Source organism: Emticicia sp. BO119 (assembly GCF_013912375.1).
Classification (GTDB): domain Bacteria; phylum Bacteroidota; class Bacteroidia; order Cytophagales; family Spirosomataceae; genus Emticicia.
The window spans coordinates 1-57,671 of sequence record NZ_JACETV010000012.1 but is presented as its reverse complement, the minus strand read 5'-3'; the positions used below and the strand labels follow the sequence as shown (position 1 = coordinate 57,671).

The window sequence follows — 57,671 nt, the reverse complement described above, 5'->3', positions numbered from 1 at the left end:
AACACTAACCGGACGAGAGATTTGACACCCACCCATGTAGACGTTGACCTACCCTATATGGATAGTACTTTCTCAAAGCCATCGGGCGGAGGGGAGAATTTCATGGCATTTATTGAAAAAGAGCTTATACCTCACATTGATTCCCTTTACCCTACACAGCCTTATAAAATGTTGATCGGACACTCGTTTGGTGGCTTAACTGTTATGAATGCCCTGATTAATCATACCAGCTTATTCAATGCCTACGTAGCCATAGACCCCAGTATGTGGTGGGATAAAATGAATTTTCTGAAAACGACTAAAAAGGCTTTAACCAATAAAAAATATGCCGGAGTCTATCTATATTTAGGGATAGCCAACACGATGTCAGATGGGATGACGGTTGCTCGGCTTCCTAAAGATAATAATCCTGATAATAACCATATCCGCTCAATTTTTGAATTAGATAATCACCTCAAAGCCAGTAAGCAGAATCAGTTAAAATACAAAAGCAAATATTACAACACTGACGACCACAGCTCAGTACCGCTTATCACAGAATATGATGCCCTTCATTTTATTTTCAGCTATTATCCAATAAAACTTACCTCCAAAGATTATAATGATAGCACCGCTGCTTCGGTAGATAAATACCAGAAACATTATGATCTGGTTTCTAAAGAATTTGGCTATACCATAAAGCCCAATGAAGATTTGATTAACGGCATGGGCTATAATGCGCTTGGACAAAAGCATTATCAGAAAGCGGAAAGGCTCTTCAAAATGAATATAGCTAATTATCCTGAAAGTTTCAATGTCTATGATTCTTATGGTGATTATTTTGTAGCGAAAAAAGACACTGCCCATGCTATCGAGCAATTTAAGAAAACCTTAGCCATTAAAGAAGTTGCTGAAACAAGGAAGAAACTGGAGGAGTTGACTAAAAAATGAATATTTCTAAGCATGTATCATAATTGATAGAGACATAACACTTCGCCGCGCAATGTATTATGTCTCTATCAAAAACAAAAACTGAATTTAAAATATTACTGACACTGACAATTAGTAGTTGGTGTACTCACAACGCCCATCAGACAAGGAGCACTACCAATATACCTGCCTGAGTGCCTACCTATGCTCTGGCAGTACTTCTGGCATTCAGTATCGCACGCTGAGCCACCAACAGTCGTATCTGTTACAGCAGCCCCTGGCGAACAGGTGCAACAGCAATCACTCAAAGCAATTGCCCAGAGTAATTGCGCTTCGATACCTGTAATCTGGGTATGGGCCAATATAGAATTCATACTTCCCAAAGTTACCATAGAAAATCCTCCGAAGTTGAACTGAGGGATACACCGGGCATAAGGTGCTAAAGCACTACTGGCTGTTGTTAAATGATTAGCAATAACTGACTGAATATTCGCAGGCATCGGTACTGCCCTACATTGCTGACTACTTGCCCACGCCTGTGCAGCACCTAAATGCACACCCCCAACATATAATGAAAGCATATTAACACCATTATCACAACTCAAACGCAGATTTTGCACAACTGTCTGTAAATCTCGTATAATACCTTCTGTTTGCTGAACAATTTGTTGGGATGAAGCCGAAGGCAACATACCTCTTAAAGTAGCAATACGGCTTCTGTCAAACACAATACAACCCATCATTTCTATGGTTGAGTTAAGCAACACAAGAGCGGCATCACAAGCAGCAATAGCTTCGGCCGACAACCTTCCCGGTTCGGTAGCTGCCCTGCCCCAGACAGTTCCTAACGACTGCGAAGCATAATAAAAAGTTGATAATTCGCCTCTGCAAAGTTTCTTGGTAGTACCGGTTACCACTGGCCCACTGGTCCCTGTCTTGGTCCATACCTGATTACTCCAGTTAAGCTGGCTTCCGTTTCCAGAAATATTGGCTGTAGCATTACTCCATTCAGGCACTAATACAGAGGCTGTTCCGGTAAAATATCCGGCAATCTTTTTGCCCTGATAATTAATAAAGAAAAAGATATTATCCTGCTCAATAGTATAAGCTCCCTGCCCATTGACTGACCAGCTCCCGCTAATATTTGGGAATCCAGAGAAAGGACTCCTCGTCCAGAGCTGGTTATTCCATAAGATTGCCTGCCCGTCAGTCGTGAGCACTGCTGCTGTATTCCACTCTTTGGCATAGATTGAATAATTATTAGTAAAATACCCGTTACTACTGGCTCCACTAATCGCAAATACTATATTATTGCCATTCTGTGAGATACTCGCCCGTTGGTCAGCCTTTCCATTAATATACCAGTTACCACTTAAAGAAGTTTGTGCCAGAGTCAACTGCGAAGAAATCAAACCTGCAACACATAAGAACCAACGGAAAGTTTTCATTGAATTAGTTTTGGAATAAAGAATGTAAAGGAAGAAGGGCTTCCTGATAGATTGCCTAAAAATAGCGTAACAATAGTAGTCATGGCAATCCCCTCAAGAGGGGATATTTTATTGAGCAGATACCATCAATAAAGATACATTTTAATAGATTCCATTAAGACATTTTGTTTTTTTCTCTTAAATTCCCAAAAAATTCAACTGCTCATGAAAAAACCTCTACTATTATTTATCTATTTGCTTATCATTAGCAAAGTTTATTCACAGGCCAATCAGTCTTTAGTCGTGGCTACTAATCAGTTTCTGAATACCCTCAATGCCGAAGAACTGAAAAAAACAACCTATGATTTTAAGGATACACTTCGTCACAAATGGACAAACCTACCGGTTGGTTTAGTACCCCGGCCGGGTATTCAGTATGGCTCCCTCTCAGATAATAGTCGGCTGGCATTTCATCGGGTACTTTCTGCGGCATTGAGTTCACAGGGTTATCTCAAAACCACAAGCATTATGGCCTTAGATGATATTCTGAACGCACTCTATCAGGAAAGTTTCGATAAAGGAAGAATCAATGGAGAGATGCTGAAAGAGATGCAGAATCTGAAATGGGGCCATGGCAATTATTATATTTCTGTCTGGGGTAAACCAGCGGCAAACAGCGTTTGGGGTCTTAATTTTGGCGGGCATCATATAGCACTCAATATCACTGCTGATGGCCCACATGTTTCTATGTCCCCTTATTTTATCGGTACCGACCCCGCAGAAGTAAAATTCGGCAAATATTCAGGCTTACGTGTATTAAGTAAAGAAGAAGATTTTGGATTTATGCTCATCAATTCTTTTTCTGAATTACAAAAATCGGTAGCTATACTCAAACAAAATGTTCCCGAAGATATTATTACCTCGCCACAGGGTAGCCAGCGCATTACCAACTATTATGGTATTGCTGCACAACAATTTGACGAAGCCCAGAAAACCATTCTTAAACTATTGATTCAGGAATATACCCACAATTTTGAGCATACTAAAGCCCACCAGCTTATTGAAAAAATCATGCATTCGGGCATCGAAAAAGTTTACTTTGCCTGGATAGGTAGTTTAGAAAATAACAAACCCCATTATTATATTATCAATGGCCCTGATTTTATGATTGAATATGACAATGCCGGTTTCGACAATGACGGCAATCATATCCATGCCATATTAAGAGAAAAAGGAAATGAATTCGGAGAAGATTTGCTGAAGCAACATTACCTGCAATCAAAACATTAAACAAATCAACGGCCTTCACAGTTTAAGCAATAGCATTGGTAAATAAGCCTTTTAGTGCCTCTGTTTTCAATAGCTAATATAGATAACCTGAACACCGTAAAAACCTTTATCATGCCATCGAAAAAAAGTCACTTTACGCTTTTAATGTGGGGTTTATTTATTTCTCAAACTGGTCTTGGGCAATTACTCCAACCCGGGTTCAACAAAGCAGAATACATCGAAACCCTCAAAATTAATCAGAAAGTACATATTGCACTTAGCAAATGGACTAATCCAAGTGATGTTCCAGACCCGCAAGACTACAATTTTCTATATCGCTCACCAGTCGTGGCTTTCGACAATATCTGGGACTTATGGGTTCATAAAACCAAACCATTGGCTGTTGTTTCAGTCCAGGGCAGTATCCAGACAGAGGCCAGTTTTTTAGCCAATCTTTATGCTGCCATGATTCCGGCCAAAGGAGAATTGCAGTTAGACAAAAATTTTAAATTTACCTATACACTTTCAAACAATCCGAATGCGGCAGTGCATGTAGGCTGGTTTGTAGCAATGGCCTATTTATCAAAAACCCTAAAACCCAAAATAGATTCATGCTATAAAGCAGGCATTAAAGACTTTATCCTGACGGGCCATAGCCAGGGAGGAGGCATTACGTTTCTGCTTAATGCTTATCTCGAAAACCTTAAAGCTGAGAAGAAACTCCCGCCAGACATCAGGTTCAAAACTTATTGTAGTGCAGGGCCAAAACCTGGCAATCTGTCTTTTGCCTATGATTATGAAAACATGACCCAGGGGGGTTGGGCTTATAATGTAGTAAATACAGCAGATTGGGTACCTGATGTACCTTTTACTGTGCAAACTGTTGACGATTTTACTGCCGTCAACCCTTTTCGTGGGGCAAAAGCCATAATAAAAAAACAGAAGTTTCCGAAAAATATAGCTTTAAAACATGTGTATAAGCAAATGAGTAAACCCAGCTTTAAGGCACAAAAAAACTACCAGAAATACCTGGGAAAAATGGTTTCGCTGGCCGTAAAAAAGCAGATTCCCGACTTCATTACACCACAGTATTACAACAGCAATTATTATGTAAGAACAGGAAATACTATTGTATTAATGCCTGATGAAGAATATTTTAAACTGTATAATAACAACCCTGACAACCCCAATATCTGGCAACATCATCTGCCAAAGCAATATTTGTATCTGATTGAGAAAATGAAGTAGCAGCCTGCCTAATATAAAAATATAAAGAAAATTTATAAATATTTTCTGAAAACTGAAATTTATGGTAAATTTTGAGTCTCAAAAGCATTACACCTCTTTTTTAAACCATAAACCCCTCAGAAAATGAACCTGATTATCACCATTATTGTAGGAGCCATTGCAGGCTGGCTGGCTGACCTCGCCTTTAAAAGTTTCAGTTTATCACTTTTCTATCAGATTCTCTTAGGTATAGCCGGAGCCCTCGTAGGCCATTGGCTATTAGATGGTGAGCTCCACACCATGTTAGGCTTGCCTGATATTTTAAGCCGTATTGCTGAGGCATTTGTAGGTTCAGCTGTTATTTTACTGGTAGTGATGCTATATAGACGATACAGCAAAAAAGCCTGATAGTGTTTCAATGAGATTAGCACTACTTAGTTGCTAATCTCATTTTATTCGTTACCCCGGCATCCTTCCCCTATACTTCTTTTGTTCTCCAATCTTCTTCTTTTATATATTTTAAATAGCATTCCATTTATTAACCTATGTTAATGCCATCTGCAAAAACCTTTCTCAAATTTGTAGCATTAACCATTCTTCAGAAATAACCATAATCTCTTGAATATGATGGAGCTAAAAAAATCATATACTATACTAATATTAATGAATGCTACTCCTCAGTGGTTATCTCTTACAAGAGATCAAAGAAGCCTGTTCTTCGAAACACAGCTGTTACCTGTTTTGCACAAAGTCGGGCCATCTCTTGAAGTAAGGTTTTTCGATAGTGAATACTTCCATGCCAGAATTTCAGACTTCCTCATCGTTACAACCCATAACCTCAATCAATATAAACTACTGATAGAAATGCTTCGCGACACTGAAATTTATGGCATACCCTATTTTCATATTGTTGATATAATCATTGGGCAGGAAAACCTTTTTGAAGATTTTAACAAGGAACTCAGGAAACAAAAAACTGATTAGTATTCTACAGAGGTTTTTAAGGCCGGGTTTATAATTTTGAATCCTGCCTTAACAATCCCTAACGCTATTACTCAACCTGAAATACCCTGTGTTTTTCTGTTTTCAGCATCTTATCTCGCAATTTCAGAAATGGTTTCTCAACCAATCTGTTCAACAGCCATGCGCCTGTTATAGATGTAAGCACACACAAGACAAACATCAATACACTCTCTTTAGGTATATCCAGTTTTGAAAGTTGCTCCTGTGAAACGTGCACAACTATCTTATGTATCAGGTAAACCGCATAAGATAATGTGGCAATACCAGACGTTATTTTTGATGGAAAACGATACAAAAATACCTTCGGGTTAATGGCTGCCATTACGACCAAACCATACCCCAGGCTAATAAGCGGAAACCCAAAAATCGATGCCCCGAACGAAGCCTGATTTTCGCAAATAAAATAAGCTCCGGTTAGCAAAGCAATCCCAGCCAGCAGTAAATAATTACCATAGTTCTGAATCTGTTGTTTTAATTGCGGCCTGAATTGAAAAAGCGCAGCAATCGAAACCCCAACCAGTAAGCCATCCAGACGGCTATAGGTAGGATAATAAATCCATTTATACCAGATTATCCAGAAACCATCGCTATTGATACCTGGCTCAACAAAATTATACCACATATATAGCCTTGCACAAAAGCCTGCTATAAAAAAGAATAACAGTAATTTGGCTCCCTGTTTCATAGCTTTCAGATAACCCAGCCCAATCAACAACAAGGGCAGAAATAAGTAAAACTGCTCCTCAATACAAAGCGACCACGCATGAGAGAATGTACCTTGCTTACTTACATCAAGCCCAAGATTTTGCGTAAATGTCAGGTATTTCCACAAAGGTGCAGGAGCTTCCCTCTCTCTGATTGATGGCCATAAAAAATACAAAGCAACAACTACCAGATATGCGGGAATAATTCTGAAAAAGCGTTTCAGAAAAAACACTTTGAATGAAATCTTCTCTTGCCTGTCAACTTTGGCAAAGAGTTGCGAAGAAATCAGATAGCCGCTCAGAACAAAGAAAAGATCAACACCCGTCCAGCCGAACTTCCCGATTGTATAAAGCCATTCAGGGCTTGGAAACAGGAGGCTGTAATGAAACAGGAAAACATAAAAAATAGCAAAAGCACGCAGATGGTCAAGCCCGAAGAGCCTGTAATTATGCGGGAGTTTTTCAACTCCGGGAGTAAGAGTCATACAATTTTAAGTGTTAATCAGGAAAGCTTGTTTTTTGCTACAATTTAGCCAAAAAAATAAATATAGATGAATATTCTCTGCTTTTTCCTCAGATTGTTTAATGTTATGACAAATAAATACCTTATTGTTAAAACAAATGGTATATTTGCTATCAAACAATTTCTATATGTCCACTGCTTCAATTTGTTTACTGATAGATGACGATCAGGATGATCAGGAAATCTTTACTTTGGCGTTAGAAGACTCCGGTCTTAATATGCAATGTGTCATTTGCCACAATGCCAGCGAAGCATTGCAGAGATTGATAGAAGATGACACTTTTTTACCCAATTATATTTTTCTCGACCTCAATATGCCACGTATTAATGGCGTCCAGTTATTAACCGAAATAAAGAAAATTTCTCGACTCAAACACATCCCCATCGTTATTTACTCTACCTCTTCGCACCCTAAAGACAAAGAAGCTACCCATAAACTTGGGGCAGCCGCTTTTATTACCAAGCCATCAGGCATCAAAGAACTTTCACAAATACTCAAAGATTTTTTTCAAACACATTTACAACCTGCTTATGAATAAGCAACAAAACGTCAACAGTTAAACTATGAAAAACGAAGCCGTAAAAATCATAAAGGCAAAGAAAAAATATATCCTTGAACAATGGTTTCAGAATCAGTTAGAAAATGATGGCTTGCGAGAAGATTTAATCACTAACGAAGACCAGCGTATTCAATCAGAAGAATTAATTAATTCATTTGCCGCAAGTATCTCCGATACCAATTTCGATAATTTTCAGTCGAGAGATTTCGAAAAAATAGAAGATATTTTATCAGGTGTTGCTATTTCAAGAGCCAAACGAGGCTTTACCCCTCGCGAGACCGGAGCTTATGTGTTGAGTCTGAAAATGGCTTTATTAAAAACATTATCAGAAGAAATTAAAGACCCTGTGGTGCTCTATACTGAGAGTATGCGCATCAATAGCCTGCTTGATAACTTCAGTATGATTACCTTTGAAACTTTCATTAAAGGCCGGGAAGACGTGATTCTCCGCCAGACTGACGAAATTACTGAAATCTCAACACCGGTTATTAAAGTATGGGATGGTATCCTCGCTTTGCCTATCATTGGCACATTAGACAGTTCCCGCACACAGATAGTAATGGAAAATCTTTTGCAAGAAATTGTCGAAACCGGCAGTTCTATCGCAATTCTTGATATCTCAGGTGTACCTGCAATAGACACCCTCGTAGCTCAACACCTGATCAAAACAGTAAGTGCAACCCGCCTGATGGGTGCCGAATGTATCATCAGTGGCATTCGCCCTGAAATTGCTCAGACTGTCGTACATTTAGGCATTGATTTATCAGATGTTATTACAAAAGCAACGTTGGCAAGTGCCTTAAAAACAGCCTTTGGAATGATTGAGTTAGAAGTTCGAAAAAAAGCTACATCTAAAGTTTTATAACAGACAATCAGAGTTTACGTATGGATAGAATACCTATTCTTAAGATGGGTGACTTTCTGTTAGTCACCATTCAAGTTGATTTATACGACCAGTTAGCCGAAACACTTGAATCAGACTTAGTACAGATGGTCAGAAAGTACAACTCAAAAGGTGTATTGATAGATATTTCGGCTGTTTCTATCATTGATTCATTTATGGGGCGTATTTTGGGCAATATCTCTACCATGTCGAAAATCATGGATGCCGAAACCGTGGTAGTAGGTATGCAACCTGCCGTTGCCATTACATTGGTTGAATTAGGTTTACCTCTGAAAGGTATCCATTGCGCTCTGAATGTTGAAAGAGGAATGGAATTATTACGTTCTAAAATTACTCTGGACATTCAAGACGACGACGACTACGATGATAGTGATACTGAATAAAGATGCGGTTAGCATAACCAGAGAACAGGATACCATTCTTCTGCGTAATCGGGTAAAAGAATGGGCCACCAAAATTGGCATGGGCTTAGTAAACCAGACAAAGCTCATTACTGCCGCCAGCGAACTGGTACGTAATATGCTGAAATACGCCCGGGGAGGCGTTGTTAATATTGAAATTGTAAGCAAAGGAAGAGAAAATGGCGTAAGACTGATTTTTATTGATAAAGGCCCGGGGATACACGATATTAATCTGGCTATGAGAGACGGCTATACCACAGGCAGAAGTCTGGGTTTAGGGTTACCCGGAGCTCGGAGATTAGTAAATGAGTTTGAAATTCAATCGGTGGTAAATGAAGGTACTACCATCAGTATAACTAAATGGAAGAATGGCTGATATTTTTTTTTCTTCTTACAAAGTTGAAGACCGGAGTTATGTTTCTTTTGTAAAAAGAGAAATTCACAATTTAATTGCTAAATCAGGTTTTTCATCAATGCGGGCAGGTGAACTGGATATAGTAGTGTCTGAACTATTGTCTAATGTAATTAAACATGCCGGAGGAGGCGAAGTATTTTACAGAATAAGCAACGAAGAAAACAATAATAAGGTTTTTGAGATTTATTGTATAGACAATGGCCCAGGCAATAATAATATTGCTAAAATGATGAAAGACGGTGAGTCTTCATCTAATACATTAGGGCATGGTTTAGGAGCTATTAATCGTCTGAGTGATTTTTTCCAGATTTATTCAACAACCCATTGGGGAACAGTCGCTTATGCAAAAATTTTCATGAATGAGCCTCCTAAAAAAACAATTGCTCCTAAAAATAGTATTCATATAGATGCCTTGCAGGTTTGTATGCCCGGCGAAGAAGTTTGTGGCGACGGATATTGTATAAAGAAAACCAACGATGAAACACAACTGTTTTTAGGCGATGGCCTTGGGCATGGGCCTAATGCCCATGAAGCCGTTAGTGCTGCCATTGATGCCTTTAAAGAATGTTCAGAAATCGAACCAGAAGACATTCTACGGTTTATTCATCAGAAAGTAAGAAAAACAAGGGGTTTGGTTGCAAATATTGCCAGCTATCATCATCAGAAAAAACAGTGGAAGACCTGTGGCGTAGGCAATATCAGTACACGCTTTTACGAAGGTTTATCTGTCAGAAAAGTACTATCTCATAATGGTATCATTGGCTTGAACATTCCCGCTTTTATGAATACCCAGATATTGGCTGATACTGATTACCAACACATCTTTATGTTTTCAGACGGTATCCGTGGGCATTGGGATTTACACCAGTTCCCTTCTATTCTGAAATATGCTTCTCCCATAATGGCCGGAGCAATTTTTAAAGACTATTCACGTGGTAATGATGATATGACGCTGTTAGTAGGAAAAGTAAATTAGGTGCTCATGGAAGAAATTATAAGAATAAATCTGGACAACGAAATGGATCTTATCATTGTTCATAAACGAACAATGAGATTGGTTGAATTATGTGGTCTTTCCATTGCTGCTCAAACTACTTTTGCCACGGCTGTTTCTGAAGTAGCCCGGATTGCCATCAGTTATGGCGATAAATCCTATATCTCTTTAAATATCAACGCACTCAGGCTCAATCAGAAAGAAATAGTGGCTGTTATCCACGACAAAGTTGACCTGAAGGCCATCAATCCCGAAGCCTTTTCTTATGCCCGCCGTCTTTTAGGCGATATTCAGACCGACTATAAAGATTATTTTCATACCACTACCCTTACATACAGGGTTCAGTATGGAGGAATCCTTTCAAAAGCAAAAATTGAATCTTTCAAAGAATATTTCAGAAACGAACCCTCTATTTCAGCGTATGACGAAATCCGAAAAAAGAATATCCAGTTATTGGAATTAATTGACAAATTAGGCGAAAGTGAAAATCGCTACCGGATGTTGAGCGATAACCTGCCGCTCATGATGTTTGTCATTAATAACGATGGAAAAATAAGCTATACCAATAAATGGCTCAAAGAATTTATCGAATCTCAGGGTTTAATTCCAACCAATATTTCCTGGTTCTCACTATTACATCAACCTGACTATAGAGGTTTTTATGCTGACTGGGAAAAAGCCATAATAAATAAAACAATTTTTAAGGCACAAGGCAGATTAAAACAAAAAGAAAATCTGATCTGGCATCTCATATCAATGATGCCTGTCAAAAATGACAATGATTTAGTCACTAACTGGATTGGCTTCTTTGTTGATATTCATGCCCAGAAAGTAGTTGAAGAAACTCTTCGTGACAACAAAGCCTTAAAGCTGGTTCAGCAGGAATTACTTGCTCATCAGAAAGAATTAGAAGTAAAAAACACAACCCTCTCAAGACAAAATGATTTTATAGAAACCGTACTCGACTCCTCCGTCGACTACATCATGGCCATCGATGCCGATTTAAGAATCATCACCTTTAACCATTCTTATGAGGTACTAAGTGGCAAAAAACGCGATGAAGTATTAGGTGAGAAAATAACAGACATTTTTCCGGTTATTAAGGAAAATGGTACCTATGAGGCAATCAAGGAAACCCTCAACGGAACCCCCGTCCATAAACCAGTGCACCAGTCACCCTTAACCCACCGCTTTTACGAAGTATTTTACATACCGCTTTCTGACGATACCGAAGAAACTTATGGGGCTGTAATTTTAGGAAGAGACATAACTGACCAGATGCAGCATGAGTTGAAACTCAAAACCATGAACGAAGAATTGCTGCTACGGAATAATGAACTCGAACAGTTTGCCTACATAGCCAGCCATGATTTACAGGAGCCTCTGCGTAAAATAAAAACTTTCTCTAAGCTACTCAACGAGTCTTTAGAGATGAACGATAAACAAAGAGATTATTTCAACAGAATCATCAATTCATCAACACGGATGTCGAACCTCATTAAAGATGTGTTGGATTACTCCCGGCTGTCAAGAACTGATGAGCAATTTGTTGCCGTTGATCTGAATGAGGTTTTAAATATAGTAAAAATAGATTTTGAGTTATTAATCGAAGAGAAAGGTGCAGTTATCAATAGTGATATATTACCAGTTGTACCTGGTATTCAATTACAACTCACACAGCTATTCTTCAATCTTTTAAGCAACGCTCTTAAATTCTCTATACAGCAGCCTGTTATTGATATTACCTGCCGGAAACTGACTTTCGACGAAGTAAATAGCATAATAGAACTCGATGCCAACAGAGGTTATTACCTGATCAATTTTCGGGATAACGGCATCGGCTTTGAACAACAATTTGCCCGACAGATTTTTACGATTTTCCAAAGGCTTAACGACAAACATTCTTATGCGGGTACAGGTATTGGTTTGGCTTTGTGCAAAAAAATTGTTGAAAACCACAACGGCCATATTTTTGCTACCAGCGAATTAGGCACAGGTGCGGTTTTTCATATATATTTACCTGCTTCTGTAGAATAAACATAGACTATCCATTAAACTATCCTCAGTTCTCTTGAAAAACAGGATTATTTTCTATCTGTCAAACGATGTCCATATTCTTGATTTGGCTGGCCCATTACAGGTCTTTTATGAATCAGGCGAATACGGTATTCCCTACGAAATCCTGTTTGTTTCAGACCAGACCCGCAAACAGTTTTCATCAGGGCTTTTTTCAGATAAACTTCTCCATTTTTCAGAAATCACCCCACAATCTGAAGATATTCTGATGATCCCGGGTTTTACTATTCAATCTAACCTGACAACCGACAAGTACTTTGATAATTGGCTGATAGAAGCCAATAAAAATAAGGCAGCTATCTGCTCGGTCTGCACAGGTGTTTTCGCTTTGGCAAAAGCAGGCATATTAAATGGGCTTGAATGTACCACCCATTGGAAATACCTCGAAACCCTGCAAAAGCAATTCCCCCACGTAAAAGTTTTGCGGAATAGATTATTCGCAAAAAACGATAATGTATATACGAGTGCCGGAATCACCACCGGTATCGACCTCGCATTGTTTCTGATAGAAGAAAGACACGGACCTAAATTTGCCTACCAGTTAGCCAAAGAATTAGTCATGTATTTACGTCGTGACAGTGCCGATATTCAGGAGAGTATATTTGTACAATATCGCCAGCATATCAATTACCAGATTCACGAAATTCAGGATTGGCTCATTCATCATTTTCACCAGAAAACGTCTATTGAAGCACTCGCTGAAAAAGTCAATATGAGCCCACGAAACCTGACCCGGTTATTTAAAGCTAAAACAGGTATTACCATAGGAGAATACATCGAAAAATTAAGGGTTGAAAAAGCCTTACAATTATTAAAACGTAACGAAAAAATGACCACAATATCACAGGAATGTGGTATCAATAACCCTCATCAATTAGCTACAATTCTCAAAAAGCATACAGGCTATATCCCGAAAGAACTCCGAAAATTGTCCTGATCCTGTGTGTGATTGTCCTTTCATCAGGTCTTGCAACGCTATACTTTTGTAAGAAAAAACAAACAATGAAAGCTATTATCACTTACAGTCTTCTTTTTGCATCAGTACTGAGTTTTGCACAGAAAGCAGAAGCCGACCCATTTGTTTGCCCACCCTGCAACAACAACTGCGATAACCTGACCTTCGATAAAGCAGGTAAGTGCCCGCATTGCGGCATGGAATTGATTCAGAAAAGTAAACTCCTTAAAAAAAAGATGACAATCTGTTTTTATTTGCAGGATGGTGTAGAGGTACTTGATTTTGCCGGGCCTATGGAAGTATTCTCTTATGCAGGAGCAAAAATCTTTACGGTTTCTAAGACCAAAAATCCTATTAAATCACAGGGTATCCTGAAAGTAACACCAGATTATGATATTATTGATGCCCCACCATTTGACATATTAGCCGTGTTTGGTGGCAATTCAGGCAATGCCTCAGAAGACCCCGAAGTAATTAACTGGATAAAGACCCGGAAACCCACTACGCAATACTATTTCTCTGTTTGTACAGGTGCCTTTATTTTAGGCAAAGCAGGCTTGTTAGATAACCTGACGGTAACTACCTTCCATGAAAGTATTGAGCGTCTACAAAAAGCTGTACCAAGTGCTAAGGTCTTACCTGACACTCGGTTTGTAGATAATGGCACTATTATAACTACTGCCGGAATTTCAGCAGGGATTGACGGTGCCTTACACCTCGTAGAAAAACTGGGGGGAAAAGAGTCGGCTATAAGAGTGGCAACCTATATGGAGTATGATAAATGGATACCCGGACAGGGTCTTATTGTCAAAAACCCCTGACCTAAAATGGATTAAATTATCTTACCTGATTATTTTTTGCGCCTCTTAAGTAGGTAATACATAAAAAGGTGGTGAAACACAGAGTCAGCTTTGGCTGGTAGAGTATTAATATCACTCTCTTGTTGTGTGTTTCATCACCTTTTTATGTATTATTAATGCCTATTGGCAATAATCCGATTTAAACTTCACATCCGATCACATACGATTGGGGTCTCTATCTCGGTTTCTATCCGTATCCTCGTCCAGCTCTTCAGTCTCTGAATAATCAGCATTGGTGTTTCTGTTTGTACCTTCTCTGTCACCACGATCCCGGTCACGGTCTCTGCCTTGTTGGCTTGAACTCCATTGGTCAGACTGACCCTGTTGCCCTGTATTTGTATTACTTTGTTGGCCCTGGTTTGGCATATCTCTGTTACCACTTTGCTGGCTGCCAGATTGTTGTCCTTGCTGCCCCTGGTTCCAGTTTTCCTGCCCTTGCTGGCCTTTATTCATATTTGATTGTTGCCCTTGTTGACCTTGATTTCTGTCGCCTTGTTGCTGGCTGCCGGATTGTTGCCCTTGCTGCCCCTGATTCCAGTTTTGTTGTCCTTGCTGGCCTTTGTCCATATTACTTGATTGTTGGCCTTGTTGACTTGTGTTTCTATTTCCTGATTGTTGAGTTGAGGTGTTTCTTTCATCCTCTCTTTCTCTTGGCTTATTTTCTTGCGTTGCCATAGTTTTATTTTTTTGAGTTTAATAGATAATATCAGAGAAAATCAAACTAAACAAAATTGATTTTCTCATATTAATTCTCCAAAAAATTCTATGCCACCTCTCAGATTGCATTCTAATGAGGATACCCCTAAATGGCGTGGTAAAGAATACTCAATTTTTATTTAGACTGTGTAAATATTTAGTCAATAAATAGCACGTTCTTACTTAGCCGATTCTTCATTCGCTTGGCTCAAATTTTTTATGCCGTCAGTTAAGTATCATACTGATTTTCTATAGGAGACACATATATGAATCATTTTATTGGCTGTTCGGGCTTTTCAAATAAAGACTGGAGAGGTTTCTTTTACCCCGATAATCTGCCATCAACAGATTATTTGTCTTTCTATGCCCAATACTTCAACTCAGTAGAAATTAACTCTACTTTTTATCGTAAACCCACAATTAAAACCCTTAATAGCTGGTATGAGCAAACACCGGCCAATTTTCTCTTTTTTATTAAAATTCCACAAACTATTACACATATTAATCAACTGAAAAATATGCGTCAGGAGATCAATGAGTTCTGTAAGCATATCAGTCATGGCATAAAAGAAAAATTAGGTGGCTTTTTGTTTCAGTTCCCGCCTTCTTTTATTTGCGATAAAGAAAATATAAATAATATCCTCAACGGGCTCAGTCCACGCTTCTTGAATGTAGTTGAATTCAGACACAGAACCTGGTGGAATGATGGAATTTTCGAGGTTTTAAGAGAACATGGAATCATCTTTTGCGGGGTAAGCATTCCTAAAGATATACCAGATAATGTAATTATCAACAATACAGACACAATATACTACCGGCTTCATGGCAAACCCATTCTTTTTAAATCTGAATACAGTGAAACGGAATTACAGGCATTATCAGAAAAAATTATAACAAGCAATAAAAACGCTTTTGTGTTTTTTAATAATACATGGGGTATTGCAGCTATAAAAAATGCCAGATATATGCAAAAACTCTTAGCAAATTCTCCTCAAATTTCATAATTTTGATGGTATGAGAATGGCTCCAATGCTTTAATAGCTTCCCTTATGTCTTTCTGACATTTCCTGCCTTTTTTTGAGGCCTGTTATTCTATTGTCTTTAAATTCAAAATCATAAATTATTGTAGGCGGGCTATCGGCTCGCCCCACAATAATTGTATCATAATACAATCATGCAAGAAATCTTAACTATAAATCAGATTCAACAATTTATTTATCAGGGGTTCGTCAGAGTCGATAATGCCTTTTCTTCAGAAGTAGCACAAGAAGCAAGAAATATTCTCTGGAGAGATACAGGCTGCAACCCGAACGATAAACAAACCTGGACAAAACCCGTAATTAGATTAGGTATGTATAACCACGAACCATTTCTTAAAGCCGCTAATACCAATATACTCCATGCTATATTCAACCAGTTGGTCGGGCAAGGTAACTGGATACCCTGCATGAGCATGGGTACTTTTCCTGTCCGTTTCCCATCTTCAGAAAAGCCTGATGATACTGGCTGGCACGTAGATGCGGGGTTTCCTGGTAATGACCCTGCAAATTTTTTTGAGTGGCGTATCAATGTAAAGTCAAAAGGCAGAGCATTGCTGATGCTGTTTCTTTTCTCTGATGTAAGCGAAAAAGACGCCCCTACCCGTATCAGAGTGAGTTCGCACTTAGAGGTCGCAAAGGCATTAGAACCCTTTGGAGAACAAGGGCTTTCATTTATGGAATTGGCAGAGAAATTAGCCCGGATACCCCAAAAAGAAGAAGTTCTGGCTATTGGCAGAGCTGGTACGGTATATTTATGCCACCCTTTCGTAGCGCACGCAGCACAGGCACATCAGGGCATTAACCCTCGCTTTTTAGCCCAGCCTCCTCTTCTGCTGAAAAATGATTTAGTGATAGAAAATAAAGAAGAAGCTTACACTCCGATAGAAGAAGCTATTCGGTTGGGAATAAACAGATAGTTAATCTTTAAATCAAAAACACCTTACTTAGCCTGAATTTACTCTCGCAGCACTGCTAAATTCAGGCTTGCCAAGGTGCTAACAAAAAATTTGTCAATTACTAACTCACTTCATTATTTAAACTGATGCGTTCTGAATATCCTGATAATCTCCTGCTCGTTACCTGGGTTGGTTATATAAAAAGCTGTCGAATTCATTTTATCTCTATGATAGATAATAGCCCTTAAAAGCACCCCGTTATCTTCTTTCTGTTTCGCTATTACTGCTTTATTTCCATCAATCGTAGTTTCTTCGTAATACAGTGGTTTAGGGTTACTGTTTTTACTTATATCTCCATTATACCAACCATGGTCAAAGTAAATTTTATCCTCACCTCTTTCAAAATAACCAACATAACTGTCAGTTCCCTGTAATTGTACCAGTTTCCAGTCTTGGGTAGGAAAACGTAACGAGAACGACTGGTTCTCAATAAGGAACATTTTTTCCCAGTCAGGGTCTTTGGGTTCAACCCCTTTATGGCATGCTACCGCTAATAGCAGAAACAGAAATATTACATTTTTCATGGTTTATCAGATTTAAGAGATATATCTGCTTATCTATCCATATTATATTTACTTGCTACCTCTTTTAATTGTAATTCAGAAGCCCCAACTTGATGAACCTCATAGACTGCCATAAACGTACCGCCCCAGTATATCCCATTTAGATTAATTTTGTTTCTATCAAGACTCCACTTTCCTTGTGTCTCCATATAAGTAATTGGTGGAGTTCCACACCAACCTGCGTTCTGGCGGGCAATAAGCAAGCCATTGGGTTTAAAAGCATATCCGGCTTTATTCTCTTCAAATTGAGATGCTCGATGAAAACTGATAATTATCTTATCATCAACAGATTCATACTTGTCTAAAACCCACAAACCTTCAATCGGGCTTTCAGGGTTATACTTTTTACTACAGCCCGACAGCAGTCCGACAAAAAGCAAAGCAACAATAATAATGATGTTTTTAAACATAACCGCAAATTTTATAAAAGGATACGTTTTATAGCAAAACCGTTGGAATATACCCATAATTTATCCTGAATTATAAGAGTACTCAACGAGCAGAGTTATCCGGTTTCTGTTAGATATAACTGATTTTCGCAGAAATCTGGAACAAAAAACTGGTTTCTCTGTCTAATCAGATAATTACCCTATGATTTTAAGTAAGGCAGGTAATGTATTTATATAAGAAATGATTAAATGAAAATTCAGCTTCCATTTATCCAAACAATTAACCATTTAACATATTTGCAATACAAACTACCTTTTTTTACACAGTAGTAATTATATTTACTTTTTATTCACTTTAAACAATTATAAATTATGAAAAATTTTCTACTACTTGTACTTGTATGTTTCAGTTTTGCAGGCTTTGCCCAATGCAATCTTGATCTGGCATTGACTTCAAATAAAACCGAATACCTTGATAACTCGGGCACAGTACAGCGCACAGTCGATGAAAACAGCACCATTGAAATTATCAAAAAACAGGTTTTGATTAATCCAGGGAATAATGGCAATATCATGACTGCAAATATCACTGCTGCAACCTGTGAATGGCCTACGGCATATAAAGAAGGGAAAAGCGTCATTAAAGCCGATTTCAACGATCCATCGGGTGAAACTCGTCATGTTACCATGACTATTGAAGGCAAAGACGGAAAAACAACTTTTACAATGGAAATCGCTGAAATGCCTGATAGAGTAATCAGGGTTACGATTGATAGTTTTAAAGAAAAGAAATAGTACTCTCTTATCAGATAAACGCAAAATATAAAGCTCAAAAAATGATGTTGGCACTTACTAACATCATTTTTTATAATTAATTATTGTTTTACATTAATTAATTATATATTTGCAATCAATTATTAAGAAGCCGAACAATCCTGTTGTTTCAAAAGCACCTCAAAAAAGGCGCATGGCATTGTATTGTTTAAAAACTATAAATTATGAATCAGCTATCTCTCAAAAACATCAACAAGACTTATCCCAATGGTGTGAAAGCCATTGAGAACGTAAATCTCGAACTCAGTAATGGTATGTTTGGCTTATTAGGTCCGAATGGTGCCGGAAAATCTTCATTAATAAAAACCATTGCAGGTTTACAAAACCCCGATAGTGGCAGTATCACGCTGAATGGCACAGACATCGTAATCGACACCGATTTCATAAAAAAACAGTTAGGCTTTCTGCCACAGGATTTTGGTGTTTACCCTAAAATCTCAGCCTATGACTTACTCAATCATTTAGCCACTTTGAAAGGAGTAGTTAATAATGCAGTCCGAAAAGAACAGGTATTGGCTTTGCTGGATAAAGTCAATTTGTATCAGCATCGTAATAAAGAAGTCTATACTTTTTCAGGTGGTATGCGTCAGCGCTTTGGTATTGCACAAGCCTTGTTGGGTAATCCACAGGTAATCATTGTAGATGAACCAACCGCCGGACTTGACCCGGAAGAACGCAACCGTTTCAATAACTTATTAAGCGAAATAGGCGAAGATATTATCATTATCTTGTCAACGCATCTGGTAGAGGATGTGAAAAACCTCTGCCCCAATATGGCGGTGATGCACCAAGGCAAAGTAATAGCGCAAGGTAAGCCCTCTCATTTTGTGGAATCACTGTCTGGCGTCATCTGGAAAAAGACCATCGACAAAAAAGAAAAAGCCGATTATGAAAAAAACTTCAACATTATTTCTACCCAACTGACTGAAGGAAAACTGAGTATTCATGTCTATTCAGACACGCAACCCGATAGCCGCTTTCAGATACTCTCTCCTACGCTGGAAGACTATTACTTCTTTATTATGAACCAACAAAAGCACGTAGCATGAAAACCGCAACACAGTTTAGATATCTATTTGCATTTGAGCTAAGTCTCTTTTTCAAAAGAGCCTGGATATATGCCGTTTTATTGACTTTTTTAGGTATAGGGCTCTTAGGTGGCTCTTCATTTTCTGTATTACTTACCGAAAACACATTCCGCAATTCGCCCTTTGCTATTACTTATAACTTAGGGTATCTGTCGCTTATATGTATTTTTTCCTCAACCATTTTAGCGGCACAGGTATTGTTTCGTGAGCAGGAGCATCATTTCTCTATGGTCTTATATGCCACTCCATTAAAGAAAATCAATTTCTTTCTGAGTAGATTTTTGATTATTTTTGGGCTTAATATTTTCACTTTTTTGTTATTACTGACAGGTTTTGCCATTGGGCAAACCATGTCTCGTTTCGATGCAAGTGAATTCGGGCCTTTTCGTCTATGGTACTATTTTCAGCCTTTTCTGCTCATTACAATACCCAATGCCTTTTTTTGCTCTGCGGTGGTTTGTAGCATAGGCTTGCTGACCAGAAATAAACTTCTGGTTTATATTTCGGGTTTGTTTATCTTCATTGCTTATCATGTAGCACTTATTTTCTCAGGCTCACCGCTCATTGCCGGAGCCATGCCGCCTACCGAAGAGTCGATGCAAATGGCTGCCCGGTTTGACCCTTTCGGTTTGTCAGCGTTTTTACATCAGACCTTGCTATGGTCTGCCATCCAACGCAATACAACGGTGACAGCTCTGATAAGTACAATGCTATTTAACAGGGTATTTTACATACTACTTTCTTTCATACTATTAATTATTTCGCATCGATTATTCAGGTTTTCGGTGGATGAAAAAGGCAGAAAAACAAAAGAAAAACCTCAGGTAAAAGCAGTAGTTACACTTTATAAGATAGCTATACCCCAACCTTTCAGCATTCAGCATCAATTCAGGTCTTTGATTAGTCTGGTAAAAATTGATTTGACTTTTGTACTGAAAAGCATTCCCTTCCTGCTGATTCTGGCAGGGATTGTTTTCGTTGTTTCAATGGAGATGTACGGAGCAATAGAACAGGGAATCCGAATACCCGAAAACTATGTCAGTACTGCCTTAATGGTTAATACCATTCTGGAAGTCTTCCCCATCTTTTGTAATCTGGTTATTTTATTCTACAGCAACGAACTACTCTGGAGAAGCCGCACTTCAAACTTTCATCTGATAGAAAATACCACCCCCGTGAGCCTCTCTATACAATTCTTTGCCAAATGGTTTTCAATGGCCTGCATCATTCTTTTATTGCTTACCGGAGTTGTGCTCACAGGTATCCTTTTTCAGATAGTCTATCAATATCCCCACATAGAATGGAATACGTATATAAGTATGGGTTACTTGGTCGGCTTGCCTTTATTATTGAGTGCCGGTATTGTTATAGCCATCCAAAAAATCATTAGAAACAGATACTTTGCTTTGGTGGTGGCTACTATTTTTGTAATACTCACTACCACAGGCATTGGTGCTAATATACATATCAGGCATCCTTTGCTTCGGATAGGATACCCTTTTGAAGGTGAGTACAGCACTATGAGTGGTTTCGGGGCAAATCTTACCACATTCAGTTGGCGAATGCTGTTTGGTATCTGCACCACTTTTATCATTATGATTTTAGCCGTACAATTCCAAAAAGGCATCAGAAAATCATGGAATCTAATTGTTAAAATCAGTCTTTTGCTATTAGTAGCAATTGCAACCTCATCTGGCATCTACATTAATAGCCAGATTGATATGTCGGATAAAGAAAGTAAACTGCAATGGCAGGCAAACTATGAAAAAAAATACCGCCAGTTTCAGCATATCCCCAAACCTGACATCAAAGCCATACAAACCAAGATTGACTTGTTTCCTGAAAGCAATGCTTACAATGCCTCTGCTATCTATATCTTGCACAATACCACCAATCAACCCATCAATAAGCTCTTGTTTTATTTAAATCCTGCACTTTCCCTTAAAAGCCTCAAAGTAGACGGCTCAAAGGTGAGTACGGCTGATGAAGAATTCGGACATTATTGGGTTACACTATCCAAGCCTTTACAGCCACAGGATAGTATCAAAGCAGATTTTGAGTTAAGTTATCACTGGAATGCCTTTACTTCGCTTATGCCTTTTAATGCGATGGTTGAAAACGGCGCATTCTCACGTATCAGCAATTATTTTCCGCAATTGGGTTATCAGACAGGCAATGAAATAGATAGGGAAGTAGAGCGCAAAAACCGTAACTTAGGCAAGGCTACACCCCTCAAAAGCCTGGAATTCCCGCGTGAGCCCGAAACAGAATGGTTGAACCTGGATATGCTGATTTCAACCTCAGCCAATCAGATAACCATTGGAACAGGCGAATTAGTAAACCAGTGGAAAGTTAATAACCGTAACTATTTTCATTACAAAACCAATGTACCCATCCGCTTCAGATTCGGAGTATCATCTGGCAATTATGCTATCAGAAAAGTAAATCATCGTGGCATTGGCATAGAGGTATATTATCATCCTACACATCACGAAAACGTCGAAGGACTCATAGCCAATGCTAAAAATACTCTGGACTACTGCGAAACCAACTTCGGCAAATATCCTTTCAAAACCATTCGCTTTGCCGAAATTTCAGCCTTTAGTAAAGGCTTTGCGGCTACGGCTTATCCGGCGACTATATTCATGACTGAAAACATGGTTTTTCATGCAAATATCAAAGGAGACAAACAACAGGATGTCATTAATGAATTAGCAGGACACGAGCTTTCGCATGAGTGGTGGGGCTCTACTAATTTTGTACCCGATGAAAGAGAGGGTGGAAGATTCCTGAGCGAGACCCTTGCTATGTACACCGAGCTTATGCTCGTAAAAAAAATGTATGGACAAAAACGTGTCCTGGAAAATGTGCACATGCACAAAAACATTTATCTGAGCGACAGAGGGTTCAGCGACGAGCAACCGCTCTATAAGACCAATTACAGTAATCTGCATCTGTTTTATTCGAAAGGCATGGTTGCCATGTATCAACTATCCGAACTGATCGGAGAAAACAAGGTGAATGCTGCCTTACGACACATCTATCAGAGAGCTGTTTCCAGAACTGACAATATTCTGCCAGTTACCACAGATTTTCTGGATGAGTTATATAAGCTCACCGATGCTTCGCAGCACCCTGCTATCGATGACCTGTTTAAAAAGATTATTATCTACCAGCCTCTTGCAACATCAATTCAGACGCGGCAAGTTGGCAATCAATACGAAACCAGTTTTGAACTGACTGTCAATAAATACCAGGAAAACGGAAAAGGTAAACAAACACCTGTAAACTTTACAGGCACGATCGAAATAGGTTTTTCTTTTAAAGACGGCAGCCCACAGATCATGAATTTTCGGGTAAACCATAATAAAGCAACTATCAAAGTCAGGAACACTGAAAAACCTGTAACACTGATTTTAGACCCGAATGAAAAGATGATAAAAGCAGATGAAGGTACCACTTATAAATTGAAATAAGCACATATTGTTTCTTTAAAACATATCCTGTACCCTGAAAACAAAATTAGGTCTCTTTTACTGATTTTTAGTAGAAGAGACGTAATTTTACACTATGATACTTCTGAATACAGACCATTATTACAAAGCCGAACCCTATCTGAAAGCATTACCTTTCAATAAGCTATTTGCCCAGGCAGTAATAGACAAGCGCGTAGCTGGCAGAGTATATGCCGATGAAAAAGAGAATCCAGAAACATTCTATATAATACATAGCTATGGTATGTCTTTACTGATGGGCAATACCACCAATGAGGCATTTAACACCGCCTTTAAAGCATATGCCTTAAATACCCATGATAAGCGGAATAATCATGAATGGGTACAGATATATCCTGCTGAGTGGGAGGCTGTACTGAAAGACTTATTTCAGGATAAGTTAATTGATTCGGCTGTTAATATCCGACAGTTAACCAAAGGCGTAGTTGAACGTAACACCAGAGTCAATTTCAGATTCAATCACGAAAAGTATTCAGGTATAAACCAGCCTGATGCTAACTCAAAAATTAAAATTATTCAGCATACACAGCAGGCATACAACCAGATGACAGGCAGCGTAGTTCCTCGTTACTTTTGGGATTCAGCAGACGATTTCAAACAAAACGGCATAGCCTATTGCCTGTATTATGAACAGCAATTAGCCGCCACAGCCTTCTCATCGTTCGTGGAAGGAAATCAGTTGGAACTGGGTATCGAAACCGTGCCACAATTCAGAGGCAAAGGCCTGGCGCAGAAAGTTTGTGCTGCTCTTATTGACTATTGTCTGGCAAATAATTTAGAGCCCATCTGGGCTTGCCGCTTAGAAAATACAGGCTCTTATGTATTAGCACAGAAATTAGGGTTTGAGCCAGCTCTACTATTGCCTTATTATCGGATATAGCCCTAAATCCCTAAAGAAGAATTTAAATCTCTCATTTTAATCAAGATATTCCCATTTAGTCATTGTCTTAATATCCTATCTACTACCCCCTTCAATTCCGGTAACACCTCTCTGCCAAACCATTCATTTTTAGCCTGCCAGATGTTGTTTCTTGGTGAGGGGTGCGGCAATGGAAAAAATTGAGGCAGATACTCCTTATAATGTTTGACAGTTTCGGTGAGCGTGTTTTTGACTTTTGTGCTTAAGTAATAATTCTGGGCATATTGACCTACCAGTAGCATGAGTTCTACATTAGGCATCTGGTTTAATAATTGGCGGTGCCATTGTGGGGCACATTCGGGGCGTGGGGGTAGGTCTCCGGATTTGCCTGTGCCGGGGTAGCAGAAGCCCATGGGTATTACGGCGAAGAGGTTGGTATTATAGAAAGTAGATTTATCGACACCCAACCACGACCGCAGATTATCTCCACTCTTATCATTCCACGGGATGCCGGAGTTATGTACGATTCTACCGGGTGCCTGGCCTACTATTACGATTTTACTGTTTGTACTTGCTTCTACTACCGGATTTACTCCACTCGCCAGATGCTGTTCGCATATCTTGCAGTTTTTTATTTGGGAGAGGAGTGAGTGCATGGGGGGATTTATAAAACTTTAATTTATTACTAAGATTCAACTTGTTAAAGCATCTATCTTTTTTGACAAATAGTTTACTTCTTTGATTAATTCTATTTGACTTAAGATAACAGGAAAAGCATTTGAGAAATAAACACTTTTTATTTTTGTCCAGACCTGTAGATTAGTTAATTTAACAAGTGCTTGGTCAGTTGTCAAATTACTTTTCTCTTTTGCTAGGAACGCAGCATAATTGATAACTGCTCTTAATGGATACCATTTTTTTTCATATAAGAAAGAACGCGTTATTCCTGTATTAAATTTTACGTTTCCTTCATTACAAACTTCAATAGCTTTTTGTAAATGTTCAATTGTCATAACTTTAATGTATTACAATCATTTGTTTTTTAAGATTTAATCAGAATATAATACTTTTGAATATTGCTTAGTCTGCTGGAATTTCCAATCTAATATAATAGAATCAAGTAAAATGTGATTTACTATTTCATCTCCATCAAAACCCCATTTCCCATCTGCGCTATTTTTAAACTTAAGATTTGTAAAAACTCTTTCAACTATACCATCATGAATAATTATAGCTTGACGTATATGTGATACTTTATGGTTTGCGATTTTCCACCAACCTGTCTGTCTCTCAAGCAATCTATCAGGATGAATCTCTCCACTTATTTTAACAAAGAGAGTATTATTATAGTCCTGTTTTAAAATTGAAAGTGAAATTAATTTGGGCTCAATCCACTTTTTCCAAGTATTATTATTTTCTGATTCTTTAATAAGTTTGAGAATTATTTCTTTAATTTCAATAATTTGTTCTGCAATTTTATTTGCAGAAATTCTGATTCTGCAAAATTCACATCTTAAAATATTCTCGATTTCACTCTGACGTAATAAATCAATTTCACCTTTAACTTCATGAGGAGCCTCATCTATCTCAATTGCTAGATTGATTTGAGGATAGAATAAATCAATGAAATAATAATTATTATCTTTTGTTTTTACATAATACTGTGTTAATGGCTTTAAGTTGATTAGCCTGTCGTCGTGAAATAGAGAATTAATAAGAAAATTTTCATGCGCTTTGTAAAACGTTCTTTGCAATTGTCTAATTAGATAATTGTATTTCCAATCTGGTAAATTCATTCCTACTTGCTTTATATAGAGTATTGTTTTATTAAAATAGATAAGATACTACAAATAATACCCAACCGTCTTCTCCAACTCACCTGATTGACTATATATATCATCAAGTGTTTTAATTTCTGCTTTTAGTTCTTTCTTATCTGCATCAAAAGTAGCTATATATTTTTTGTTAGGGTTATTTAAGTACAATCTACAAATAGGTTTTCTATTATTATCATCTAAAAAAACAGCGAAGTATGACTGTGCATCGCGATACGTTATCCTGTTAACTGGGACAGTAGTTCTTAATATTGACCTTACAATGTAAAAAGCTTCAAGTTCTTCGGCTGTAGTAATAATTTTATCTTCTGGTTCGGTTGGAATAGAAATTTGTTGTACCGGTTCTTCTACTACAATAGAAGCATTATCAGGAGTAATGGCAGATTTTAGCCTATCATTTAATGTATCATTAATGACATTGGCGAAAGTACGCTTGACTAATGGACGAAAAGCATCTATTACTTTAGCAGTTACCATATTAGGATAAACTTGCTTGGCAAAATATCTTACAAATTCATCGTTAGGTTCTTGTAACTCTTGCAATACTAATTGTCTGATTTCATTAATATATTTAAGTTCACTTGCAGATTGATAGATACTATTACTGTCAAAGTATGCTTTATGAAAATCTCTTAATTTTTCAATTTGTCCATCTTTAATCTCTTCAATATTAAACTCTAAAAATGGTTTTTCATCCATTTTATTCGGTTCAACCAAATCTGTATAAAATCTAAAAATTAATCCATTAGTTAAGATTGCAAATTTAGCTTTAGATACATGAAAGTATCTTAACAATTGTCCGTCATGGATACTTAGATTTTGCTTCCAATGCTTACATTCAACCAATATAATGGGGTCGTTATCTCTAAAAATTGCATAATCAATTTTCTCTCCTTTTTTTGTTCCAATATCACATATAAACTCTGGTACTACTTCAAGTGGATTAAATACGTCATATCCTAAGACTTGAAGAAAAGGCATAATAAAAGCATTTTTTGTAGCTTCTTCTGTATGAATATTGTCTTTCAATTTAGTAACTCTCTCACTAAATTGTTTAATCTGGTCTTTAAAGTCCATAGCATTTGGTTGTTTTAGGTTAAAAATAAAATAGGTTATACGCGTTCCTTTACTTTTGTAAGAGATTTACTTTTACAAAAGCCATTTTTATAGCTTGTTTTCATGGAATAGTTACAAGGATACAAAAAATATTAATAAAAAATCAAGTTATATTAACATTTATTTAAAGGCATCAAAATAATAAAGGTAAAGTTCCATACTTTTTAGTCATATTATTTCCCTATAACACCACCCATTTCACCAAAAAAATTAATATTTTTACCAAAAAACACTTCTATAAAAAAACTACTCTTAAATGAAACCTACTCTTACCTTGAAGTCTGCCCTGATGAGTGCTTGCATTGGGTGCTGCGTGGTGGCTGGTGTCTTTGCTGCTAAAGGTCGCAGTTTTTCGCGGCTCTTGCTTTCGCTGCAGGATACTACCAAACAAACCAAAGACACCACCAGGTATATACGTTACAAAGATTTGCCGCTGAAAGCGTCGCGCACCATGCGTATGAACACCACCGAGGGCACATGGTTGTCGGTCGATGTGAGTCCGGATAGCAAAACGATTGTCTTTGATATGATGGGCGATTTGTTCACCATTCCGTTTGCGGGGGGTAAGGCCACCAATGTAACAAAGGGGATGGCTTTTGATACGCATCCGCGTTATAGTCCTGACGGCAAAAAGCTGTTGTTTATCTCTGACCGCACGGGGTCAGACAACGTATGGTATATTGATTTTGAGAAACAAGATACGGTGCAGGTAACGAAAGACCGTGACCAGAACTTTACCTCAGCCGACTGGACACCCGACGGCAAGTATATTGTGTATTCGAAAGGCCGTATGAACGTACAACTCTGGATGGTGCACCACAACGGTGGCGGCGGTGTACAATTGATTGATGCACCGACGAACCTGAAAACGATTGATGCGGCGGTGGGTCATGATGGCCGATACATTTATTTCTCGCAACGCAATGGGGCATGGAACTACAATGCCATGATGCCACAATACCAGATTGGGATATATGACCGTGATAATGCCAAGCGCACCACCATTACCTCAAGATACGGGTCGGCCTTTACGCCTACACTTTCGGGTGATGGTAAATGGCTGGTATATGGGAATCGCTACGAAGACAAAACAGGTCTTATATTACGTGATTTAGAGAATGGCGACGAAAAATGGCTCGCCTACCCTATTCAACGTGACGATCAGGAGTCTATCGCTACGATGGGGGTTTTGCCGGGTATGTCCTTTACACCCGATAATAAGGCACTGATTGCCTCTTATGGCGGTAAAATCTACAAGATAGGTGTGAGCGGTGAAAAACCTGTAGAGATTCCGTTTAATGTGGATATGGAAATAGAAATGGGACCTCAACTGGAATTTAAATACCCGATTTCGGATACTACACATGCTTTAATAACCCAGATTCGCGATGCAGTAGCTTCGCCTGATGGCAAGAAATTAGCCTTTACAGCCTTGAATCGTTTGTATGTGGCTGATTATCCGAATGGGACACCGAGACTGATCAGTACCAATGATTTCACGGAAGCGCAGCCAGCATGGTCGGGCGATGGAAAAAATCTCGTGTTTACGACCTGGACACCTGAAGGTGGAAATTTATATAAAGTAAATGTGGAAGGTACGCCTAACTTGCAGAAACTGACGCAAGCATCGGCCTTGTACAGCCAGCCCGTGTGGTCGCCGAAAAACGACCGCATTGTATTTTTGCGTACCAGTCTGCAAAATTTTAAATCGTCGATCGGGCCGGTGGCGAATAGTTCAGAAGATGATATTTGTTGGATAGATGCCAATGGCGGCCGTGTGACAGTGATTGATAAAGCGCGTAACCGCTCTACACCTCACTTTGTGAGTAGTCAGGCAGACCGTATTTATCTGAGCGGTGGTGATGGTACTTTAGAATCTATTAAGTGGGATGGTACAGACGAAAAAACGCACGTAAAAGTAACGGGTATCACAACTTACGGCATGAGCATTGAAGGTGAAGATTTTGCACATAACTGTATGCTGTCGGAAAAAGCTGCTCAGGCGATGGAGGTGAATAAACCTTCTTCTGCTTCTCAGATTATTATGGCACCTGATGGCGACCAGGCATTGGCACAGATTAACAATGAGATTTATACACTCGATGTACCCAAGACGGGTAAAACGGTGAGTATCTCGGTAGCGGATGCAGGTTCGGCGCAGTTTCCGGCTAAAAAGCTGACTGAATTGGGAGGAGAGTTTCCGTCCTGGTCGGGCGATTCGAAGAAAGTGCATTGGTCGCTGGGTCGTTACCATATTGTGTATGATCTGGAAAGAGCCAGGACTTTTGATGATAGTGTGAAAGTGGCGAAGAAAGCCGAAGAAAAACGCAAGGCGGATTCGTTGAACAAAGCGAAATCGGACACTATCAAGATAAAAACCGATAGCGTGAAAGTGACAGATGCCAAGAAAGCAACGGTGAAGAAAGAAGAGCCGAAGTACAAACCGGAGGAAACGGAGATAAAAATCTATTTCAGCAGGGATATGCCATCGGGAGCGGTGCTATTAAAAGGTGCTCGCGTGATTACGATGAAAGGCAATGAAGTGATTGAAAACGGGGATATTCTGATAGAAAATAATCGTATCAAGGAGATAGGCAAGAGCGGAACAATTAAGAATACGGGCAAAGCAAAAGTAATTGATGTGAAAGGGAAGACGGTTATACCGGGCTTTGTGGATACGCACGCGCATATGTGGCCGCAGTGGGGTATCCAGAAAAATCAGGTTTGGGTATATGCCGCTAACTTAGCCTATGGTGTAACGACAACACGTGACCCACAAACGGCTACGACGGACGTATTTACCTATGGTGATATGGTAGAGGCAGGTAAAATTGCAGGGCCAAGAATCTACTCAACAGGGCCGGGAGTTGGTTTCTGGGCGTATAATATCAAGGATTCTACTGGAGCTATCAATGCCTTGAAACAGTATAGCAAGTACTATAATTCGAAGTATATCAAGATGTATCTGACAGGGAATCGCCAGACCCGCCAGTGGATTATCAAGGCTGCGAGAGACCAGAAATTGATGCCTACTACCGAGGGTGGTTTGAATTATAAACTGAATATGACAAACCTATTGGATGGTTATCCGGGGCATGAACATGCAATACCAGTGTATCCATTGTATAATGATGTCGTGAAAAGTATTGCGTACTCGCAAATGGCCGTTACGCCTACCCTATTGGTATCATATGGTGGGCCTTTTGCTGAAATCTATTATTTCGAGACTGAGAACCCCTACCATGACAAGAAGATGCAGAATTTTATGCCTTATGATGAACTGGCAGAGAAAACCCGTCGGGTAGGTACATGGTTCATGCCCGAAGAACACGTTTTCCAGAAACATGCGAAATCGATGAAATCGATGGTAGAAAGTGGTTCATTGGCAGGAATTGGTAGTCACGGGGAGTTTCAGGGATTAGGTTATCACTGGGAGTTGTGGTCGATGCAAAGCGGAGGTATGAAAAACCATGATGCCTTAAAAGTGGCCACTATTTTAGGGGCTAAAGCCCTTGGCTTAGACCAGGATTTAGGCAGTATCGAAAAAGGTAAACTGGCTGATTTGTTGATTATGGATAAAAATCCGCTGGAGAATATACGCAATTCGAATACCTTGAAAATGGTTATTAAGAATGGTCGTGTGTATGATGCCAATACGTTGGATGAGGTTTATCCGGCTCAGAAGAAGTTGATTCGTACAGAGTGGACATTTGAGAAGCCTGCGAATACTACCGGGTTGCAGGATTAACAGCCGCCCCTAACCCCTAAAGGGGAACTAAAGCCACCGTGCCACGCCTCTACTCGTCCGAGCAAGGGCGTGGCACGGTTAATATAATGTAAAGATTATCTGATTAAAACACAACATTTATATAAATAATTAAAATTTCAGAATTTATTGAAAATTACATACATTCACTTTGTATGGATTTAATGAAATTGTCAATAATTTCAAATATTTCTGAAAATTTAAGCACTTATTAATTGATTCATAAAAACCTGACTATGCATGGACAAAACGTTTTGTCAGACAACCCTTTAAACAGCTGATTATGAGTCATTTATTTTCGTTAGTATTAAAGCTTTTCCAATAACCTCTATCTAACCCTAAACAATAACGTGGTCAGGATTAAAGGACAATTTCACATCTTTGTTAAAACTTCTGAATAAGAAAAATTATATTTACCCAAAAAAGACTTTTATGAATGCCTATTTTCTACTTGTAATATTAATAAGTCTGTCGGCAGCTTTTGCTTATATTAATCATCGGTTTATAAAGATGCCGTTTGTGATTGGCTTATTTTTCTTATCTACTATTTTATCATTGGTTATAGTCAGCAGCCGTATATGGGATTTTCAGCATTACCTGTTTGTGAAAAACCTGATAGCCAAAACAGACCTAAGCTATGTAATCCTTGATATCATGTTAGGGTTTTTACTATTTGCCGGGTCTTTACATACCCCCTGGAATGAAATAAAAAAACAATGGAAACCCATCAGCTTATTTGCTATTGGTGGGGTTATTGCTTCAACAATTATTATTGCCTCAATATTATATCCTTTATGCGGTTGGTTAGAGCTTCCGGTTAGTTTTATTCATTGTCTGGTTTTTGGCGCTTTAATCTCCCCTACTGATCCCATTGCCGTTTTAGGTATTCTTACCAAAGCCAATGTATCTAAACGCATTGAGTCTACCATTGTAGGTGAGTCATTATTCAACGATGGCGTGGGGGTAGTCATTTTTATAGCACTTCTCGAAACCCTGAAACTGGGCAATTCACATATTGACTATGGACACTTTGCTACACTATTTGCTCAGGAGGCAATTGGTGGTGTATTCTTCGGCCTGGTACTTGGATATTTACTATACTGGTTACTTAAGTCAATCGACAATTATGAAACTGAGGTATTAATGACAATTGCCTTTGTAATGGGCGGATACAGCCTTTGCGCTTACTTTCATTTATCGGGTGCTTTGGCAATGGTTATTATGGGGCTCTTCATAGGCAACTATAATCAGACAAAAGCCATGAGCGACACCACACTTGAATATGTGCATAAGTTCTGGGAGTTGATTGATGTTATCCTGAACGCCATTCTTTTTATCAGTATTGCTTTTGTCGTAGTAGTAATAGATTTCAAATCGAGCTATTTTATAGTTGGCCTGGCGGCAATTATTATTGTACTTGTTTCCAGAGTCCTGATTGTATGGCTGCCCAATTTACTAACACCAAGAATCACCAATTTTAAATCCAAAGAAGCAAGGCTGATTATATGGGGAGGATTAAGGGGTGGATTATCTATTGCCCTGGTCTTGTCATTACCTGACAGCGAAGCCAAACAAGTGTTGATTATCGCTACCTACACGTGTGTTGTATTTAGTATATTAGTACAAGGTTTAACAATCGGAAAAGTAGCAGCAAAGATGGCACAAAACTAAACGCGGCTAATAAAATCACTATTATCCAAATACTATCTGGAATTTTGAGTTATTATAATGTATGTTGATAGTAGCAAACTTCAAACAGAATTTTCTACTATCAACTATTTTCTAATCTATTTCAGATAATACATTTTCAACATTTTAGTAGCCTCACTTGCATTTTCGGTGCAGGCTTCACAGAATGTGCCTCTACCTTCAATCGGCCCCTCATAAAGCCAGTGAAAAATCTTTGAGTATTTGCCGTCAAGGCTTACCACTCTTAAGGTATTATTCTTTCGTGGAATCACATATAATAGTAAGTTATTAGGGAAGAGTAATTTAAAAGCTTTTTCACCATTCAACATATCAACACCCTCATACTTGAGTTTCATACTTTTAATATCCCCTTCTGGTGTTTTGTAAGAATAATTAACATCTCCCACCTGATTGGCATTTACCCAAAAAGCATAAGTTTCAAAATCTTTGGCATTAAACTTTTTATAGGCAAAATTGGCAACACGCTGCCCATGAGTTATTGACGGCCATAGCAATACTAAACAAATCAAAAGTCGGTACATTGATTCCAAGGTTTGTTAATGACAAACCAATGTAAAAATACCATGCCAGACGTCTTGTATTACTTACCCTGCCATTTTTTCAATACTTTTTCAACGCGCTTACGTTTGCTTTCTTTCTCAATTTCGGGTAACCTTGCTATCAACGTTTTAATAAAAGCAGGTTGATGTGCTTTATCTATTATACTTGTAGCATTTTCAGCATACATAGGCAATTGGTTGGTAGGACTAATCAAAAATTGTTCATGCAGTAGGTCAAAAGCATCACTCTTGTAAGCATCTACCAAACACAATTTCGTCAGAATACTTACGTACTTATCTCTTGTAATCACAGAGCCTTTGTCAGCTACGGCAGCCAGCTTAGTTAATGCCCCAAATACAATAGCCGGGCTTTGCGAAGCAATAGTATTCAAGGCTGTCATAGCTCCCCATTGTAAACGGTTATTTTTGCTGTCTAATAACTCAACAAAATTACTGGCATAAGCTACAATCATTTGTGGTTTTGCTTCTCCGATTTCGTAGAGCACCTTAATACAATCGCTCTGTATATCTTTGCTTTTATTCAAGAGATTTTCAATTAATTCTGCTATGGCTTCTCTATTTTCGGCCCCGACAATTTCTTTTGCCAATTCCTGATTGGGTACTTCATCTCTTCTATTCAGAGAGGTAGCTAACTTATCAATAATGCTCATTTTTAATAAAGGTTAATATCTGAAGCAATTTATAAAATAACAAATAAACTATTCATAAGGTATCATACTATTAGATTAATTACTATTTAAAAAAACCAATATTCGCAACATTGTTGCATTTAAGAAATATTATTACATTTGTACAAATAATGATTCAACAACTTTAAACTAATTGATATTAGGATGAGCAATAATCAGGAATTTGAAGTAATTGTTATAGGTGGCAGTTATGCAGGGCTTTCAGCAGCTATGAGTTTAGGAAGAGCCTTAAGAAAAGTTTTAGTGATTGATGGTGGGTACCCCTGCAACCAACAAACCCCTCACTCACACAATTTTCTTACACAGGATGGGCAAAAGCCTAAAGAAATAGCCAATATTGCCCTGGAACAAATAGCTCAGTATAAGACCGTAGAATTTTATAAGGGATTGGTCACTAATGCAACCAAAACAGAAGATGGCTTTAAGGTTGAAATTCAGAATGACGAGTTTTTTTATACTAAAAAATTAGTCCTTGCCACCGGCCTGAAAGATATACTGCCTGAAATTGACGGTTTTGCCGAATGCTGGGGTATTTCTATAGTACATTGTCCTTATTGTCATGGCTATGAAATACATCACAAGAAAACAGGGATTATTGCCAATGGTGATGCCGCCTTTCATTATGCACAATTAATCAACAACTGGACAAAAGACCTTATAATTTTTACTAATAGCGCATCAACATTGAGTGAAGAGCAATTAGCAACGCTTAAAAAACACCAGATTAATATTATAGAAACTCCGATTAAACGATTGATACATAGAGAAGGTAAAATTGAGAAAATCGCATTGACTGATGGCTTATCCTTTATACTTGATGCGATTTATTCAAGACCAGTCTCTGTACAACATTCAATTATTCCTGAATCGCTTGGTTGCGAATTAACAGACCACGGCTTGCTCAAAATAAACAATTCACAAAAAACCAATATTTCAGGTGTGTTTGCCTGTGGCGATAATTCAAATCCTATGCGCTCAGTAGCTATGGCAGTGGCATCAGGCTCGGCGACGGGAGCATTTGTAAATCATGAGTTGATAAGTGAAAAGTTTTAATTGCAACCGCTATTGCTACACAGGAGAGAATCCTTAATAAGGGCACAAAAATATTTTTATACATACAACCAAATCATACGTTTATGCATTAGGTCTTTAAACTATACTTGAAATTTTCTTAGCTGAGACTTTAAAACCTTTTTCATGAAACAACTCCTATATCTTTTACTCCTTACAATTGTTACCATCACTCATAGTGCCTGCCAAAAAGATGCCGAACCCGCTACTAATCCAGAGGTTGAAGCCTACCTTAACACACTTATGTCGAACATGGAAAGGTATTCAATTAATCGTAAAACTATTAATTGGGAGACATTCAGGAAAAACATATTGACTAAGGCTAAAGGCGCACAAAGCATAGACGATGTCAAAGCAAAAGAAGCCATTCAGTTGGCACTCATCCAGCTTGAAGATTCTCACAGTTTCTTTATAACAAGTAAAGGAGAATATGTAACTTACAAAAAAACTTTAAACTGTACAAGCCCAACACCTGTTATACCCACACCAGGCAAAGAAATAGGCTATGTTAAAGTAGGAACTTTTTCGGGAAGCAATCTGAGTGAAGAAGCAAACAATTATGCGAGGGCTATTCAAGAGGCTATAAAAGCGGCTGATAATGACGCTATTAAAGGATGGATTGTTGATTTAAGAGATAATCGTGGCGGTAATATGTGGCCTATGCTGGTAGGAATCGGCCCTATACTGGGAGAAGGCACAGCAGGATATTTCATTGACCCTGATAATTTAGCCTACGATTGGGGATATAAAAATGGTAGTGCGGGCGGAGTTCAATTGAGCAATCCTTATGTATTGAAAAAACCAAACCCAAAAGTGGCTGTGCTTATTGATGAAGCAACAGCCAGTTCAGGGGAGGCGATTGCTATCGCCTTTAAAGCCAGATCTGAAACGAGTTTTTTGGTTTATCAACCTGTGGCTTATCAACTGCTAATCAGAATATTAATATACCCGATGGTGCTGTACTTTATCTGACGGTTTCGACTATGGCTGACAGAACAAAAAAAATGTATGGTAAAAAAGTATCTCCTGATATAGAAAACTCCAATCAAACAAATTATATTCAACTGGCAATCGAGTGGCTAAAACAATAAAACTTATACAACTATGAAAAGATTGATTATTCTGCTGATAGCATTTGCTGTGTATTCAACCACAAGTGCTCAAAGTCTCAACTATATGACAAGTGCACAGATACCTAAAGTAGAAATACAGGATGGGAAAAAAGTAACAACAGTTGAAGTAAAGGTACAGACAGGTAGTGTCAGTTCAGGGGTACACTACAACTCCCGTTTGATGACTTTTTTAGGCAGTCCATTCTTTATAGATGTTTTTGAAACAATCACTTTTACTATCGATAGCTCTACAGCCCCTATTACCGCACCTGTCATGCTGAATCTGGCAAATGATATACTGCTGGTGAAACTGGCAGATAAAATCACACCCTTAACTAATATAAACTTCACGCTCGCGGGCCATGATTTTGTCATGCTTAATGGCAGGTATTATGAGCAATTGTATAATGGTAAAGTTAAGCTTTTAAAAAAGTATGTGCGGGATTTAGTTCCTGTGCTGATAAATAATACAATAGCCAGCAGCGGCTATGGTAAAAGTTCTCAACAATATGATGGAGAAATCAGAAATAAAGAGATTTATTATCTGGTTTTTCATGACGATAAAATGAAAGCATTTAACATGACTCCGAAATCCGTCGTCAGTGTTTTGACTAAAGAAAACAAAGTCCATTTTGTAAACGGAGACTTTGCAAGAATGAATGAAAACGATGCCTACCTAAAAGCTCTCGAGAATATATCTGATATTGATGAAAAAGAATTAGTGAAAATTTTAAGCGATGCTGATAAGCCTGTCTTGCCTTAAGATTGTTGTTAGGTATATGTTTTAGCGTATGAATGCGGTTATTCATACGCTAATTTTTTTCTACTAAAGGTTCATTTTTTCATGTAGAAACTCCTCAATTTTAGCATATTTTTTCATCTTTTCTTTATCTATTTCTTCTGTTTGCATATACATCGCCCAACCCAATGGAGTGCCTCCATAAGCTAAGTCCTTAGCCTCAAGACTTGCCCCTGCCTCTACCAAAACCCTTACTGATTCCACAGAAGCTGAAGAAACGGCCTGATGTAAAGCGCTTGCATGCGAATGAAATCCGGATGTTGGCGTCAGATAAGCATTTACATTAACCTTATCTTGAATTAACAGCTTAATCATATCTGTTTTACCATAAAAAGCGGCCATCATCAATGCTACTTCTTTATCTATATCAGTGGCATCTTTCAATAATCTATGCACATTATCCACACGATCAAGACCAACAGCAGAAGCTAAGGTCAATTCTCCTCCCCTTTCTATCAGGTGTCTGGCAGCATCAATATTTCCGTGCGCCAGTGCGCCTACACCCCCGCCAGGCGCAGCTCCGGCATCAATCAGTAAATCAATCAATTCAATTTGTACACCACAATCACGAGGCACACTACCTGTAGACACCAAGCCCAACGTATAATCAATACAGTACTGAAAGTCTTCAAAATTAGCTTTTTTAGCTCTCTCAATCAGCAATTGGGTAATAGCTACAATATTTGTTGGGAGTTTCTTATTTCTGATAGGATTATCAGCCACAAACCAGATAAGATATGGCTGTTTAAAATAACCTTCTTCGGGAATATCAAGCCTTTTATAAATAAGTTGTGGGTAAGCAGTTAATAGGTTTTGTAGTAAGGCAATATCTCCCATATCAATGGCAGCTACTGCCTTACGGAAAATCGGATCTTTAATAGCTGAGATTTCCATAATTTTATAAGTTGTTATGCTTTTTAGTTTAAGCAAATTTAATGAATAATATAGATACTATCTTAAAGAAATGTACTGATTTTCAAGAAATTAACTATTTGATATGTTAATTGTTTTGTTAATTTTGTCCATATTCAATCATATTATCTATGCCCCACCCTTCTAAGCTAAAAAAGCAATTTGAAATGATGGGTTTTTCAGGAGAATCGCTGGAAACCATTCTGAATGCCTTTACATTTCAGACCTTTAAAAAGAATGACCATATAGTGGAAGAAGGCAAAACAAGTCGCCACATTGGTTTTGTTGAAAGTGGTATGTTTCAGTACTATTCCCTGAAAGATGGAGAAGAAATCACCACTTATATCTCCATCGAAAATACCTTTTTAGCTTCATTGTTGAGTTTTGTAGGAGAGCAACCTGCGCGTGAAAATATACGTGCGCTGGTTGACAGCAGCATTAGTTTAATCAGCAAAGCTAATCTGAAAAAATTAGTCAATGAAGTACCAGGCTTTAAAGAATTCTATATCTTACTACTCGAAAAATCAATCTGTGGCATTGATGCCACACGCCATGATTTGATTGTACTGAATGCCGAACAACGGTACGAAAAGATGCTTACAGAAGAGCCGCATCTGCTCCAACGCATTCCACTACAATTTTTAGCCTCTATTCTGGGCGTAACTCCCCGACACCTGAGTCGTATCAGAAATAATATCCGCTGATTTTACTTTATGGACATTTGTCCGGTAAAAGCAATTTTGCAGCCCCGAACTTTGCATCGTCAATTAAACAAACAGACGATATGCAAAGCTTTAAAAATACTTCTCTCTATTGTACATTTGTTTTTTCGCTGGCTTTTAGTGCCTGCACTATTCATCCAAAGTCGTGGCAGCCTATGCCAACACCTGCCTTTGAAGGTACAACCACTTTAAACGAAAAATTAAGTACTGCCTATAAACTCTCTATTACATCCAAAACCCAAAAAGGCTTTGGCCCGGAAGATATTATTTTCGATAAAGCCGGAAATCTCTACTGTGGTGTTCATAATAGTGCCACTGATTTCAGCGATGGCCGAATCCTCAAAATCAATCCGAAAGGTGAGGTTGAAGTATATTATGCCGCAGAATCTTGGGTAGCAGGACTTCATTTTGATGCTGACAGTAACCTGATTGCCCTCAGCCATCGTGAAGGCTTAATTAGCATAAGCCTGGATAAAAAAGTGAAAGTATTAGCCACTCAGGATGAAAATGGCAATCGTTTCCTTATTCCGAATGGGCTGGATATTGCTTCTGATGGCAAAATCTATTTTTCTAATACTTCTGATGTTTCGGCTTACACAATCAATTATGGAAGAAAAGTAATCCTGGAGATGAAACCTATCGGTGGCTTCTACTGCTATGACCCTCAGACAGGCAAAGTAAAGACCCTCATTAAAGGCACATACTTCGGTAATGGGGTAGTGCTGTCAAAGGAAGAAAATTATGTGCTATTAGTTGAAACTTCAAAATACAGAGTTTTGAAATATTGGATAAAAGGCGTAAAGACAGGCCAGACCGAAATATTTATTGATAATCTTCCGGGATTCCCAAATGGTATCTCTATCAGAGAAGACGGTAGCTACTGGTTAGGTTTTTCTACTAAACGTACTGATGCCCTCGATAAAATACATCCCAAAACAGGCATGAAGCAATTGGTGTATGCCCTACCAGATTTCATGCAACCTAAAGCCGAGAAATTCGGAATGGTCATGCACATTTCTACCGACGGCAAAATACTTAAATCATTATTCGATACCAAAGGCATGGTTATGCCCGAAGCAGGAGCGGTAAAAGAACATAACGGATACCTCTATATGGGTGGCGATGTTGTACCTCACATTGGTAGATATCAGTTAACCGACAAATAAAATTTTCTTTTAAAATAATCATAAATCAAATAATCAAAATGAAATCAATTTTTACGCTCCTATTCTTAGTAGTTTCTATCAGCACTTTTGCACAAAGTCGCTTTTCAAAAAATGAATTAAGCATTAACGGATTCAGAAATCCATCCGTTGGCGCAGAATACCGCCACAAACATCTATCAGTTCATGCGGGCTATTATCCGACAGCCTTTAAGTCGGGTGTAAATACCAATTTCATTAAAGCAGGTGTTACACTCTGGTTCTTACCTGTAGGTAAAAAAGAAAATCCTTCTTCTTTTTACGCAGGGGCTTCATACCTGAGAGGTTTAAGCCAGGATTACGAAGGCAAAAATGCGATGGGTGCAGAAATAGGTTTCCGTTGGATGGTCTGGAAAGGATTGAACCTCAGAATCGGCGCTATTGCCGTAGCTGCCAAAGACCAGAGTCTGAAAATCAATCCGACACCGGGTATCAGTTATTCATTCTTCTTTTAGTTATATCATGAAAACAATCTTAGGAACAGGACAATTGGGGCTTGCTATACTCGAAGCCCTGCTCCAACAAAACTCCGAAGAAGCCATCACATTGGTAAACAGAAAAGGAGAATTAAAAGCAACCGTCACCCTCCCACCCAATGTTCAGATAAAGGCAGCAGATGTAACCAACAAGAGTGATATGGCAGACATTGCATCACAATCAGAAGTGATTTTTAGTTGTACGGATGTACCTTACCAGTTATGGGCTGATTTTTATCCTGCCACTGCATCAGCTTTAGCTTATGCCTTGAGTAAAACAGAAGCCCGTTTGGTTTTTGCTGATAATCTTTATTCTTATGGAGATGTAAAAGGCAAGGAGATCATTGAAACAATGCCACACAAAGCCAAAACAAAAAAAGGACAAATAAGAACGGGAGTTGTCAACACTTTATTAAACTCAGGTGAACAGTTAAGTAAACGGGTAGCAATTGTAAAAGCGGCAGATTTTATAGGGCCACGAATTTATAAAGGGCTTTTTGGTACTGATTTTTTAGATAGATTATATCAAGGCAAAAGCATTATTCTTTCAGGTAATCCAAAGCTACCACATACTTTTACTTATATTCATGATTTCGCTAAAGCTATTGCCAGAGTTGGTGATGCCCAAGATGCTTTCGGGCAAATATGGCATACCCCCAATGCACCTGCCATGAACTTATATCAATGGATAGAATTGTTTGAAATTGAGACTCATAAAAAAGCAAAAGCAATAGTACTACCAAAGTTAGCAGTCTGGATGGCAGGATTTTTCAATCCTTTGATTAAAGAATATTATGAATTAGCCTATCAGTTTGAACACCCATATCTGGTGAATCATGATAAATTTGTGAAACGCTTTGGCAATCATGCTACCCAGGCATCAATAATTGTGCAGAAGACTGTAGAGTGGCATGTGAATAAACTTGAAAAGCATTTATTGTAAAACCTCTTAATAATTTTTTGAAATAAAATTCCTCTGAAAATTCACTAAACCGCTTTAACTTTTCTATATTTACAAAAGAGGTGTGCAACTTTAGTAGTTTACTCCTTTATTAACCTGATTTTATATTGAAAAGGCAATACTATTAAATTGGTATTGCTTTAGCCATTTAAACAACATGATATAACCCTTTCTTATATAATTCTCGTAGTTTTGTTTTAAAAGTTTGTTTACTTCGTAAAGACGCAATTTTTGCGTCTTTACCTTTTTATGAGCTCTTCTAACACTATATGACAGGTGAAGCAGGATAATAAAAGTTATTTAAAGCAACATCAGGAACTAAATGTTGTTTCCCAATCCAGTTTTCAATTCTGATTTTTGCCACATAAATAGGCTTGGCTTGTGCTGCTGTCATTGGCTCATATGTATCTTGGGGAACGTGCCCAAAAAACTTATTGAAAAATACTTGCATGGCCTCCATATGTTCGACTTCATCTGTTACAATCCGTAGCTTGCCATAAATAATTACACTCTGGTACTCACAGCCAAAATCAACAGCTTTGTTTGCCGTATATAGTTTCCCATGTTTATAAACTGATACACAAACTTTCTTACCATCGGTTATTTCCTGTCCGGCATACCCGTATTTTGAAAAATGAAAGATAACTTCCCGGTTTGCTTCATCATACACAAAAAAAGCCACGTGCATCATCGGGAATCCCTCCTTTTCGATGGCAATAGAACAGGAAACCGATTCATTTAATAATTCTGTCAGAAATGCCTCGTCTGTTTCCTGTCTGTCAGTTCTTCTTACTTTTATTGAGTACTCACTCATGATTTTTATATTATTCAATTGTGGTTCTATCTTGATTGGTAGTTGGTTGCGAAATCACTAAAAATGATAATATTTCGTCGGTTTCGTTGGCGATATAATGTTTTGTGCCTGGGTTTATCAGTAAGCCCTTTTGTTCATCTACCACTATTCTTTCACCTTTAGCATAAAATATAGCCGTACCTTTCAGAATATAGAAAAATTGTTGGGCATAGGTATGAAAATGTAGTTTTTCTCTTGCTCCACCAGGCATAGATTCCTGTTTGACCGATAAACCCGCACTATCAACTAATACCCAGCTCTCACAATTATCTCCCCATAAATAATGTGAGGCAGTTTGTTTATCAATCGCTGTAAAACCCTTTTCCATTTCAATAATTAATTATACACATAATTTTATTCAATATCCAATTCCAAACGCATTTCTAATAAATTACCCTTGAATCCTGCCTTTTAATAGGCATTTTTTGCTACTATATTCTCTTCATACACTTCAAGCCGAATCTCTCGGATTCCTTTATTTATAGCCCATTGCTTCAATGCTTCTAAAATAGCCTTATTTATACCTTGTCCTCTGTGTTCCGGCTTCACATACATAAAACCTAAATAAGCATAATGCGTATGTTTCTGATATAGCTTTGCTTCTTTGATTAAGGCATACCCAGAGCCAACAAGCTGACCATCTATTTCAGCTACCACTACTTCCGCTACAGGCGTCTCAATTAAATATATTAAATCGTAATAGTGAATTTCACCTTCTTTCAAAGTACTATCAAAAGGGCGTTCGGCAGTTACAATCCCTTGTTCAAATGCTAAGAGTGTTTCAATTTCCTCTTTCTGAGCAGGTCTTATTATCAGATTTTTCATTGCGCGATTTACGTTTGTCAGTTTGTTATGAAGACTTTGAATTTCAATAGCTTGATCTGTTCGTTGCTAAGTTTTGAAACACTCTTTACTTGCTATATATCCCGCCTTTCCTTATCTGGCTTGAAGCCACTCATTTTGTTTATCCATCTCAGTATAAACAAAGCACCTGATTGTTGAAAAGGCAAAAAGTAAAAAAACAATACGCATTATTCTATCGTGCATATTGTGCATAATACTTCTTGTAGCCCATTAAATGGGCAATACTTCCTAATACAGCTGACATTACTCTTTGTACTCCAATAGGTGGGCCTGATACAAAAAGTTCATATTCATTGCCAAACGACATAATCTGCATAAAGGCCGGAGTACCCTTGGCATCACATTTACCCTCGTTACATAGTCCGTAATATTGCTCCAGAAAAGTCTCCATATTTCCTGCCGGAGTAAACTCAACCTCCATCTCGGCTTCTTCGTCGGGGCTTTCATTCCACCATTGATGCCCTATACCTTTAGGAATCAGTGTAGTCTCGCCTGGTATCAGAAAAAATTCCTTCTTCCCAACCAGTACTTTCAATTTTCCTTTTTTCATTTCAAACTTCTCATCCTGACTCGGATGCACATGATTAACAGTTACAAATCCTTGTGGTTTTACATTTAACCTGAAGCGTAAGTATTTACCGTCTGTATCTGCAGCAGTAGCTAAAAAAGTCACTTTCTCCCCAGTAACTTTGTTTTCAATAATTTGTCCTTGTTGAGCCATAATTAATGGTTTTTCAACAAAAATATAAAAGTGTGTTGTAACACACAAATTATTTTAAACAAATTTTTCTAAAAGTTTTACCAATGCTATTAACTCAGTTTCATTAAAATTTTTGAGTATTTCATGGTGTTCGGCAGGGAATTTAACATTTAATCTTTCCAATAAAGCAATACCTTCTTCGGTAATCACTGTCAGTGAATGACGCTTGTCTTTTTCAGCGTTAATTCGCTTGGCCAAACCCCTCTTTTCTAATCTGTCAATCAAACGGGTTACGTCAGACTTATCAATCATCCGTTTACGGATTTCTGAACGTGGATGAGCACCGGGATACTCCCCCTTTAAAATTCTGAGGATATTAAATTGAGAAAGGGTGATGTTTTCGCTTTCGCAAAGGATTTCTAGCTTTGCTCTGACTCTCTGCGAAACAAACATTAAACTTACTATAGCTTCCTGATGTGGATTTTGAAAGGACTTTTGTGCGATTTCTTTGGTAATTTCAGTCATAACAGAATTAAAAATTGTCTTACTCACAATTTAGCATAAATAAAAATCCCATAATAATTTTACCTGTTAATAATCATGATTTATCCGTCATTATTCTCTATTTGATTCTTTCATTCTTATTGAATCGATCAGTTGTATGCAGACTGAAAACGCTGATTATATCAAGCATTTATACTTATATTTTTAACCTTAAAATTCCGAATACAAACTCAGTACGATAGCTCAATCAGCTTATAAAGACTTATTATAAACTTATTAAAATCCATTTAAAATTGCGATGAAGTATTGTTTTTTTAAAATAAAAAACTAAATTTTGTAGATGAGATGATTTGTGTAGCCCCAACGATTTTCTCAAATGACTTTTGCTAATTATAAAAAGTGAACTGCGTTTTTTAGTTTCTAACTATCCAAATCGCCAGAAAACAAACATGCCAAAACCCCTTATGATATGGGGTTTTGGTTTTTTTTATTTTACTGAATTAAGCAGGCAATAAAAAAAGAAAAATCGTAAGATAAAATCTTACGACTTTCTAAAACAACTTTTGCTGTAATCAGTCTATTGGATAGACTGATTACAAATTTTATTTTATTTTTTTGTATTTTCCAAAGAATATGTCACAATATTGCAAAAAAAAAAAAATGACTTCGCAAAATCATTTATTTTGTACTATTTGAAGCAGTTTTCATGCCAAAAAAAAATAAAATACAATTTTCATTATAAGAAACACTAATATTGATGGCAGGTTTTTATTAAAAAGCAATAATATCTTTAGAATGCCTTTAAAAATAATATTTAGTATAAAGAGTATTAATTTTATATCTTTAAAAATTACCTGTAGATATTTTATGCAAGTATTTTGTTTAACTGAATAGAATTTTTCTGAGAAATTTCTTCTACAAAACAAAGGTTCTTAATTTTTTTTAATAACTGTATTCACTAATACTTATTCAAAACAAGAGTATTAATCGAATTATCAATTTTTGAAATTACAGGTTTGATTTTTTATTTCCGCCTTAAATATACTTGTAGATACATTAGATAAACTTGTAGTAAAGCCAGGATTAAGCGTAATACTTTTAGGGGCATAATAGTTTACACTAATTCTGCCATCTAACTTTTCAGTAGAAACAATTGTAGTAGCCGAACGCTCTGTTTTTGATTGATTGCTTATACTATCTAAACTTAACTCGTTTTTACAGATTCTGAATACAAACCACTCCTGGTTATAAAAATCATCACTGACTGATACAAGGGTTTCTTTTTCACTCAATGGATAAGTTCCAGTACTCGGAAATCTGCCATACCAGTAATCATCTTTTTCAAGAGTAGTTATCATCTGTGTTCCGCCTATTGTTCCATTGCTTAAAAACAAATAATTTTTGCGCGTATTATCAGGGCCCTCGCTACCATTGCCTAAAGTTGTAAAAACCATATTGTTTTCTAAACATAAAAAATCTTCCCGATTAAATTTCCCTACTTGTTTCAGCAATAAGCCTTCTCCGGTTATGGTATCGTATTTATAAAGGAAGCCAAACTGGCTGTATTCTTTATTCAACCCAATATAAAGTATATTATTACATAAGCGTAAAATACCCGTTCCGGTGTACTCTTCACCTGTGCCTGATATATGATATACTACATTTTCATTCGTTCCATCCGACCTCCATAATGTTGACCCTTCGCCATAGGGTGATCTCAAATAATAAAAATAATCGGGTGTGAAATAAACATCGCTTTCTTCATTTGAATTATTCATTCCAAGGGTCTTTACCAGAACTGTACCATCTGCTGTGCCATCAGAGAACCAGACCTGCCTTTCTGACCCCCCTGAAACGACAAAAGCGGTTTTACCTCGAAATGAGGTGCAGAGATCCAGACGGTCCAAAGGCAAAAAACTGGTGGCCTTTAATAGTTCAGGGGTGCTGGAGTTAGGTCTTAATAACCATACTTTCATACCGCCGGAACGTTTGGTAAATACGTATAGCCCCTCTGAGCCTAAATGCATAAATAACATCTGAACATCAGTAAAGGGGCATATCATTTGCGTAGTACCTGCCGTTCCCTGCGTACTCCATAAATTGTATTGATATGAATAGCCACTATAGGTAAAGAAATACGCCTTATTTTCGTCGAAAACAGGTCGGATGGTATAACAGTCATAGGGTAAAGTCTTAATAGTATCGGTAACACCAGCAGTAAAATTGGCTCTTTTCAGAACATTATATTCAATAAAATAAAAGGAACCATTTAACTTGAAACAAGTCTCTGTTGGTTGATAAGTTTTTGCTGGTACACCCCTTGTATTTTCAGGTGTTCCGTCGGTTTCAAATATTTTAGGATATTCCATCCGTCCATCTTTCGCCGAAAAGTAGGTTTTCCCCTGATGATTAAAAATGGGAGAAATATGTGGCGAATTTGATTGTTTCCGAAAGTCATACACTATTTTAATGGTGTCAGGTTGCACTTCATATAACTCCTTGCCAAAATTAAAATAAGTTGGCTGGCATATAGCCAATACTTTATTGTTCACTACCTCAAATTCAATAGGCCTATTATCCCAGGTATCCTCTTTGTAAAATTTATCATTTATCAGCACAGTACCGTTATAGTTCCCGGTAGTCTGATAAATGCTTTTGCCATGAGAGAAATACAAGTTCTGATTTACAGGATTATATACCATTTTAAAAGAGCTTTCATAGGGTGTAATATGTCCGGTTGATATCATTATCACCACATTTCCATCAGTTTTATAGAGAGTCTCATTAGCAATAAAGAATATATATCCGTCTTTCGAGGCTATTTCATTAGGTCCAAACATGCCATAGTTTTTATAATAGGCTACGCGCTTTGTATTTTCATCAGTGCCGTCTGTCACCCATATTTCATATTTATTGCCTACATTTATAAATAGAAAAGCTTTAGTACCTACTTCATATATCCCAAAAATAGTTATAGACTGATTCCCGATTTCAGAGAATGTCCGAGTATATTTAAAGGGGTATGTGCCTGCTTCAGTTCCATCTGACACGTATAAGGCATCATTTACCCCATCGTAAGCCTGAAAAATTAGTTTATTTCCAAATTTTGCCAGAAGGCCGTAATAAATAAATGCAGAGCCATTAGGGTTTATATCTTTTACCTTGACAGTCCCATCAGTCGTGCCGTCAGTAACCCACAACTCTCTATTAACGGTATGATTTATACTTATATCATCAGCCGTAAAAAATAGCTTTTCTCCAACTACTGTAAGATTCCTTGGTTCCGAACTACCTGTGGTACATATATCTTTCAGAAAGTAGGTATTATCTGTAGTTTCATCATAGTACATCAGTTCTTCACCGCTTCCTGTCGATTGTCCGTTTTTATAAAGATATGACTGAAAGAAAATTTTATTTTTGAAGAAAACCGGTGTAGCTTGGCTGGAAAATTGTCCCTCTGGAGCATAAGGTATTTTTACTATCTGAGATGAATTAGGATCAGATAGTCCCATGTTATAAGAATTGAAGAAAAGCAGTTTATTGTTGATGGTTTGAGCACCTCTGTATGTTCCATAAAACGCTGTTGTATTGGCATAATTAGTCGTAGTTGTTCCATTACTTTTCCAGAGTTCCCATCTGGGTGGAATATACGGGTTATAATCACTTGTGTCGATGCCTTCCTGCAATACCACTACCTGATTGTCAAGTTTCACCATCTGAAGAGGATGAGAGTCTGCTGTCTGGGTATTGAGATGTTTTAATATATCAAAATGGTATGTCTGCGCCGATACGGAATGAGACAAAAGGTAAAATAGTAAAAGTAAGTATTTCTTCATTAATGGGTCTTAGAATAGTCCAGCTTAATTTTTGCGAAATGTACAACTGTTTTGAGTTTATTTCAAAGAGAATTTCATTCTGCTTCATTAATATTTCAATCTATTGTACTTTTTTATGCTATTGCTTTGGCACTAAAAACTTATAGCTTTTCCCCTCCTTTACTTCAAACATTATATTCATCAGTTTATTTTGTTCGTAGTATTTATCAGACTTCACCGAACCAGGATTATATACCAGCCAGGGATTATAATATTTAAGTATTTTATAATTGATATTATACTTCTTTGCCAGTTCTATCAGATTTATATCTTCTTTTACCTCAACCACTTCCGTTGCTTCAAATGGCTCTTTTTTGCTAACTGCAAAACCATAATTAGCCGGATTTTCGCAAATCAGCTTTAAAGCTAACATCCTGAAGACGTAATCGTTAGTTTCTAAAGTCAAATGCAAATCATAATAAGATTGTACGCCTTGTGCTTTCAATGTATTCAAAATAGCTGTACGACCTGAGTTATAGGCAGCAGCCGTCAACGTCCAGTTTTTGAAAGTCTTATTAAGGTTATTCAGAAAATTACAGGCCGCCTGAGTAGATAATTCCAAATCCCTCCGTTGGTCAACAAATTTAGTTACTTCTAATTTATACTCTTTGGCGGTAGAATCTCTGAATTGCCAGAACCCCGCTGCTTTTCCCGAATTAGCATAAGGCCACAATTCGCTCTCAATAACAGCCAGATAGAAGAAATCTTCAGGTATCCTGTTTTTAGTTAATATACCCGTTATTTTCTCCTTATACCGCCCCACACGGTTCAGTATCATCAGGGTTGATGAATGTTTATATACGTTTTTGATCAGCTCTTGCTCCAACTGCTCACGAATGATCGGATTCTCTAAGGGTACTTTCTCGCCTGCAAGTTCGAGTGACGCGGGTATAAATGGTACAATAATTTTTTGCGCTACAGGTTGTTGCGCAAATACAATGCTTAAGCCGAGCAGGTAGATGAATAAGTATAAAAAAAGCTCTTTTTTCATGCTGATTAATGTTCCAACACAAAGTTCTGATATTTGAAATAATATTGAAACAGTAGTAAGCAAATAAAGTTTAAAACTTCGATAAAAAACCTGTAATATCTGCCTTCCACTCCCGCGCATATTTATTCAGATAATTTTCATGACCTGCCAAAGGGTAGGTTTTCAGTTGTTTCTCGCCTTGTAGATTGGCAAATATTTCATCTGTTTCTGCTCTGCTTACTTTGTCGTCTAATTCTCCATACATTAACAATGCGGGACAAGTAATTTGTTTGGCATATTTTGACGGATTATGCCCGAATGCCCAGAAATGATTTTGCAAACCACCCCAGAAAACAAGTAAACCTGCCATGGGAAAAGTGGGAGCATGCATGAGTTTGAATCTGGCGCAAACGGTTTCGTACATCGAACCAAACGGACATTCAATCATAATACCTGTGGGTTGAATGGCATAGTCGCTGATGGCTTTCATAATTGCCACAGCTCCCATAGAAGTACCCCATAGGTAAATCTTGTTTTCACCGATGCTTTTCAGGTAATCAAAACAGGTTTTTACCTCTGCTGCCTCAAAGAAACCTATGGTTGTCTGATTCCCTTCTGAACCACCCGAACCCATGAAATCTACCAGCAGAGTATTATATCCTAATTGTTGAAAAATAACTGATTTCTCCAGAAGAGAAGATTTTTCACCTGCGTAACCATGAAACAGCACTACAGTTCCTTTGGCATTTCCAGTTTTCATTAACCAACACTCAATAGTTTTATTACTTTTTAATCGGATGGTCTGATACGGTGTCGCAGGGAATTGCCAATTCGTAGGCCTTGGATTGTTGATACCCAATGCTAAAGATTTGAGTCTATGCATCAATGTAAGCTCTTTGGGGTCTCTGGTGCGGGCAAGTTTATTATCACCAAAATGGGTAAATTTATAGGCATGAAAAAAACCAACTATGTTCAATAATATAAAAACAATCAGGAGCAGGAAACCTATTTTTTTGAGTTTCTTTTTACGTGTCATCAGCATGATATACCGCTTTAGGAATACATAAAAACTGATTCAATAATAATAAACCTTAGAATTTTCTGAAAGAGAAATCCGTCATTTCCTTATAAATGTCCTTAAACCTCTCTCGATTTCCTTTGAATTAAGATTTTTAACTTCTCTTTAATACAAATTTTAAATCGCTTTTAAACTGACCCATTTACTTTGTCACAACAAAACGGCAACAAAACAGACCATAATATACGATTTTATGATAGGACTCACTTCTACGCTAATTAAATCATTATATTATTTTAAAGCTCAAACAAGACAATGAAAAAGAACATTATTATGGTAAGCCTTCTTACCTTACCATTTTTTGTCAATGCGCAAACAGCCGCTACCGGTTTAATTACTCACAACATAACCCCGGCATCATTTATGGGGGATATTCCATCAAATGGCATTTTCCTCAATGCTGATGAATTTGAGAATGGTATCCCTGAAATGGGCTTTGATAAAAAATCAAAAGACAATCATATCCGTGAGTTTGACGACAAATTGATTATCATTGAAAATACTGAAAAAACTAAATTTACTAAATCTGACATCTGGGGTTTCCGCAAAAACAATCAGGATTATCGCATCTATAATAATGACGATTACGCCATCGCTTACGCCCCAAAAGGCTTATCTGTTATTTTTTATAAATTGGGAGAAACAACAGGAGAGGGAAATATAAAAGATGTATTTGCAGATAATTACTACTTCAGCCGTAATAGCCAATCCGACATTTATCCATTAACAGCATCAAATATTAAAGAAGTATTTTCAGACCAGATTCCGTTTGTAGAAGCATTAAATAAAGTAAAATTATCCGACGAAATGCCGATTCATGAAATAGATAAAGTCTTATCTGAATATGTAAAAAATCATGTGAATTGATGGCATGAGACTAAACAGAAAATAGAGAAAATTTGTGAACAATAATTTGTCAGGAATTAAGCGGTGAGTTGTTGTAATAGACGATTGCCATTTGTGTACGGATTTTGCAGGATATTTCGTTTAATTATGGTAGCTCATCGCCGAACTCCGCAATACTTCCTCTTTTCATAAAAATCTTTTGAAAGAAAGGTGGTCTAATGCCACCTTTTTTGATTTATTTCGTTATCAAATAAATATCGTTCTGTCTTGCCCTGATTAACTATTCTTACCACATTTACTTAAATTATTGGCTTCTTTTGACCTTATGAGCATACGAATACGCATTATATTTTTATTACTTTTTACTCCAACAATTCTACTGGCTCAAATACCTTATTCACGGCAAAAAGATGCAACTGATATATTCAGACAAATTTTTAATATCAAAAAGCCTCGAAAAACTGATTCCACCTCACTGAAAGAGGGAGGCAAAGTGATAGCCATTTTGCCTACACCTGGCTATGCACCCCAAAGTAGATTTTTGTTACAGGCAGTTACTAATGTGGCTATACAAAACACCAATGCAAATACTTCAATCCTGAATTTATTGGCTGTTTATACCCAGAATAAACAAACTATTTTCCAATACACGACCAGTTATTTCTCCAAAAATAACAAGTATTATTTCTCTACCGACTGGCGTTTCATGAATTACCCACAAGCCACTTATGGCTTAGGCATGAATACTTCTTTAAATAATCCTGTTGATATGGATTTCAGATATCTGAAACTTTATGAGACTCTGATGCGTAACATTGGCAGGAATTTATATATAGGCATAGGTTATCAGTTTGATTACCATTGGAAAATACAAAGTATGGTTGACGGCCGTACCGTTGAGCATATTTCAGATTATTCTCTGGGGGTTGCAGGTAAATCTATTTCATCTGGGCCAACATTGGCTTTGTTGTTTGATAGCCGTACCAACTCTCTGAGTGCTACACAGGGCTTTTATGCTAACATTGTATTCAAACAAAGCCTTAAAACATTAGGAAGCAATACCAACTATCAATCTTTGCTGATTGATGTCCGCAAGTATTTTGACCTAAGCAAAAACACCAATCATATTCTTGCCTTCTGGTTTTATAATTTCTTTACTCATGGTACTGTTCCCTATTTAGATATGCCAAGCACCGGTTGGGATACCAACGTTAATACGGGCAGAGGCTTTATTCAAGGACGGTTCAGAGGTAAAAATCTGATGTATTTTGAAACAGAATACAGATTCGCGCTTACAAGAAATCAGCTTTTAGGTGGTGTACTATTCTCTAATTTGCAAACAGTAACAGAAATAGCCAATAATAGATTTCAGAAAGTTATTCCTGCCGTAGGCGCAGGGCTACGCATAAGAGTCAACAAATTTTCAAGAGCCAATTTAGCCATTGATTATGGTATTGGAGGGGATGGCTCCCGTAATATTTACTTTAATTTTGGAGAGGTGTTTTGAGTATTTATTGATTAGGATATTAATTGCGCTTGGATATTAGTTTTTCTACGGATTAACTTAAATCTACCATAGCTTAAAATGTTGTGAAATGATAATAGAAACCCTCATCTCTTCTTTTGCGGTTCTCATATTTGTTTTTCTTCCGTTTATAGGAAGAACCTACTGGATTTATAATCAATTGAGACAGAACGGTTTGACAGCCCAAGGGGAAATCACAGCTTATGAAGAGTACTCAAACAATAAGGGTGAAAAGTCTTTTTTCCCTGTTGTGAGATTCATTACAAATCACAAACAGGAAATTCATCAAAGAACTTTATATGGACTAAATACCAGTCAATATATTGAGGTAGGCTCAAAAGTGAAGATAATTTACTCAGAAAGTACCCCAACAAAGTTTATGTTAGAGAGCCATAATCCTTTTAAAATTAATGCCTGCCATTGATAGGTTTAATAACAGACCTGCTTAGTCCTTCTATTCTCTTTCAATATTCTTTATTAAGGGTATAACTTCATATCTGAAGTCTACTCAAACTTTAAATGCATGATTTTGATGCAAAGAGGAATCAATCCAAGGGAGATAGCAATAAAAATACCTACCCTAACATAATTCAACGCTCGCCAGAGGTTCGCTCTGCTTAGTAAATCACTTGTATTACTACCAACATTAGCTATTTTCTGAAACTCTATAATATTAGGCGCAAAATAAGCTAATGTCCAAACCCTTACTGCAAAATGAATAAGAAACAGAATCAACAGCCAGTTTCGGATAGAGTCCAATTTCCAACAGAAAACAATAGCCGCAATAAAAGTAATTTCATGAACCGAGTGCATCACTATCCAGAATGTTTTAAAATCAAGTCCGTATTTACCTTTGAATAATTGAAAAGATTCATCAGGCGATGCCGTCCACTTAGGTACAATTACGGCAGTTTCAAAAATCTGTGCGCCATTCATCAGAAAATAGATGAGTGTAGTAATAAAAAGCCAGGTGGCCCCTCTTGAAATATAATCTTTTGCTATGTGTTCCATTTTATTGTTCGTTATTTAATTCATAAGTTATTTCATTCATTACTGCCATAGTAGAGCGCAGGTATTTCTCAATGGCTCTCTTCTCACCAGCTGAAAAAGTTGAAATTATGCCTACTATTTTGCTTTGCAATAGCGCAAATATGCCTCCTAATAACTGCATGGCATTTTCTGTTTCAGGCACTATCATAATTTTTCTTCTATCGTCTTTGTCAAATGCTCTTCTGGCCAAACTTTTCTTTTCAAGTCTGTCCATCAAGCCTGTAACCGCGCCACCTGTAAGCCCTGTTAATTGGGCAAACTCTCCGGCTGTCATAGCCCCTTTTTGAATTAATATGCCCAGATATTTATGGTCAGTGCCCGTAAGGCCTGCTTTTCGGGCAATGGCTTCGTGCATCAGAATAGTGGCATCAGAAAAGAGTTTACCTAATTCGCTGATGGTCTGTATCTGTTCATTACTCAATTCTTGATTCATTATTAATAATTTATTTTAGTAACTAAAATATTTAGACAATAAAGTAAATTATTATAATTGAGTATTGCAAGGGTTTTACGGGAAATTTTGAGATTAAATAATAATTGAAGAGAGAGGAGACGTTAAAATGAATATCAGGATTAAATCCTCTGCAGGTAACACTTCTCTGCGACGATTTGAAAAATCGTCATACATGAATACCCAGTGCGACTACGGTAATGGCAGCTATTATACCTACTATTAAAAGTATTTTCAACCAGACAGGCATCCTACCCCAGATAGATTTTCGTTCTGATAATTCTGAATCAATATCCTCATCAAAATCTTCACGAAAGGCTTTAGGTTGTCTTTTTTCTTCGAGGTAATCCAGATAATCAAGGTAGGAATGAAACTGTTCGTACCATTCAATTACTTCAGGTCTTAAACTTATGGGGTTTTGATAAGCATTTTCGGGTGTTTCGGTATGAGTAATTATCAGCCGCTTACTGTTCAGCATATACAGTAGGTTCTGATAGTGCCTTTCTGTAAAATTAGGTACATCAGCAAACAGTTCTTTGCAAAGGGCTTCATAGTTGGGCAGTTGAGTCCAATCTAAGTTTTGTGTTACCTGATACTCGTATAAAGCAGCTATTATTTTATCTATCTGTTGATTTGTGGTCATGAAGCCTCTCGCATTTTGTCTTTGCTCAAAGATAGAAAATCAGACACATTCAGCCAATAGTCTGTTTTGAATTTATAATCTCGATTCTATCTCATTGCAAAAAACCAAATCTACTCTTTCATGAATCAACAATTATGGTTTTAGTTTTTTCAACATCCCTAACGAACTCAGATTCTTAGGGTCAAGCTCCAAAGCTTTTTTATAATACTTAATGGCGAGTTCTTTATTGCCGATATTATAATAGGCTTCTGCCAGACTATCAAAAGCATTAGACGAGGTTGGATAAGCAATTGTATTCAATTCAAAAATACGGATAGCTTCTTTGCCTTTCCTCTTGCTCATTAACTCATACCCTAATGAATTTAACTCTGATTCTGCAAAATCGTAATTTTTCGTATCGTTTGTCTGATAAGATTGATATTTTTCGATGGCCTTATCAATCCCCTCCTGCTTGATCAGCATATCCAGATGTTCGGCAATAGATATTTTAGGCATCTCATAAGGCTTTTTATGAATCATATTTACAATCGCCTCATTTATTTCCATTCTTTTGCTGATTCCTTTATTAGTAAGCATAATCACCGCAATACGCTCAGGGAGCATACGCCCGATAAAAGCCCGGTAAGTTCCGGTATTACCCGTATGCCAGATAAACTGATTGCCATCTTTTGCCGTGATGTTCCAGCCAAAACCATAGGTTGAAGTACCCTCTTTAACCGGATAAGGTGTATAGGCTATATCAAGTGTAGCTTTGTGTACCAGTTTTTCAGTACTCAAAGCATTCTCCCATTTAAACAAATCATCTACTGTTGAATACACCCCGCCTGTCACACCTCTATTCAAATCACCGTAAGGCGTATAACCTAAGGCCGCATTTTTCGGGTTTGATGATTTACCAACCCACACAAAAGTATCAGCCATTTGCAATGGATGAAAAACCTGTTGCAGCATAAAATCATCCCTATTCTGCCCGGAAAGTCGCTCTGTTATTACATCCAGCAACATATATCCTGTATTACTATACCGATATTTCAATCCGGGAGCCATAAACATCTTTGCCACATTGGCTTTATACCCCTGCAAAGTTTTAATGACTAAATCATTATTCAATCTTGGATTATCAATACCCAAATCACCAACGTCAGGAATACCGGAAGTATGTGTCAGCAAATGCCTGATAGTAATACCCTCTGCAAATGTATTTATTTCAGGTACATACTTTGTAACAGGGTCGTCGAATTGCAGTTTGTCTTGTTCAGCCAATAACATAATGGCCATTGAAGTAAATTGCTTGGCTAAAGAACCAATACAAGAAACTGTATTTGGCCTGAATGGTATATGGGCTTCCCTGTCTGCCTCTCCAAAACCATTTCGATAAATAACTTTCCCCCCAACCGCTACCAGAATACTTCCACTGAATTGCCCTCTTTGAGATAAAGCGTTCATCAGACTGTCAATTCTTTGACTGATGTCAGCTGCCCTTGCATTGGAAAAAGCACAAAGCAATAACGACAGGTAAAGTAATAGTTTTAGTTTTTTCATAGTTATAATAGCTTATCATAAGATTGTTTCACTATACAAGTATAATGCAATAAAAGGTACATTGTTATACACAGTTTATTAACATTTTGCACAATCTGTATAAGCGGCAACTATACTTGATGAGTGGCAGTTATTACCTTATAAATATTTCAACCACCCTTTTTCAGAGTGAGCTTCTTTATATTTTGCATACCAGCTACACTTTACATAGAGAATCACAACATCAACCAGAAAAACCAGATAGAGGAGTGATAATGGCCATCGGTTGGTTTCAGGTACTTGTGCAAAAGGGGCAGTTGTGTACCATTCCTGATGTGTAGCGCCGTCACGCAGATAATTAACAATCAAAGCACTGATATGAATAAGCAGAATATGCATGAGGTAATAAAACATAGGCACACGCCCAAAAACAGCTAAGATATGGGTTAACCACCCTTTTACCCGCTCGACCACAGGAACTAATGCAATAATAGGCCCTAATGTCATCAATACATAAAGTTGTGAAGGTGGATACTTGCTTTGATTGAGCAATCTGAAAAATAACGGCATCGGGTTATCAGGAGTATTGCTATAATACACTATTCTACTACCCACAATTGCAAATATAACAATAGCAGTTAAGCCTATTGCTAAACAGATTTTATCTCTGAGTGCGGGTTTCTTTAGCAAAATCAGCCCAAACCCATAGCCTGCCATCATTATACCAACCCAGGGAATCAATACATAAAGTACAGCTATATTACCTAAAGGCTCAAAATCTGAGGGATAAAAAAACGCCCATACCGACCCTACCGAACTCTGCATAGATTCAGGAAATAGCTTTGGTACATGGCTAAAGATTTGCTGGAAAGCAATTATCAATACCCCAATAATACCTATTACATAAGGTTTAAGGCGAATAAAAAGTGATAATAAAACCATACACCAACCAAGCATCCAGATAACACCAGCCAAGACAAATGAACTGTAATCAAGACTGAAAGTCCAGAAAAAACGAACGATTGTCAGTTCGAGGATTACCAATAATAACCCTCTCGTTAACAAAAATTTCATCAAACGTGATTTATCTGCTATTTTTCGTCCGTATAAAAAGGCACTTGTTCCGGCAAAAAAGGCAAAGGTTGGTGCACAGAAATGAGTAACCCAACGGGTAAAAAACAGGTCGGCGGTATAACCTCCTGCAGGAACGCCTGCATATACACGTACGTGGTCAATTGCCATTAAAACCATCACCAATCCTCGTAAAATATCTACGGAATGAATTCTTTGAGGTTGTTCATGAAATAGCTGTTTCATAATTTGAAAAGAGTTTTAGGTTTGGTTAGATCAAAAGGGCACAGTACGACCATCAGCTTCACCTACATCAGCCTTAATCAATCGTATTGCGCCCGATAGTTCTATAATATTGTTATTAAATTTATAGAATTTTGCTCAAAATACCATTAAAGGGAAAAATATTTACGCAGAAATAACATTGATAATCACCTTTTTATACCCTATTGAAATACTTAAAAGTCGTAATATGCCTAGGTAGTCCTAAAAATGTAATGCTTTCCTTTCAAGGTTATAATTGCAAATAAAGTACTTTATTGCTCCGATATGATTTTCCAAGGATTTAGAGAAGCTCAATGCTTTTCTAACTAATCTTGATG

Annotated in this window: 56 protein-coding genes and 1 pseudogene (1 of these 57 running past the window's edge); 31 read left to right on the top strand and 26 right to left on the bottom strand. The window is 37.5% G+C overall.

All coding sequences use genetic code 11. The annotated features are described in order from the left end of the window. A protein-coding gene (locus H1R81_RS25730) for an alpha/beta hydrolase-fold protein (RefSeq protein ID WP_181843634.1) crosses the window boundary here: on the top strand, positions 1–930 show its 3' portion. The gene continues 306 nt to the left of window position 1, outside the view; the window shows 930 of its 1,236 coding nt (coding positions 307–1,236); the start codon falls outside the window, past its left edge; it ends in the stop codon at positions 928–930. A gap of 95 nt (positions 931–1,025) precedes the next feature. On the opposite strand, the gene H1R81_RS25725 is transcribed toward H1R81_RS25730, so the two are convergent. Next, positions 1,026–2,357: a hypothetical protein gene (locus tag H1R81_RS25725; RefSeq protein ID WP_181843633.1), complete on the bottom strand. Its 1,332-nt coding sequence runs from the start codon at positions 2,355–2,357 to the stop codon at positions 1,026–1,028. A 204-nt stretch (positions 2,358–2,561) separates the two neighbouring features. Here H1R81_RS25725 and H1R81_RS25720 point away from each other — a divergent pair, with 204 nt between their 5' ends. The 4 genes from H1R81_RS25720 to H1R81_RS25705 all read left to right on the top strand — a co-directional run bounded on the left by H1R81_RS25720 (position 2,562) and on the right by H1R81_RS25705 (position 5,816). Then, on the top strand, positions 2,562–3,626 hold the full coding sequence (locus H1R81_RS25720; protein ID WP_181843632.1) for a DUF3500 domain-containing protein: 1,065 nt from the start codon (positions 2,562–2,564) through the stop codon (positions 3,624–3,626). 111 nt (positions 3,627–3,737) lie between these two features. Then, on the top strand, positions 3,738–4,853 hold the full coding sequence (locus H1R81_RS25715; RefSeq protein WP_181843631.1) for a lipase family protein: 1,116 nt from the start codon (positions 3,738–3,740) through the stop codon (positions 4,851–4,853). 123 nt (positions 4,854–4,976) lie between these two features. Further along, entirely contained in the window at positions 4,977–5,240 is a 264-nt protein-coding gene (locus H1R81_RS25710) for a GlsB/YeaQ/YmgE family stress response membrane protein (RefSeq protein WP_181843630.1), read from the top strand. Positions 5,241–5,456: 216 nt separating this feature from the next. Then, positions 5,457–5,816, top strand: a complete 360-nt coding sequence (locus H1R81_RS25705; protein ID WP_181843629.1) for a darcynin family protein — start codon at positions 5,457–5,459, stop codon at positions 5,814–5,816. Positions 5,817–5,883: 67 nt separating this feature from the next. Here H1R81_RS25705 and H1R81_RS25700 read toward each other — a convergent pair whose 3' ends face one another. Next, positions 5,884–7,044 (bottom strand): acyltransferase, encoded by a 1,161-nt coding sequence (locus H1R81_RS25700; protein WP_181843628.1) that lies wholly within the window; start codon positions 7,042–7,044, stop codon positions 5,884–5,886. Between the two features lie 166 nt (positions 7,045–7,210). Here H1R81_RS25700 and H1R81_RS25695 point away from each other — a divergent pair, with 166 nt between their 5' ends. The 8 genes from H1R81_RS25695 to H1R81_RS25660 all read left to right on the top strand — a co-directional run bounded on the left by H1R81_RS25695 (position 7,211) and on the right by H1R81_RS25660 (position 14,208). Beyond that, a complete protein-coding gene (locus H1R81_RS25695) occupies positions 7,211–7,621 on the top strand; it encodes a response regulator (protein WP_181843627.1) in 411 nt (136 codons plus the stop codon). Positions 7,622–7,646: 25 nt separating this feature from the next. Next, positions 7,647–8,507 (top strand): STAS domain-containing protein, encoded by an 861-nt coding sequence (locus tag H1R81_RS25690; RefSeq protein WP_181843626.1) that lies wholly within the window; start codon positions 7,647–7,649, stop codon positions 8,505–8,507. Between the two features lie 20 nt (positions 8,508–8,527). Next, entirely contained in the window at positions 8,528–8,929 is a 402-nt protein-coding gene (locus H1R81_RS25685; protein ID WP_181843625.1) for an STAS domain-containing protein, read from the top strand. Then, complete coding sequence (locus tag H1R81_RS25680; RefSeq protein WP_181843624.1) at positions 8,910–9,323, top strand: anti-sigma regulatory factor; 414 nt, start codon at positions 8,910–8,912, stop codon at positions 9,321–9,323. Before H1R81_RS25685 ends, H1R81_RS25680 begins: the two co-directional genes overlap by 20 nt. Beyond that, entirely contained in the window at positions 9,316–10,338 is a 1,023-nt protein-coding gene (locus tag H1R81_RS25675; protein WP_181843623.1) for an ATP-binding protein, read from the top strand. Before H1R81_RS25680 ends, H1R81_RS25675 begins: the two co-directional genes overlap by 8 nt. Before the next feature lie 6 nt (positions 10,339–10,344). Beyond that, positions 10,345–12,393 carry an ATP-binding protein gene (locus H1R81_RS25670; RefSeq protein ID WP_181843622.1) on the top strand — a complete coding sequence of 683 codons (2,049 nt, stop codon included), beginning with the start codon at positions 10,345–10,347 and terminating at the stop codon, positions 12,391–12,393. A gap of 34 nt (positions 12,394–12,427) precedes the next feature. Beyond that, positions 12,428–13,369 carry a GlxA family transcriptional regulator gene (locus tag H1R81_RS25665; RefSeq protein ID WP_181843621.1) on the top strand — a complete coding sequence of 314 codons (942 nt, stop codon included), beginning with the start codon at positions 12,428–12,430 and terminating at the stop codon, positions 13,367–13,369. 65 nt (positions 13,370–13,434) lie between these two features. Further along, entirely contained in the window at positions 13,435–14,208 is a 774-nt protein-coding gene (locus H1R81_RS25660; protein ID WP_181843620.1) for a DJ-1/PfpI family protein, read from the top strand. 195 nt (positions 14,209–14,403) lie between these two features. Here the strand turns inward: H1R81_RS25660 and H1R81_RS25655 are convergent, their stop codons facing one another. Further along, complete coding sequence (locus tag H1R81_RS25655) at positions 14,404–14,922, bottom strand: hypothetical protein (protein ID WP_181843619.1); 519 nt, start codon at positions 14,920–14,922, stop codon at positions 14,404–14,406. A gap of 287 nt (positions 14,923–15,209) precedes the next feature. Here H1R81_RS25655 and H1R81_RS25650 point away from each other — a divergent pair, with 287 nt between their 5' ends. Further along, positions 15,210–15,947 (top strand): DUF72 domain-containing protein, encoded by a 738-nt coding sequence (locus H1R81_RS25650; RefSeq protein ID WP_181843618.1) that lies wholly within the window; start codon positions 15,210–15,212, stop codon positions 15,945–15,947. A gap of 170 nt (positions 15,948–16,117) precedes the next feature. Further along, positions 16,118–16,900, top strand: a complete 783-nt coding sequence (locus H1R81_RS25645) for a phytanoyl-CoA dioxygenase (protein ID WP_181843617.1) — start codon at positions 16,118–16,120, stop codon at positions 16,898–16,900. Between the two features lie 113 nt (positions 16,901–17,013). Here H1R81_RS25645 and H1R81_RS25640 read toward each other — a convergent pair whose 3' ends face one another. Continuing rightward, positions 17,014–17,463 carry a hypothetical protein gene (locus H1R81_RS25640; protein ID WP_181843616.1) on the bottom strand — a complete coding sequence of 150 codons (450 nt, stop codon included), beginning with the start codon at positions 17,461–17,463 and terminating at the stop codon, positions 17,014–17,016. Positions 17,464–17,492: 29 nt separating this feature from the next. Beyond that, positions 17,493–17,912 carry a hypothetical protein gene (locus tag H1R81_RS25635; RefSeq protein WP_181843615.1) on the bottom strand — a complete coding sequence of 140 codons (420 nt, stop codon included), beginning with the start codon at positions 17,910–17,912 and terminating at the stop codon, positions 17,493–17,495. 351 nt (positions 17,913–18,263) lie between these two features. Here H1R81_RS25635 and H1R81_RS25630 point away from each other — a divergent pair, with 351 nt between their 5' ends. From H1R81_RS25630 to H1R81_RS25615, 4 genes are all read left to right on the top strand, one after another. Next, entirely contained in the window at positions 18,264–18,686 is a 423-nt protein-coding gene (locus H1R81_RS25630) for a hypothetical protein (protein WP_181843614.1), read from the top strand. 203 nt (positions 18,687–18,889) lie between these two features. Continuing rightward, the gene (locus H1R81_RS25625) at positions 18,890–19,774 is read left to right on the top strand and encodes an ABC transporter ATP-binding protein (protein WP_181843613.1); all 885 of its coding nucleotides are present in this window, start codon (positions 18,890–18,892) and stop codon (positions 19,772–19,774) included. Next, the gene (locus H1R81_RS25620; protein WP_181843612.1) at positions 19,771–23,289 is read left to right on the top strand and encodes a M1 family aminopeptidase; all 3,519 of its coding nucleotides are present in this window, start codon (positions 19,771–19,773) and stop codon (positions 23,287–23,289) included. Before H1R81_RS25625 ends, H1R81_RS25620 begins: the two co-directional genes overlap by 4 nt. Positions 23,290–23,383: 94 nt before the next feature. Beyond that, entirely contained in the window at positions 23,384–24,208 is an 825-nt protein-coding gene (locus H1R81_RS25615) for a GNAT family N-acetyltransferase (protein ID WP_181843611.1), read from the top strand. Positions 24,209–24,267: 59 nt separating this feature from the next. Here the strand turns inward: H1R81_RS25615 and H1R81_RS25610 are convergent, their stop codons facing one another. The 4 genes from H1R81_RS25610 to H1R81_RS25595 are packed head-to-tail and all read right to left on the bottom strand — an operon-like array spanning position 24,268 to position 27,099. Then, entirely contained in the window at positions 24,268–24,843 is a 576-nt protein-coding gene (locus tag H1R81_RS25610) for a uracil-DNA glycosylase family protein (RefSeq protein ID WP_181843610.1), read from the bottom strand. A 36-nt stretch (positions 24,844–24,879) separates the two neighbouring features. Beyond that, positions 24,880–25,200, bottom strand: coding sequence for a hypothetical protein (locus tag H1R81_RS25605; RefSeq protein WP_181843609.1), 321 nt, complete (start codon positions 25,198–25,200; stop codon positions 24,880–24,882). Positions 25,201–25,236: 36 nt separating this feature from the next. Further along, complete coding sequence (locus H1R81_RS25600) at positions 25,237–25,983, bottom strand: AbaSI family restriction endonuclease (RefSeq protein WP_181843608.1); 747 nt, start codon at positions 25,981–25,983, stop codon at positions 25,237–25,239. 48 nt (positions 25,984–26,031) lie between these two features. Beyond that, positions 26,032–27,099: a type I restriction endonuclease gene (locus H1R81_RS25595; RefSeq protein ID WP_181843607.1), complete on the bottom strand. Its 1,068-nt coding sequence runs from the start codon at positions 27,097–27,099 to the stop codon at positions 26,032–26,034. 295 nt (positions 27,100–27,394) lie between these two features. Here H1R81_RS25595 and H1R81_RS25590 point away from each other — a divergent pair, with 295 nt between their 5' ends. Next, the gene (locus H1R81_RS25590) at positions 27,395–30,886 is read left to right on the top strand and encodes an amidohydrolase family protein (RefSeq protein WP_220275315.1); all 3,492 of its coding nucleotides are present in this window, start codon (positions 27,395–27,397) and stop codon (positions 30,884–30,886) included. A 450-nt stretch (positions 30,887–31,336) separates the two neighbouring features. Beyond that, positions 31,337–32,575, top strand: coding sequence for a sodium:proton antiporter (locus H1R81_RS25585; protein ID WP_181843606.1), 1,239 nt, complete (start codon positions 31,337–31,339; stop codon positions 32,573–32,575). Positions 32,576–32,691: 116 nt separating this feature from the next. Here H1R81_RS25585 and H1R81_RS25580 read toward each other — a convergent pair whose 3' ends face one another. Both H1R81_RS25580 and H1R81_RS25575 read right to left on the bottom strand, forming a co-directional pair. Continuing rightward, complete coding sequence (locus H1R81_RS25580) at positions 32,692–33,135, bottom strand: hypothetical protein (protein ID WP_181843605.1); 444 nt, start codon at positions 33,133–33,135, stop codon at positions 32,692–32,694. A 59-nt stretch (positions 33,136–33,194) separates the two neighbouring features. Further along, positions 33,195–33,824 carry a hypothetical protein gene (locus tag H1R81_RS25575; protein ID WP_181843604.1) on the bottom strand — a complete coding sequence of 210 codons (630 nt, stop codon included), beginning with the start codon at positions 33,822–33,824 and terminating at the stop codon, positions 33,195–33,197. A gap of 183 nt (positions 33,825–34,007) precedes the next feature. On the opposite strand from H1R81_RS25575, the gene H1R81_RS25570 reads away from it, so the two are divergent. From H1R81_RS25570 to H1R81_RS25560, 3 genes are all read left to right on the top strand, one after another. Then, a complete protein-coding gene (locus H1R81_RS25570; protein WP_181843603.1) occupies positions 34,008–34,916 on the top strand; it encodes an NAD(P)/FAD-dependent oxidoreductase in 909 nt (302 codons plus the stop codon). 144 nt (positions 34,917–35,060) lie between these two features. Next, on the top strand, positions 35,061–35,906 hold the full coding sequence (locus H1R81_RS25565; protein ID WP_181843602.1) for a S41 family peptidase: 846 nt from the start codon (positions 35,061–35,063) through the stop codon (positions 35,904–35,906). A gap of 132 nt (positions 35,907–36,038) precedes the next feature. After that, complete coding sequence (locus tag H1R81_RS25560; protein WP_181843601.1) at positions 36,039–36,809, top strand: hypothetical protein; 771 nt, start codon at positions 36,039–36,041, stop codon at positions 36,807–36,809. 63 nt (positions 36,810–36,872) lie between these two features. On the opposite strand, the gene H1R81_RS25555 is transcribed toward H1R81_RS25560, so the two are convergent. Continuing rightward, positions 36,873–37,739, bottom strand: a complete 867-nt coding sequence (locus H1R81_RS25555; RefSeq protein WP_181843600.1) for an ankyrin repeat domain-containing protein — start codon at positions 37,737–37,739, stop codon at positions 36,873–36,875. Positions 37,740–37,888: 149 nt separating this feature from the next. Between H1R81_RS25555 and H1R81_RS25550 the strand changes: the two genes are divergently transcribed. From H1R81_RS25550 to H1R81_RS25535, 4 genes are all read left to right on the top strand, one after another. Further along, a complete protein-coding gene (locus tag H1R81_RS25550) occupies positions 37,889–38,461 on the top strand; it encodes a Crp/Fnr family transcriptional regulator (protein WP_181843599.1) in 573 nt (190 codons plus the stop codon). Positions 38,462–38,541: 80 nt separating this feature from the next. Continuing rightward, a complete protein-coding gene (locus H1R81_RS25545; protein WP_181843598.1) occupies positions 38,542–39,645 on the top strand; it encodes an SMP-30/gluconolactonase/LRE family protein in 1,104 nt (367 codons plus the stop codon). A 38-nt stretch (positions 39,646–39,683) separates the two neighbouring features. After that, on the top strand, positions 39,684–40,136 hold the full coding sequence (locus H1R81_RS25540) for a hypothetical protein (RefSeq protein ID WP_181843597.1): 453 nt from the start codon (positions 39,684–39,686) through the stop codon (positions 40,134–40,136). Positions 40,137–40,143: 7 nt separating this feature from the next. Next, complete coding sequence (locus H1R81_RS25535) at positions 40,144–41,100, top strand: NAD-dependent epimerase/dehydratase family protein (protein ID WP_181843596.1); 957 nt, start codon at positions 40,144–40,146, stop codon at positions 41,098–41,100. Between the two features lie 283 nt (positions 41,101–41,383). Here the strand turns inward: H1R81_RS25535 and H1R81_RS25530 are convergent, their stop codons facing one another. The 8 genes from H1R81_RS25530 to H1R81_RS25495 all read right to left on the bottom strand — a co-directional run bounded on the left by H1R81_RS25530 (position 41,384) and on the right by H1R81_RS25495 (position 49,920). Beyond that, positions 41,384–41,932 (bottom strand): pyridoxamine 5'-phosphate oxidase family protein, encoded by a 549-nt coding sequence (locus H1R81_RS25530; RefSeq protein ID WP_181843595.1) that lies wholly within the window; start codon positions 41,930–41,932, stop codon positions 41,384–41,386. Positions 41,933–41,942: 10 nt separating this feature from the next. Then, positions 41,943–42,299, bottom strand: coding sequence for a cupin domain-containing protein (locus tag H1R81_RS25525; protein WP_181843594.1), 357 nt, complete (start codon positions 42,297–42,299; stop codon positions 41,943–41,945). An 83-nt stretch (positions 42,300–42,382) separates the two neighbouring features. Next, positions 42,383–42,796 (bottom strand): GNAT family N-acetyltransferase, encoded by a 414-nt coding sequence (locus tag H1R81_RS25520; protein WP_181843593.1) that lies wholly within the window; start codon positions 42,794–42,796, stop codon positions 42,383–42,385. Positions 42,797–43,007: 211 nt separating this feature from the next. Further along, positions 43,008–43,556 carry a cupin domain-containing protein gene (locus tag H1R81_RS25515; RefSeq protein ID WP_181843592.1) on the bottom strand — a complete coding sequence of 183 codons (549 nt, stop codon included), beginning with the start codon at positions 43,554–43,556 and terminating at the stop codon, positions 43,008–43,010. Between the two features lie 54 nt (positions 43,557–43,610). Further along, on the bottom strand, positions 43,611–44,060 hold the full coding sequence (locus H1R81_RS25510) for a MarR family winged helix-turn-helix transcriptional regulator (RefSeq protein WP_181843591.1): 450 nt from the start codon (positions 44,058–44,060) through the stop codon (positions 43,611–43,613). A 974-nt stretch (positions 44,061–45,034) separates the two neighbouring features. Continuing rightward, positions 45,035–47,875: a 3-coathanger stack domain-containing protein gene (locus H1R81_RS25505; RefSeq protein ID WP_181843590.1), complete on the bottom strand. Its 2,841-nt coding sequence runs from the start codon at positions 47,873–47,875 to the stop codon at positions 45,035–45,037. Between the two features lie 118 nt (positions 47,876–47,993). Next, positions 47,994–48,905, bottom strand: coding sequence for a lytic transglycosylase domain-containing protein (locus H1R81_RS25500; protein WP_181843589.1), 912 nt, complete (start codon positions 48,903–48,905; stop codon positions 47,994–47,996). 70 nt (positions 48,906–48,975) lie between these two features. After that, on the bottom strand, positions 48,976–49,920 hold the full coding sequence (locus H1R81_RS25495) for an alpha/beta hydrolase (RefSeq protein ID WP_220275314.1): 945 nt from the start codon (positions 49,918–49,920) through the stop codon (positions 48,976–48,978). Between the two features lie 297 nt (positions 49,921–50,217). On the opposite strand from H1R81_RS25495, the gene H1R81_RS25490 reads away from it, so the two are divergent. The 3 genes from H1R81_RS25490 (at position 50,218) to H1R81_RS25480 (ending at position 52,757) form a co-directional block, all read left to right on the top strand. Continuing rightward, positions 50,218–50,829, top strand: a complete 612-nt coding sequence (locus tag H1R81_RS25490; RefSeq protein ID WP_181843587.1) for a hypothetical protein — start codon at positions 50,218–50,220, stop codon at positions 50,827–50,829. A 304-nt stretch (positions 50,830–51,133) separates the two neighbouring features. Then, a complete protein-coding gene (locus tag H1R81_RS25485; RefSeq protein ID WP_181843586.1) occupies positions 51,134–52,315 on the top strand; it encodes a BamA/TamA family outer membrane protein in 1,182 nt (393 codons plus the stop codon). A gap of 88 nt (positions 52,316–52,403) precedes the next feature. Beyond that, complete coding sequence (locus tag H1R81_RS25480; RefSeq protein WP_181843585.1) at positions 52,404–52,757, top strand: DUF3592 domain-containing protein; 354 nt, start codon at positions 52,404–52,406, stop codon at positions 52,755–52,757. A gap of 80 nt (positions 52,758–52,837) precedes the next feature. On the opposite strand, the gene H1R81_RS25475 is transcribed toward H1R81_RS25480, so the two are convergent. The 6 genes and pseudogenes from H1R81_RS25475 to H1R81_RS25450 all read right to left on the bottom strand — a co-directional run. Further along, positions 52,838–53,344, bottom strand: a complete 507-nt coding sequence (locus tag H1R81_RS25475) for a transposase (RefSeq protein ID WP_181843584.1) — start codon at positions 53,342–53,344, stop codon at positions 52,838–52,840. A 1-nt stretch (position 53,345) separates the two neighbouring features. Continuing rightward, positions 53,346–53,816 carry a MarR family winged helix-turn-helix transcriptional regulator gene (locus H1R81_RS25470; protein ID WP_181843583.1) on the bottom strand — a complete coding sequence of 157 codons (471 nt, stop codon included), beginning with the start codon at positions 53,814–53,816 and terminating at the stop codon, positions 53,346–53,348. Between the two features lie 187 nt (positions 53,817–54,003). Next, the gene (locus tag H1R81_RS25465; RefSeq protein WP_181843582.1) at positions 54,004–54,477 is read right to left on the bottom strand and encodes a hypothetical protein; all 474 of its coding nucleotides are present in this window, start codon (positions 54,475–54,477) and stop codon (positions 54,004–54,006) included. Positions 54,478–54,609: 132 nt separating this feature from the next. Further along, complete coding sequence (locus tag H1R81_RS25460) at positions 54,610–56,019, bottom strand: serine hydrolase (protein WP_181843581.1); 1,410 nt, start codon at positions 56,017–56,019, stop codon at positions 54,610–54,612. A 138-nt stretch (positions 56,020–56,157) separates the two neighbouring features. Continuing rightward, positions 56,158–57,315: a DUF1624 domain-containing protein gene (locus tag H1R81_RS25455; RefSeq protein WP_181843580.1), complete on the bottom strand. Its 1,158-nt coding sequence runs from the start codon at positions 57,313–57,315 to the stop codon at positions 56,158–56,160. Between the two features lie 240 nt (positions 57,316–57,555). Further along, positions 57,556–57,671 (bottom strand): annotated as a pseudogene (locus tag H1R81_RS25450) (IS1 family transposase); the annotation flags it as partial.

Bases quoted from the DNA above. Each gene is read 5' to 3' on its own strand.
- H1R81_RS25460 (WP_181843581.1), bottom strand. From the start codon at position 56,019: ATGAAAAAACTAAAACTATTACTTTACCTGTCGTTATTGCTTTGTGCT.
- H1R81_RS25620 (WP_181843612.1), top strand. From the start codon at position 19,771: ATGAAAACCGCAACACAGTTTAGATATCTATTTGCATTTGAGCTAAGT.
- H1R81_RS25470 (WP_181843583.1), bottom strand. From the start codon at position 53,816: ATGAATCAAGAATTGAGTAATGAACAGATACAGACCATCAGCGAATTA.
- H1R81_RS25540 (WP_181843597.1), top strand. From the start codon at position 39,684: ATGAAATCAATTTTTACGCTCCTATTCTTAGTAGTTTCTATCAGCACT.
- H1R81_RS25650 (WP_181843618.1), top strand. From the start codon at position 15,210: ATGAATCATTTTATTGGCTGTTCGGGCTTTTCAAATAAAGACTGGAGA.
- H1R81_RS25725 (WP_181843633.1), bottom strand. From the start codon at position 2,357: ATGAAAACTTTCCGTTGGTTCTTATGTGTTGCAGGTTTGATTTCTTCG.
- H1R81_RS25675 (WP_181843623.1), top strand. From the start codon at position 9,316: ATGGCTGATATTTTTTTTTCTTCTTACAAAGTTGAAGACCGGAGTTAT.
- H1R81_RS25635 (WP_181843615.1), bottom strand. From the start codon at position 17,912: ATGTTTAAAAACATCATTATTATTGTTGCTTTGCTTTTTGTCGGACTG.
- H1R81_RS25710 (WP_181843630.1), top strand. From the start codon at position 4,977: ATGAACCTGATTATCACCATTATTGTAGGAGCCATTGCAGGCTGGCTG.
- H1R81_RS25630 (WP_181843614.1), top strand. From the start codon at position 18,264: ATGAAAAATTTTCTACTACTTGTACTTGTATGTTTCAGTTTTGCAGGC.
- H1R81_RS25655 (WP_181843619.1), bottom strand. From the start codon at position 14,922: ATGGCAACGCAAGAAAATAAGCCAAGAGAAAGAGAGGATGAAAGAAAC.
- H1R81_RS25475 (WP_181843584.1), bottom strand. From the start codon at position 53,344: ATGGAACACATAGCAAAAGATTATATTTCAAGAGGGGCCACCTGGCTT.
- H1R81_RS25700 (WP_181843628.1), bottom strand. From the start codon at position 7,044: ATGACTCTTACTCCCGGAGTTGAAAAACTCCCGCATAATTACAGGCTC.
- H1R81_RS25495 (WP_220275314.1), bottom strand. From the start codon at position 49,920: ATGACACGTAAAAAGAAACTCAAAAAAATAGGTTTCCTGCTCCTGATT.
- H1R81_RS25545 (WP_181843598.1), top strand. From the start codon at position 38,542: ATGCAAAGCTTTAAAAATACTTCTCTCTATTGTACATTTGTTTTTTCG.
- H1R81_RS25600 (WP_181843608.1), bottom strand. From the start codon at position 25,983: ATGAATTTACCAGATTGGAAATACAATTATCTAATTAGACAATTGCAA.
- H1R81_RS25590 (WP_220275315.1), top strand. From the start codon at position 27,395: ATGAAACCTACTCTTACCTTGAAGTCTGCCCTGATGAGTGCTTGCATT.
- H1R81_RS25560 (WP_181843601.1), top strand. From the start codon at position 36,039: ATGAAAAGATTGATTATTCTGCTGATAGCATTTGCTGTGTATTCAACC.
- H1R81_RS25605 (WP_181843609.1), bottom strand. From the start codon at position 25,200: ATGACAATTGAACATTTACAAAAAGCTATTGAAGTTTGTAATGAAGGA.
- H1R81_RS25535 (WP_181843596.1), top strand. From the start codon at position 40,144: ATGAAAACAATCTTAGGAACAGGACAATTGGGGCTTGCTATACTCGAA.
- H1R81_RS25490 (WP_181843587.1), top strand. From the start codon at position 50,218: ATGAAAAAGAACATTATTATGGTAAGCCTTCTTACCTTACCATTTTTT.
- H1R81_RS25520 (WP_181843593.1), bottom strand. From the start codon at position 42,796: ATGAAAAATCTGATAATAAGACCTGCTCAGAAAGAGGAAATTGAAACA.
- H1R81_RS25570 (WP_181843603.1), top strand. From the start codon at position 34,008: ATGAGCAATAATCAGGAATTTGAAGTAATTGTTATAGGTGGCAGTTAT.
- H1R81_RS25525 (WP_181843594.1), bottom strand. From the start codon at position 42,299: ATGGAAAAGGGTTTTACAGCGATTGATAAACAAACTGCCTCACATTAT.
- H1R81_RS25505 (WP_181843590.1), bottom strand. From the start codon at position 47,875: ATGAAGAAATACTTACTTTTACTATTTTACCTTTTGTCTCATTCCGTA.
- H1R81_RS25610 (WP_181843610.1), bottom strand. From the start codon at position 24,843: ATGCACTCACTCCTCTCCCAAATAAAAAACTGCAAGATATGCGAACAG.
- H1R81_RS25625 (WP_181843613.1), top strand. From the start codon at position 18,890: ATGAATCAGCTATCTCTCAAAAACATCAACAAGACTTATCCCAATGGT.
- H1R81_RS25485 (WP_181843586.1), top strand. From the start codon at position 51,134: ATGAGCATACGAATACGCATTATATTTTTATTACTTTTTACTCCAACA.
- H1R81_RS25670 (WP_181843622.1), top strand. From the start codon at position 10,345: ATGGAAGAAATTATAAGAATAAATCTGGACAACGAAATGGATCTTATC.
- H1R81_RS25555 (WP_181843600.1), bottom strand. From the start codon at position 37,739: ATGGAAATCTCAGCTATTAAAGATCCGATTTTCCGTAAGGCAGTAGCT.
- H1R81_RS25705 (WP_181843629.1), top strand. From the start codon at position 5,457: ATGATGGAGCTAAAAAAATCATATACTATACTAATATTAATGAATGCT.
- H1R81_RS25685 (WP_181843625.1), top strand. From the start codon at position 8,528: ATGGATAGAATACCTATTCTTAAGATGGGTGACTTTCTGTTAGTCACC.
- H1R81_RS25595 (WP_181843607.1), bottom strand. From the start codon at position 27,099: ATGGACTTTAAAGACCAGATTAAACAATTTAGTGAGAGAGTTACTAAA.
- H1R81_RS25645 (WP_181843617.1), top strand. From the start codon at position 16,118: ATGCAAGAAATCTTAACTATAAATCAGATTCAACAATTTATTTATCAG.
- H1R81_RS25690 (WP_181843626.1), top strand. From the start codon at position 7,647: ATGAAAAACGAAGCCGTAAAAATCATAAAGGCAAAGAAAAAATATATC.
- H1R81_RS25510 (WP_181843591.1), bottom strand. From the start codon at position 44,060: ATGACTGAAATTACCAAAGAAATCGCACAAAAGTCCTTTCAAAATCCA.
- H1R81_RS25565 (WP_181843602.1), top strand. From the start codon at position 35,061: ATGAAACAACTCCTATATCTTTTACTCCTTACAATTGTTACCATCACT.
- H1R81_RS25580 (WP_181843605.1), bottom strand. From the start codon at position 33,135: ATGTACCGACTTTTGATTTGTTTAGTATTGCTATGGCCGTCAATAACT.
- H1R81_RS25615 (WP_181843611.1), top strand. From the start codon at position 23,384: ATGATACTTCTGAATACAGACCATTATTACAAAGCCGAACCCTATCTG.
- H1R81_RS25680 (WP_181843624.1), top strand. From the start codon at position 8,910: ATGATAGTGATACTGAATAAAGATGCGGTTAGCATAACCAGAGAACAG.
- H1R81_RS25575 (WP_181843604.1), bottom strand. From the start codon at position 33,824: ATGAGCATTATTGATAAGTTAGCTACCTCTCTGAATAGAAGAGATGAA.
- H1R81_RS25515 (WP_181843592.1), bottom strand. From the start codon at position 43,556: ATGGCTCAACAAGGACAAATTATTGAAAACAAAGTTACTGGGGAGAAA.
- H1R81_RS25585 (WP_181843606.1), top strand. From the start codon at position 31,337: ATGAATGCCTATTTTCTACTTGTAATATTAATAAGTCTGTCGGCAGCT.
- H1R81_RS25720 (WP_181843632.1), top strand. From the start codon at position 2,562: ATGAAAAAACCTCTACTATTATTTATCTATTTGCTTATCATTAGCAAA.
- H1R81_RS25715 (WP_181843631.1), top strand. From the start codon at position 3,738: ATGCCATCGAAAAAAAGTCACTTTACGCTTTTAATGTGGGGTTTATTT.
- H1R81_RS25660 (WP_181843620.1), top strand. From the start codon at position 13,435: ATGAAAGCTATTATCACTTACAGTCTTCTTTTTGCATCAGTACTGAGT.
- H1R81_RS25500 (WP_181843589.1), bottom strand. From the start codon at position 48,905: ATGAAAAAAGAGCTTTTTTTATACTTATTCATCTACCTGCTCGGCTTA.
- H1R81_RS25455 (WP_181843580.1), bottom strand. From the start codon at position 57,315: ATGAAACAGCTATTTCATGAACAACCTCAAAGAATTCATTCCGTAGAT.
- H1R81_RS25550 (WP_181843599.1), top strand. From the start codon at position 37,889: ATGCCCCACCCTTCTAAGCTAAAAAAGCAATTTGAAATGATGGGTTTT.
- H1R81_RS25695 (WP_181843627.1), top strand. From the start codon at position 7,211: ATGTCCACTGCTTCAATTTGTTTACTGATAGATGACGATCAGGATGAT.
- H1R81_RS25530 (WP_181843595.1), bottom strand. From the start codon at position 41,932: ATGAGTGAGTACTCAATAAAAGTAAGAAGAACTGACAGACAGGAAACA.
- H1R81_RS25480 (WP_181843585.1), top strand. From the start codon at position 52,404: ATGATAATAGAAACCCTCATCTCTTCTTTTGCGGTTCTCATATTTGTT.
- H1R81_RS25465 (WP_181843582.1), bottom strand. From the start codon at position 54,477: ATGACCACAAATCAACAGATAGATAAAATAATAGCTGCTTTATACGAG.
- H1R81_RS25640 (WP_181843616.1), bottom strand. From the start codon at position 17,463: ATGAAAAATGTAATATTTCTGTTTCTGCTATTAGCGGTAGCATGCCAT.